General features: G+C 68.2%; 56 protein-coding genes (1 of these 56 running past the window's edge). 30 read left to right on the top strand and 26 right to left on the bottom strand.

Features of this window, described 5'->3' with window-relative positions:
* A protein-coding gene (locus tag ADE01S_RS15710) for a Bug family tripartite tricarboxylate transporter substrate binding protein (RefSeq protein WP_062682658.1) crosses the window boundary here: on the bottom strand, window positions 1-134 show its beginning. Its footprint begins 856 nt before the window's first position; the window shows 134 of its 990 coding nt (coding positions 1-134); it begins with the start codon at window positions 132-134; its stop codon lies beyond the left edge, outside the window.
* Window positions 135-171: 37 nt separating this feature from the next.
* Window positions 172-1701, bottom strand: coding sequence for a class I adenylate-forming enzyme family protein (locus ADE01S_RS15705; RefSeq protein ID WP_062682657.1), 1530 nt, complete (start codon window positions 1699-1701; stop codon window positions 172-174).
* Between the two features lie 204 nt (window positions 1702-1905).
* Here ADE01S_RS15705 and ADE01S_RS15700 point away from each other — a divergent pair, with 204 nt between their 5' ends.
* A complete protein-coding gene (locus ADE01S_RS15700) occupies window positions 1906-2667 on the top strand; it encodes a class II aldolase/adducin family protein (protein WP_062682656.1) in 762 nt (253 codons plus the stop codon).
* 37 nt (window positions 2668-2704) lie between these two features.
* Here the strand turns inward: ADE01S_RS15700 and ADE01S_RS15695 are convergent, their stop codons facing one another.
* Entirely contained in the window at window positions 2705-3214 is a 510-nt protein-coding gene (locus ADE01S_RS15695; protein WP_062682655.1) for a DUF1993 domain-containing protein, read from the bottom strand.
* A 135-nt stretch (window positions 3215-3349) separates the two neighbouring features.
* Between ADE01S_RS15695 and ADE01S_RS15690 the strand changes: the two genes are divergently transcribed.
* The 4 genes from ADE01S_RS15690 (at window position 3350) to ADE01S_RS15675 (ending at window position 6131) form a co-directional block, all read left to right on the top strand.
* On the top strand, window positions 3350-4093 hold the full coding sequence (locus tag ADE01S_RS15690; protein ID WP_062682654.1) for a GntR family transcriptional regulator: 744 nt from the start codon (window positions 3350-3352) through the stop codon (window positions 4091-4093).
* A 10-nt stretch (window positions 4094-4103) separates the two neighbouring features.
* Window positions 4104-4964: a sulfite exporter TauE/SafE family protein gene (locus ADE01S_RS15685; protein WP_062682653.1), complete on the top strand. Its 861-nt coding sequence runs from the start codon at window positions 4104-4106 to the stop codon at window positions 4962-4964.
* Window positions 4961-5266: a DUF1634 domain-containing protein gene (locus tag ADE01S_RS15680; protein WP_062682652.1), complete on the top strand. Its 306-nt coding sequence runs from the start codon at window positions 4961-4963 to the stop codon at window positions 5264-5266. The genes ADE01S_RS15685 and ADE01S_RS15680 overlap by 4 nt, the downstream gene beginning before the upstream one ends.
* A gap of 76 nt (window positions 5267-5342) precedes the next feature.
* Window positions 5343-6131, top strand: a complete 789-nt coding sequence (locus ADE01S_RS15675; RefSeq protein WP_062682727.1) for an alpha/beta fold hydrolase — start codon at window positions 5343-5345, stop codon at window positions 6129-6131.
* Window positions 6132-6184: 53 nt separating this feature from the next.
* Here ADE01S_RS15675 and ADE01S_RS15670 read toward each other — a convergent pair whose 3' ends face one another.
* Window positions 6185-7120 (bottom strand): LysR family transcriptional regulator, encoded by a 936-nt coding sequence (locus ADE01S_RS15670; RefSeq protein ID WP_062682651.1) that lies wholly within the window; start codon window positions 7118-7120, stop codon window positions 6185-6187.
* A 111-nt stretch (window positions 7121-7231) separates the two neighbouring features.
* Here ADE01S_RS15670 and ADE01S_RS31805 point away from each other — a divergent pair, with 111 nt between their 5' ends.
* The 7 genes from ADE01S_RS31805 (at window position 7232) to ADE01S_RS15635 (ending at window position 15807) form a co-directional block, all read left to right on the top strand.
* The gene (locus ADE01S_RS31805) at window positions 7232-8206 is read left to right on the top strand and encodes an alpha/beta hydrolase family protein (protein ID WP_062682650.1); all 975 of its coding nucleotides are present in this window, start codon (window positions 7232-7234) and stop codon (window positions 8204-8206) included.
* Window positions 8207-8247: 41 nt separating this feature from the next.
* Window positions 8248-9231 carry a Bug family tripartite tricarboxylate transporter substrate binding protein gene (locus ADE01S_RS15660; RefSeq protein ID WP_062682649.1) on the top strand — a complete coding sequence of 328 codons (984 nt, stop codon included), beginning with the start codon at window positions 8248-8250 and terminating at the stop codon, window positions 9229-9231.
* 134 nt (window positions 9232-9365) lie between these two features.
* On the top strand, window positions 9366-10361 hold the full coding sequence (locus ADE01S_RS15655; RefSeq protein ID WP_062682648.1) for a Dyp-type peroxidase: 996 nt from the start codon (window positions 9366-9368) through the stop codon (window positions 10359-10361).
* Between the two features lie 128 nt (window positions 10362-10489).
* Window positions 10490-12277 carry an acyl-CoA dehydrogenase family protein gene (locus ADE01S_RS15650; RefSeq protein ID WP_062682647.1) on the top strand — a complete coding sequence of 596 codons (1788 nt, stop codon included), beginning with the start codon at window positions 10490-10492 and terminating at the stop codon, window positions 12275-12277.
* 29 nt (window positions 12278-12306) lie between these two features.
* Window positions 12307-14184, top strand: a complete 1878-nt coding sequence (locus ADE01S_RS15645; RefSeq protein ID WP_062682646.1) for an acyl-CoA synthetase — start codon at window positions 12307-12309, stop codon at window positions 14182-14184.
* Between the two features lie 9 nt (window positions 14185-14193).
* The gene (locus tag ADE01S_RS15640) at window positions 14194-14991 is read left to right on the top strand and encodes an enoyl-CoA hydratase (RefSeq protein ID WP_062682645.1); all 798 of its coding nucleotides are present in this window, start codon (window positions 14194-14196) and stop codon (window positions 14989-14991) included.
* Window positions 14992-15018: 27 nt separating this feature from the next.
* On the top strand, window positions 15019-15807 hold the full coding sequence (locus ADE01S_RS15635) for a crotonase/enoyl-CoA hydratase family protein (protein WP_062682644.1): 789 nt from the start codon (window positions 15019-15021) through the stop codon (window positions 15805-15807).
* On the opposite strand, the gene ADE01S_RS15630 is transcribed toward ADE01S_RS15635, so the two are convergent.
* Window positions 15804-16931: a PAS domain-containing sensor histidine kinase gene (locus ADE01S_RS15630; protein WP_062682643.1), complete on the bottom strand. Its 1128-nt coding sequence runs from the start codon at window positions 16929-16931 to the stop codon at window positions 15804-15806. The two genes, ADE01S_RS15635 and ADE01S_RS15630, sit on opposite strands and share 4 nt — an antisense overlap.
* 152 nt (window positions 16932-17083) lie before the next feature.
* Here ADE01S_RS15630 and ADE01S_RS15625 point away from each other — a divergent pair, with 152 nt between their 5' ends.
* The 3 genes from ADE01S_RS15625 (at window position 17084) to fhuE (ending at window position 21144) form a co-directional block, all read left to right on the top strand.
* Window positions 17084-18061, top strand: a complete 978-nt coding sequence (locus ADE01S_RS15625; RefSeq protein WP_062682642.1) for a Bug family tripartite tricarboxylate transporter substrate binding protein — start codon at window positions 17084-17086, stop codon at window positions 18059-18061.
* Between the two features lie 16 nt (window positions 18062-18077).
* A complete protein-coding gene (locus ADE01S_RS15620) occupies window positions 18078-18704 on the top strand; it encodes a response regulator (RefSeq protein ID WP_062682641.1) in 627 nt (208 codons plus the stop codon).
* A gap of 244 nt (window positions 18705-18948) precedes the next feature.
* A complete protein-coding gene (gene fhuE / locus ADE01S_RS15615; RefSeq protein WP_062682640.1) occupies window positions 18949-21144 on the top strand; it encodes a ferric-rhodotorulic acid/ferric-coprogen receptor FhuE in 2196 nt (731 codons plus the stop codon).
* Between the two features lie 24 nt (window positions 21145-21168).
* Here the strand turns inward: fhuE and ADE01S_RS15610 are convergent, their stop codons facing one another.
* The gene (locus ADE01S_RS15610) at window positions 21169-21975 is read right to left on the bottom strand and encodes a bestrophin-like domain (RefSeq protein ID WP_228468629.1); all 807 of its coding nucleotides are present in this window, start codon (window positions 21973-21975) and stop codon (window positions 21169-21171) included.
* A 143-nt stretch (window positions 21976-22118) separates the two neighbouring features.
* Here ADE01S_RS15610 and ADE01S_RS15605 point away from each other — a divergent pair, with 143 nt between their 5' ends.
* The 3 genes from ADE01S_RS15605 (at window position 22119) to ADE01S_RS15595 (ending at window position 26047) form a co-directional block, all read left to right on the top strand.
* The gene (locus ADE01S_RS15605; RefSeq protein WP_062682638.1) at window positions 22119-23168 is read left to right on the top strand and encodes an NADP(H)-dependent aldo-keto reductase; all 1050 of its coding nucleotides are present in this window, start codon (window positions 22119-22121) and stop codon (window positions 23166-23168) included.
* A gap of 159 nt (window positions 23169-23327) precedes the next feature.
* Window positions 23328-23759: a YciI family protein gene (locus ADE01S_RS15600; protein WP_062682637.1), complete on the top strand. Its 432-nt coding sequence runs from the start codon at window positions 23328-23330 to the stop codon at window positions 23757-23759.
* 110 nt (window positions 23760-23869) lie between these two features.
* A complete protein-coding gene (locus tag ADE01S_RS15595) occupies window positions 23870-26047 on the top strand; it encodes a TonB-dependent siderophore receptor (protein ID WP_062682636.1) in 2178 nt (725 codons plus the stop codon).
* Here ADE01S_RS15595 and ADE01S_RS15590 read toward each other — a convergent pair.
* A complete protein-coding gene (locus ADE01S_RS15590) occupies window positions 26037-26855 on the bottom strand; it encodes a metallophosphoesterase (RefSeq protein ID WP_062682635.1) in 819 nt (272 codons plus the stop codon). The two genes, ADE01S_RS15595 and ADE01S_RS15590, sit on opposite strands and share 11 nt — an antisense overlap.
* A gap of 125 nt (window positions 26856-26980) precedes the next feature.
* Between ADE01S_RS15590 and ADE01S_RS15585 the strand changes: the two genes are divergently transcribed.
* The 3 genes from ADE01S_RS15585 (at window position 26981) to ADE01S_RS15575 (ending at window position 29144) form a co-directional block, all read left to right on the top strand.
* Complete coding sequence (locus tag ADE01S_RS15585) at window positions 26981-27400, top strand: lysozyme inhibitor LprI family protein (RefSeq protein WP_062682634.1); 420 nt, start codon at window positions 26981-26983, stop codon at window positions 27398-27400.
* 23 nt (window positions 27401-27423) lie between these two features.
* Window positions 27424-28053: a DNA-3-methyladenine glycosylase I gene (locus ADE01S_RS15580; RefSeq protein ID WP_062682726.1), complete on the top strand. Its 630-nt coding sequence runs from the start codon at window positions 27424-27426 to the stop codon at window positions 28051-28053.
* Between the two features lie 98 nt (window positions 28054-28151).
* Window positions 28152-29144: a helix-turn-helix domain-containing GNAT family N-acetyltransferase gene (locus tag ADE01S_RS15575; RefSeq protein WP_062682633.1), complete on the top strand. Its 993-nt coding sequence runs from the start codon at window positions 28152-28154 to the stop codon at window positions 29142-29144.
* 21 nt (window positions 29145-29165) lie between these two features.
* Here the strand turns inward: ADE01S_RS15575 and gvpU are convergent, their stop codons facing one another.
* Window positions 29166-29612 (bottom strand): gas vesicle accessory protein GvpU, encoded by a 447-nt coding sequence (gene gvpU, locus ADE01S_RS31915; protein WP_172600280.1) that lies wholly within the window; start codon window positions 29610-29612, stop codon window positions 29166-29168.
* A 288-nt stretch (window positions 29613-29900) separates the two neighbouring features.
* On the opposite strand from gvpU, the gene ADE01S_RS15565 reads away from it, so the two are divergent.
* Window positions 29901-30380: a nucleoside deaminase gene (locus ADE01S_RS15565; RefSeq protein ID WP_207554416.1), complete on the top strand. Its 480-nt coding sequence runs from the start codon at window positions 29901-29903 to the stop codon at window positions 30378-30380.
* 18 nt (window positions 30381-30398) lie between these two features.
* On the opposite strand, the gene ADE01S_RS15560 is transcribed toward ADE01S_RS15565, so the two are convergent.
* Window positions 30399-31574, bottom strand: coding sequence for an MFS transporter (locus ADE01S_RS15560; protein ID WP_062682632.1), 1176 nt, complete (start codon window positions 31572-31574; stop codon window positions 30399-30401).
* An 89-nt stretch (window positions 31575-31663) separates the two neighbouring features.
* Between ADE01S_RS15560 and ADE01S_RS15555 the strand changes: the two genes are divergently transcribed.
* Window positions 31664-32440, top strand: a complete 777-nt coding sequence (locus ADE01S_RS15555) for an AraC family transcriptional regulator (protein WP_062682631.1) — start codon at window positions 31664-31666, stop codon at window positions 32438-32440.
* A 30-nt stretch (window positions 32441-32470) separates the two neighbouring features.
* Here the strand turns inward: ADE01S_RS15555 and ADE01S_RS15550 are convergent, their stop codons facing one another.
* The 6 genes from ADE01S_RS15550 to cyoA form a co-directional block, all read right to left on the bottom strand.
* Window positions 32471-33577, bottom strand: a complete 1107-nt coding sequence (locus ADE01S_RS15550) for a porin (protein WP_062682630.1) — start codon at window positions 33575-33577, stop codon at window positions 32471-32473.
* A 112-nt stretch (window positions 33578-33689) separates the two neighbouring features.
* A complete protein-coding gene (locus tag ADE01S_RS15545; RefSeq protein ID WP_062682629.1) occupies window positions 33690-34466 on the bottom strand; it encodes an SURF1 family protein in 777 nt (258 codons plus the stop codon).
* Window positions 34466-34864: a cytochrome o ubiquinol oxidase subunit IV gene (gene cyoD / locus ADE01S_RS15540; protein WP_062682628.1), complete on the bottom strand. Its 399-nt coding sequence runs from the start codon at window positions 34862-34864 to the stop codon at window positions 34466-34468. Before cyoD ends, ADE01S_RS15545 begins: the two co-directional genes overlap by 1 nt.
* On the bottom strand, window positions 34861-35502 hold the full coding sequence (cyoC, locus tag ADE01S_RS15535; protein WP_062682627.1) for a cytochrome o ubiquinol oxidase subunit III: 642 nt from the start codon (window positions 35500-35502) through the stop codon (window positions 34861-34863). The genes cyoD and cyoC overlap by 4 nt, the downstream gene beginning before the upstream one ends.
* Window positions 35495-37501 carry a cytochrome o ubiquinol oxidase subunit I gene (gene cyoB, locus ADE01S_RS15530; protein ID WP_062682626.1) on the bottom strand — a complete coding sequence of 669 codons (2007 nt, stop codon included), beginning with the start codon at window positions 37499-37501 and terminating at the stop codon, window positions 35495-35497. The genes cyoC and cyoB overlap by 8 nt, the downstream gene beginning before the upstream one ends.
* Before the next feature lie 55 nt (window positions 37502-37556).
* The gene (gene cyoA / locus ADE01S_RS15525; RefSeq protein WP_062682723.1) at window positions 37557-38600 is read right to left on the bottom strand and encodes a ubiquinol oxidase subunit II; all 1044 of its coding nucleotides are present in this window, start codon (window positions 38598-38600) and stop codon (window positions 37557-37559) included.
* 222 nt (window positions 38601-38822) lie between these two features.
* Between cyoA and ADE01S_RS15520 the strand changes: the two genes are divergently transcribed.
* Entirely contained in the window at window positions 38823-40157 is a 1335-nt protein-coding gene (locus ADE01S_RS15520; protein ID WP_062682625.1) for an MFS transporter, read from the top strand.
* Between the two features lie 58 nt (window positions 40158-40215).
* Here the strand turns inward: ADE01S_RS15520 and ADE01S_RS15515 are convergent, their stop codons facing one another.
* Together ADE01S_RS15515 and ADE01S_RS15510 are read right to left on the bottom strand one after the other, a co-directional pair.
* Entirely contained in the window at window positions 40216-41232 is a 1017-nt protein-coding gene (locus tag ADE01S_RS15515) for an amino acid ABC transporter substrate-binding protein (protein ID WP_062682624.1), read from the bottom strand.
* 55 nt (window positions 41233-41287) lie between these two features.
* Window positions 41288-42616, bottom strand: a complete 1329-nt coding sequence (locus ADE01S_RS15510) for an aspartate aminotransferase family protein (RefSeq protein ID WP_062682623.1) — start codon at window positions 42614-42616, stop codon at window positions 41288-41290.
* Window positions 42617-42758: 142 nt separating this feature from the next.
* On the opposite strand from ADE01S_RS15510, the gene ADE01S_RS15505 reads away from it, so the two are divergent.
* Window positions 42759-43658: a LysR family transcriptional regulator gene (locus ADE01S_RS15505; RefSeq protein WP_062682622.1), complete on the top strand. Its 900-nt coding sequence runs from the start codon at window positions 42759-42761 to the stop codon at window positions 43656-43658.
* Here ADE01S_RS15505 and ADE01S_RS15500 read toward each other — a convergent pair.
* Together ADE01S_RS15500 and ADE01S_RS15495 are read right to left on the bottom strand one after the other, a co-directional pair.
* A complete protein-coding gene (locus ADE01S_RS15500) occupies window positions 43646-44689 on the bottom strand; it encodes a histone deacetylase family protein (RefSeq protein WP_062682621.1) in 1044 nt (347 codons plus the stop codon). The two genes, ADE01S_RS15505 and ADE01S_RS15500, sit on opposite strands and share 13 nt — an antisense overlap.
* 85 nt (window positions 44690-44774) lie before the next feature.
* Entirely contained in the window at window positions 44775-45344 is a 570-nt protein-coding gene (locus ADE01S_RS15495) for a hypothetical protein (protein WP_062682620.1), read from the bottom strand.
* Window positions 45345-45487: 143 nt separating this feature from the next.
* Between ADE01S_RS15495 and ADE01S_RS15490 the strand changes: the two genes are divergently transcribed.
* The gene (locus ADE01S_RS15490; RefSeq protein ID WP_062682619.1) at window positions 45488-45889 is read left to right on the top strand and encodes a hypothetical protein; all 402 of its coding nucleotides are present in this window, start codon (window positions 45488-45490) and stop codon (window positions 45887-45889) included.
* Window positions 45890-45896: 7 nt separating this feature from the next.
* Here ADE01S_RS15490 and ADE01S_RS15485 read toward each other — a convergent pair whose 3' ends face one another.
* From ADE01S_RS15485 to ADE01S_RS15475, 3 genes are all read right to left on the bottom strand, one after another.
* The gene (locus tag ADE01S_RS15485; protein WP_305954970.1) at window positions 45897-46514 is read right to left on the bottom strand and encodes a hypothetical protein; all 618 of its coding nucleotides are present in this window, start codon (window positions 46512-46514) and stop codon (window positions 45897-45899) included.
* Window positions 46515-46565: 51 nt separating this feature from the next.
* On the bottom strand, window positions 46566-46964 hold the full coding sequence (locus ADE01S_RS15480) for a hypothetical protein (RefSeq protein WP_062682618.1): 399 nt from the start codon (window positions 46962-46964) through the stop codon (window positions 46566-46568).
* An 83-nt stretch (window positions 46965-47047) separates the two neighbouring features.
* Entirely contained in the window at window positions 47048-47941 is an 894-nt protein-coding gene (locus tag ADE01S_RS15475; RefSeq protein WP_062682617.1) for a LysR family transcriptional regulator, read from the bottom strand.
* A 105-nt stretch (window positions 47942-48046) separates the two neighbouring features.
* Between ADE01S_RS15475 and ADE01S_RS15470 the strand changes: the two genes are divergently transcribed.
* Window positions 48047-49045, top strand: coding sequence for a TerC family protein (locus ADE01S_RS15470; RefSeq protein ID WP_062682721.1), 999 nt, complete (start codon window positions 48047-48049; stop codon window positions 49043-49045).
* A gap of 117 nt (window positions 49046-49162) precedes the next feature.
* The gene (gene tam, locus ADE01S_RS15465) at window positions 49163-49936 is read left to right on the top strand and encodes a trans-aconitate 2-methyltransferase (protein WP_062682616.1); all 774 of its coding nucleotides are present in this window, start codon (window positions 49163-49165) and stop codon (window positions 49934-49936) included.
* A gap of 7 nt (window positions 49937-49943) precedes the next feature.
* Here tam and ADE01S_RS15460 read toward each other — a convergent pair whose 3' ends face one another.
* On the bottom strand, window positions 49944-50741 hold the full coding sequence (locus tag ADE01S_RS15460) for an AraC family transcriptional regulator (RefSeq protein ID WP_062682615.1): 798 nt from the start codon (window positions 50739-50741) through the stop codon (window positions 49944-49946).
* Window positions 50742-50857: 116 nt separating this feature from the next.
* Here ADE01S_RS15460 and ADE01S_RS15455 point away from each other — a divergent pair, with 116 nt between their 5' ends.
* Window positions 50858-52096 (top strand): MFS transporter, encoded by a 1239-nt coding sequence (locus ADE01S_RS15455; protein WP_062682614.1) that lies wholly within the window; start codon window positions 50858-50860, stop codon window positions 52094-52096.
* A gap of 18 nt (window positions 52097-52114) precedes the next feature.
* Here ADE01S_RS15455 and ADE01S_RS15450 read toward each other — a convergent pair whose 3' ends face one another.
* The 3 genes from ADE01S_RS15450 to ADE01S_RS15440 form a co-directional block, all read right to left on the bottom strand.
* The gene (locus ADE01S_RS15450) at window positions 52115-52444 is read right to left on the bottom strand and encodes a protealysin inhibitor emfourin (protein WP_062682613.1); all 330 of its coding nucleotides are present in this window, start codon (window positions 52442-52444) and stop codon (window positions 52115-52117) included.
* Window positions 52441-53502 (bottom strand): M4 family metallopeptidase, encoded by a 1062-nt coding sequence (locus tag ADE01S_RS15445; protein WP_062682612.1) that lies wholly within the window; start codon window positions 53500-53502, stop codon window positions 52441-52443. Before ADE01S_RS15445 ends, ADE01S_RS15450 begins: the two co-directional genes overlap by 4 nt.
* 200 nt (window positions 53503-53702) lie before the next feature.
* Window positions 53703-54164, bottom strand: coding sequence for an anti-virulence regulator CigR family protein (locus tag ADE01S_RS15440; protein WP_062682611.1), 462 nt, complete (start codon window positions 54162-54164; stop codon window positions 53703-53705).
* 282 nt (window positions 54165-54446) lie between these two features.
* On the opposite strand from ADE01S_RS15440, the gene ADE01S_RS15435 reads away from it, so the two are divergent.
* Window positions 54447-54869: SPFH domain-containing protein (locus ADE01S_RS15435; protein ID WP_255220864.1), on the top strand; the 423-nt coding region annotated here is incomplete at its 3' end.

Here is a 54869-nt window from a genome sequence, read left to right as displayed (position 1 = left end):
CCCGCGGCGCTGGGCACGATGAAGCGGATCGGTTTATCGGGCCAGGCGCTTTCCGCCGCCTGCGCCGGCAGGCTGCAAGCGGCGGCCAATGCGGCGGCTACCGCCAGAAAATGCCTTCGTGCTGCGAATCCCATGTTTGTCTCCTGTGGATGGATATTCTGTTTTGGTGAGTCAGTTGCAGTGCGCGCGCGCCATGTCGACGACGGCCTTGCGGAGGATCTTTCCATTATCTGCCGCTGGCAGCTTGGAAAGCAGGATGATTTTCTGGGGGCGCTTGTAGGGCGCCAGGCGCTCGCGCGCGAAGGCCTGCAAGGCTTGCGCGTCGACGCTGCGGCCTTCCTCCGCTTCGACGAAGGCGATGATCTGCTCATCGCCTTCGCGCGGCACGCCGACCACGCAGGACTGGCGCACGCCCGCGCACGCGTTCAGCGCGGCTTCCACTTCGCTGGGGTAAACGTTGAAGCCCGAGCGGATGATGAGGTCCTTGATGCGGCCCATTACGAAGTATGCGCCGTCGGGCTCTTCGCGCAGCAGGTCTCCGGTGCGCAACCAGCCGTCGGCGTTCAGCGCCTGCGCGGTCTGCTCGGGCGCCTTGTAATAGCCCTTCATGACGTTGGGGCCGCGCACCTGCAGCTCGCCCACGTCGCCGGGAGCCACGGCCAGGCCGTCCTCGCCGACGATGCGGGCCTGCATGCCGGGAATCAGGTAGCCGACGCTCAGGTCGGCGCGGCGTTGGCGGTAAGGCACCATGCTGATCGTCGGCGAGGCTTCGGTGAGGCCGTAGCCGTTGTTGATGGGTTCGCCGAAGATCGCTTCGATGCGCGCCTTGAGCGACGGGTCGAGCGGCGCGCCGCCGCAATGCAGCAGCCGCAAGCGCGGCGCCGGTATCGGCGTGCCTTGCTCATGCGCCTGCAGCAGGCGCACGTACATCGCGGGCACGCCATGCAGCATGGTGACGCCGCCTGCCAGGGCCGCGATCGCATGCTCGACGTCGAAGCGGCTGGCCAGCTGCAGCGTTGCGCCGGCGCCGAGCGCGGCCAGGGCCACGGTGCTCAGGCCGTACACGTGCGAGATGGGTAGGGCCGAATAGACCAGGTCGCCGGACCCGGTGCCGCGCGCGTGGCGCGCGGCTGCGGATGAATGACCCAGGTTCGCATGCGTGAGCATCACACCCTTGGGCGCCCCGGTGGTGCCGCTGGTGTAGATCATTACGGCCACCTGTTCGCGCGAGTCCGCTTGCACGGGCTCGGCTTGCGCAGCGGGGTCCGCTTGGGTGCAGGCAAAGCGCAGTCCGGCAAGCTCGACCTCGCGAGCGCCATGGCGCTGGCCATGGGCCCGGGCTTGCTCGGACAGACCGCTGGTGGCGAGCAACAGCCTCGGCTCGCAGTGCGTCTTGATGGCATCGACCTCGACGCCGGTCATGCGGGCGTTGACGACCACCGCCCAGGCGTTCAGGCGGCTGCAGGCCAGCACGGCGGCCAGCTGCGTGCCGCCGCTTTCGCCGGCGATCAGCAGGCGGTCGCCCGCTCGCAGGCCCTGGGCTCGCAGAAAGGCGGCCAGCGCATCGGTCATCGAGTCGAGTTCTGCGTAGCTCCAGCTTCCTTCGTCGGAAATCAGCGCGGTATGCGCGGCCAGGCGTGGCAGGTGCCGGCCTGCCAGCTGGTGGATACGGAAATCGGCATCGGGAAGATCAACGGACATGGTGTGGCTGGCATTTATGCTGGGCTGCTATTGAGCCGAATCATAGGAATGACATTCCGCCATTTCCATCACATATGTGAATTCTCGATGCGGCGCAGTGACCGCTCCCTGGCCGCGAGGCGTGCCGGCCGTGGGCAAAACGAATAAAGTGCGAGACAGCGCCCGCGCGGATGGCGCGGGTAGTCATCGAAAAATGGAGACGGTATGGATACGGCAGGTAAGGGCGCCAGCGTGCGCGAACGCGTCGGCGAAACGGAATGGCAGGTCCGCAAGGACCTCGCCGCGCTATACCGCCTGGTGGCGCTGTTCGGGTGGGACGACCTGATCTTCACCCACATCACGGCCAAGGTGCCGGGGACGGAACATTTCCTGATCAATCCCTACGGCATGATGTTCGACGAGATTACGGCGTCCAGCCTGGTCAAGATCGATCTCGACGGCCGCAAGGTCATGGAATCCGAATACGACATCAACCCCGCCGGCTTCACGATCCACAGCTGTATCCACGCGGCCCGCAAGGACGCCATGTGCGTGCTGCACACGCACTCCATCAACGGCGTGGCGGTGTCGGCGCAGAAGGCGGGGCTGCTGCCGCTGTCGCAGTTCGCATTCATCGTGCTGCGTTCTCTCGGCTACCACGACTACGAAGGCCTGGCGCTGAATCCCGAGGAACAGCCGCGCCTGGTGCGCGACCTGGGCAGCAACACGTATCTCATTTTGCGCAACCACGGCCTGCTGACCGTGGGGCAGAGCATGGCCGAGGCGTTCCAGGCCATGCACCGGCTGGAGGCCGCCTGCATGGTGCAGGTGCGGGCCCAGGCCGGCGGCGAACTGACCTACATCCCGCCCGACATCCTGAAGAACGCGACGGTCGAGTCGCAGGCCGACCGCGCGCACAAGGCCATGCTGGCCTGGCCGGGGCTGCTGCGCCGGCTGGACCGTCGCAACCCCGGCTACGCGGAGTAGGCGGGCGCGGGCCCCGCGCGGGGCCCGCGAAGTCGAATCAGTACTTGCCCATGTAATCGCGCTTGCCGATTTCCAGGCCGTTGTGGCGCAGGATGTCGTAGGCGGTGGTCACGTGGAAGAAGAACTGCGGCAGGCCATAGTGCAGCAGGTAGGCGCTGCCGCTCAGCTTCTTTTCCTTGGGCGTGCCGGGACGCAGCACGATTTCCAGGGCTTCGCTCTGTTCGAACTGTTCGGGGCCGAACGAGGCCAGGTGTTCCAGCGTCTTGGCGATCAGAGCCTGCAGGCCGGCAAAGCTGGCCTCGCTGTCCGGCCACGACGGGACTTCCGCGCCGGCCAGGCGCGAGGCGATGCCGCGGGCGAAGTCCGACGCGATCTGCACCTGGCGCGACAGCGGGAACATGTCGGGGAACAGGCGGGCGCCCAGATACGCCTGCGGATCGATGTTCTTTTCCGCGGCGTGGGTTTCCGCCTTCTTCAGCACGTCGGACAAGGCCGATAGCATTTGCGTCAGGACGGGAACGGAGGCGCTGTGCATGAAACTGCTCATTTCGTGTCTCGCTTGAAAAGGGCGCCGGCGCGGGAGGCGCCGGCAGGCCCCCGAAGACTACCAGTTGCCGGCTGCCGTATCCCTAATGCCCCTCAGACCTTGCGTCATCATGACATCATGATGTTATGATGACTCATGCAAAAAAACGTCGAACATGCTCCTCTCTACGTCAGGGTGGAAACGGCGCTGGCCGCGGAAATCGCCGCCGGCATCCTGTCGTCCGGCAGCCGCCTGCCCACCGAAGACCAGCTGATCGAGCGGTTCGCCGTCAGCCGCACCACGGTGCGCAAGGCGGTGGAAAACCTGGTTTCGCGCGGCCTGGTGGAAATCCGGCGCGGCAAGGGCACGTTCGTCACGGAACCCAAGCTGACCCAGGCGCTGACGTCGCTGAGCGGATTCGTCGAAGACATGAGCGCGCTCGGCCGCCAGGCCACGGCGCGCCTGCTGGACAAGCGGCCGGTGCCCGCCACGGCAGAGGTGGCGCGCCAGCTGGAAGTGGCTCAGGGCGCGATGGTCTACCGCATCGAGCGGGTGCGGCTGGCGGACGGCACGGCCATGTCGTTCGATGAAACCTACCTGCCGCTGGACATCGGCGAGAAGGTCGCCAGCAATGACCTGGAAGCCGAGCCCATCTTCGACCTGCTGGAACTGCGCTACGAGCTGCCGCTGATCGAGGCCCAGTACCAGCTCGAAGCCGTGACGGCGGACGAGCGTGTGGCGCAAGCCCTGGGCGTTGAGGCGGGCAGCCCGATCTTCCTCATCGAGCGCACGTCCTACAGCGAGGGGCAGCGCCCCGTCGACTATGAAAAGCTGTACTACCGCGGTGACCTGATCCGGTTCACCACCCGCCTGTCCCGGCTACCGCGCAAGCGGGACTGAGCCGGCGGCCATGGCGGCATCCACCATCCTCTGGCTCTTCGCCGCGGCGTTCGGAGCCAGCGCCCTGGGCGGCGTGCTGGGCATGGCCAGCGGCATTTTCATCGTGCCCATCCTGACGTTGCTGTTCGGGGTGGACATCCATGTCGCCATCGGCGCCAGCATCGTCTCGGTGATCGCGTGTTCCTGCGGCAGCGCCGCGCCTTTCCTGAAGGGGCGGCTGACCAACCTGCGGCTCGCCATCGTGCTGGAGACGGCCACCACGCTGGGCGCGCTGACCGGGGTTTTCCTCATCGGCATCGTGTCCACGGCATTCCTGTACGGCCTGTTCGCCGCCATCCTGGCGTTGTCGGCGCGCCAGATGCTGGCGCGCCGGCGCGAGGCGGCGGATCCGAGCGCGCCCGAGGCCGGGGGCTGGGCCACGGCGCTGCGGCTGCATTCGAGCTTTCCCGATCGCGCGCTGGGCCGGGAAGTGCATTACCGCGTCGGCCGCGTTCCGCTGGGCCTGTCGCTGATGTACGGCGCGGGCCTGGTCTCGGCGCTGCTCGGCATCGGCTCGGGCGTGCTCAAGATCCCGGCGATGGACACAGCGCTGCGGCTGCCCATCAAAGTGTCCTCGGCCACTTCGAACTTCATGATAGGCGTGACCGCGGCGGCCAGCGCGGGCGCCTATTTCGTTCGGGGCGACATCGACATCGGCATCGCCGGGCCGGTCGCGCTGGGCTCGGTGGCGGGCGCCCTGCTTGGCGCCCGCCTGCTGATGGGCCTGCCGGCCGACAGGCTGCGCCTTTTCTTCGTCATCGTCCTGGCGCTGCTCGCCGTGCAGATGTTCCTGAGCGCCCTGGGCGTGTCATTGCCGGGCGGCCCCGCATGAGCGTCGCGCCCGACAGGCAGGCGCGGCGCGACCGCGTCATCGCGGCGCTGCTCTGGTACGGAACCTGGGTCGCCTCGGCCTGCATCGCCCTCGGCATGGCCTGGGATTTCCTGCTGCCCGAAGGCGGGCAGGGCGGCTATCGGCTGGTGCAGGCGGGCGTGGCGCTCTTCATCCTGCTGCCGGTGGCGCGCGTGGCGCTGATGCTGGCGCTTTTCCTGCGCGAGCGCGACTACGCGTATACGGCGATCTCCGCGCTGGTGCTGCTCATCATCGCGGCGGGCGTGCTGTCCGGGCTGCGGTAGGGCGGCGCGGCCGTCGCGATTTTTTATAATCCGGATGCGCCGCGATGCCGCGCTGCCCATTTCCCAGGATTCATTCATGCTTTCGATCACCAGCCAGGATGTCTACGTACCCACCAGCCAGGGCCGCCTGTACGCGCGGCGCTGGGACCCCGCGGGCGCGGACGCGGCGGGCGCGCCCATCGTGCTGATGCACGATTCGCTGGGCTGCGTGGAGCTGTGGCGCGACTTTCCGGAGCAACTGGCGCGGGAGACCGGGCGCAGCGTGATCGCCTACGATCGGCTCGGCTTCGGCCGTTCCGATCCGAACGCCGCCGTCTTCGAGACCGGCTTCGTCGAGGCCGAGGCGCGCGAAGGCTTTCGCCAGTTGCGGGAAGCGCTCGGCATCGGGCCGTTCGTCGCCTTCGGCCACAGCGTGGGCGGCGGCATGGCGATCTGCTGCGCCGGCGTATACGAGTCCGATTGCCAGGCCCTGATCACGGAATCGGCGCAGGCGTTCGCCGAAGACCGCACGCTGGAAGGCATCAGCGCCGCGAAGCGCAACTTTGCCGAGCCCGGGCAGCTGGACCGCCTGAAGAAGTATCACGGCGAGAAGGCCGCCTGGGTGCTGAGCGCCTGGATCGACACCTGGCTGTCGCCAGAGTTCGCCGCGTGGAACCTCGACGAGCCGCTGCGCCAGGTGCGCTGCCCGGTGCTGGCGCTGCATGGCGAAGTGGACGAATTCGGGTCGTCCCTGCATCCGGAACGCATTGCGCGGCTGACCGGCGGGCGCGCCGTGCTGCTGGAGAACTGCGGCCACGTGCCGCATCGGGAACAGGGCCGCGTCGTCCTGGACCTGTTGGGCCAGTGGCTGAAGGCGGTGCGCTGATCCACGGCCTCACGGCGCATGCCCCGGCCCCGCGCGCATCGGGCGGGCCCGGGCTACGCGGGCCGCGCGTCCCAGGTCTTGTCGTCGATCAGGCCGCGCGCCACCTGCCGCAGCAAGTCGGCCGCGCGGCGCACCGCGGTATCGCCCCTCACCGCCCGGCGCTGCGCCAGGCAGATGGAGCGCGTGAACGTCGGTGAAAGCCGGCGCGTGGCAAGCGTGCCCTCGCGCACATCGCGCGCGACCGCGCAGGGCGCCAGCAGGCTGAACCAGGCGCCCGTCTTCAGCAGCTGTATGAGGTAGGGGCCGGCGTCGATTTCGATGCCGACGTTCAACGCGGTGCCATGGCGCACCGCGTAGTCGTCGAGCGCCGAGCGTATGCCGTGGCGGCGCGAGGACATGGCCAGCGGATAGTCCGCCAGCGTCGAGACCGATACCGTCCTGCCTGCCTTCATACTCTCCGGAACGCCTACCAGGTGCATGTCTTCGTGCGCGATCGGCGCGCTATGCACGCCGGACGTGGACGAGCGATCGAACACCAGCGCCAGGTCGAGTTCGCCGGCCAGCAGCCAGCTCCACAGATAGCCCGAGAACCCGTCCACCAGCCGCAGCCGGATGCGCGGATAGTCCTGCGACAGCCTCGCGATCAGGGGCAGCGCCAGCACCGCCGCCGCCGAAGCGGGCAATCCGATGGAGACTTCCCCCTGCGGCTCGCGGGCGCTGGCCTGGATGTCTCCGAAGGCAGCTTGCGCGCGGCCGACGATGTCATAGGCGCGCGCCAGCAGCTCGGCGCCCGAGGGCGTCGGCGTGACCCCGCGTATGTCGCGCTCCAGTAGCTTGGTTCCCAGCGCGGACTCCAGCTTCGCCATGGTCACGGTCAATGCCGGCTGCGCGATGTGCAGCCGGCGCGAGGCGGCCGAGATGCTGCCTTCTTCGCAGACGGCAATGAAGGCGATCAGGCGGGGAATGTCGAGTTGGCGGGCGTTCTGCATGGCACGGATGCGATATCCATAGTTTCAGAATATGGCAGTATAGAAAGAAGATATTTTACGAGTAGGGGGTGGGGCGGCAAACTCCGGCCTGTCATCGTCCGGAAGCACTCCATGTCCCAAGTCGTCCAGGCCCCCGAATCCGGGGCCGAACTGCCGCCATTCAGATCGATACGCGGCTTCCATGTCGGCGGTTCCATCGTCGAACTGAGCGACGCGCCCGCCAGGTCGCTGGAGACGGTGCCCGGCCTGGCGGCCCGCGCCTCCGACCCCAATGGCCGCCATGCGGTGGGGCAGCTGTACGTGCAGCATTTCGCGCTGGCGCGCCCGGCCCGGCGTCATCCGCTCTTTCTCTGGCACGGCGGGGGCATGACCGGCTGCACCTGGGAGGAGACGCCCGATGGCCGCCCGGGCTGGCACGAGTATTTCATGCGCGCGGGCTACGACACCTACGTGAGCGATGCCGTCGAGCGCGGAAGGGCCTCCTGGCCGGCGCAGGAACTGGGCGGAAGCGGACAGGCCGAGCACCGCACGATCGAACAGGCCTGGGAGCAATTCCGCATCGGCGAGCCGGGCGGCGGCGCTTACCCGGGCCAGCAATTCCCGGCGGACTGCATGCCGCAGCTGGCGCGCCAGTTCGTCGGCCGCTGGGTAAGCAACCGCGAGCGGGCGATTGACGCGTACGAGGAACTGCTGGTCCGCGCCGGCCCCGGGATCGTGGTGGCCCACAGCGAAGGCGGCCGGCTGGCGCAGAGCGTGCTTCAGCGCGCGCCCCGGCATTTCAAGGCGCTGGTGCTGATCGAGCCGGCCGGAGGCATCGAGGCCGACGCCGCCGCCCTGGCGCGCATGGCGGCGGTCCCGGTGTGCGTGGTGTGGGGCGACTACTTCGACAGCAGCCCGCAATGGCGGCGTTATCGCCAGCTGGCCGAGGCCTGGCTCGACGGCCTGGAGCGGGCGGGCGGCAGCGTGACCCGGCTGGACCTGCCGGCCATGGGCATTGCGGGGAATTCGCATCTGCCGATGATGGATCGCAACAACGTCCGGGTCGCCGCCCTGGTGGACGCCTGGATCCGCGGCTGCGCCGATTGACGCCGCCGCGACAAGAATTTCATATGACAAGGAGACATCCCATGCAATTTCCCGCAATCGCCAAGCTGCTGACCCTGGCGGCCCTGGCGGCCGGCAGCGCGTTCGCGCACGCCGATTCCGCTTATCCCGAACGCCCGATACGGATGATCATCCCCTACGCGCCCGGCGGTTCGCTCGATCCGATCGGCCGCGTGCTCGGCGAGGAGCTGGCGCGCCGCCTGAAGCAGCCGGTCGTCGTGGAGAACGTCGCCGGCGCGAACGGCATGCTGGGCGGCAACCGCGTGGCGAAGGCCGCTCCCGACGGCTACACCTTGCTGATCGGCATCACGTCGAACGTGTCTCTCGCGCCGCTGGTGACTCCCGAGGCGCAATACCAGGCATCGGATTTTGATGCGATCGGGATGGTGGGCACGAGCGGATTGGTCCTCGTGGCGCGGCCGGACCTGCCCGCGGCCGACATGGCCGGCGTGCTCGCGCTGGCCAGGCAGAAGCCGGGCGGCCTTTCCTACGGCATCCCCGGCAGCGGCTCCCTCTATCACCTGGCGATGGAGGCGATCAAATCGGACACGCAAACCAATATCGTGGCCGTGCCGTACCGCGGAGCGGGACAGGCCAGCATCGACGTGATGGGAGGACAGATCGACGTGGCGCTGCTCGGCCTGCCGGCGATGCTGCCGCATATCGCCTCGCAAAAAATGAAGGCGCTGGCTGTGATGAGCAAGCAGCGGGATGTCGGCGACAAGAGTATTCCGTCAGCCTCCGAAACCGCGGGCCTGGAAGGGATCGACTACACGATCTGGACGGGAGTGTTCGCGCCCAAGGGCACGCCGGAGCCCGTGCGCCAGCGGCTGCACGAGGAACTCCAGGCCATCCTGCGGCAGCCGGAGGTGATCGAGAACTACCGCAAGATGGGCGTCGAGGTCGCGCCCGCCCAGACGATGGCGGAGTTCGCGGCGTTCATCGCCAGCCAGACGGACAAGCTCAAGAGCGACATCGCGCGCACGAAGTTCAATCCGGGTTCCTGAACGCGGCTTGCGCGGGGGGCGCCGGCGGGTCCCGGCCCCGGTCCTCGCGGAGTTCACATGCTGCGGATCCACGCTTAGAATCGGAGCAACCGCCATTTCCGCGCCCCGCGCCCGCTTTAGAGGTTCCTGCTCCGATGTCCGATACTCCGCCCCTCTCCCAAGCCGTCCACAACTCCACCACCCGCCACGCGATCTTCATGGTCGCGACCCTCAATGCCGGCGCGGCCGCGGCCGAGACGGTGCGCGGATGGTGCGAGGACGTCGCCGCCCTGGTGCGCACCGTGGGCACGCGAGCGCCCGAGCAAAACCTCTCCTGTGTCTGTGCGTTCGGCTCCAGCGCCTGGGACACGCTGTTCGGCGCGCCGCGTCCGGCCGCGCTGCATCCCTTCCGGGAATTCGGCTCGGGCGACCGGGTCGCCGTCGCCACCCCGGGCGACCTGCTGCTGCATATCCGCGCGGATTCGATGGACCTCTGTTTCGAGCTGGCGACGCTGCTGCGCAACCGGCTGGGCGACGCCGTGACGGTGGTGGATGAAGTCCACGGCTTCCGCTACTTCGACCGCCGCGCCATCATCGGCTTCGTCGACGGCACCGAGAATCCGGAAGGGCGCGAGGCGGTCGATTTCACGGTGATCGGCGACGAGGACGCCGGCTTCGCGGGCGGCAGCTACGTGCTGGTGCAGAAGTACCTGCACGACATGACCGCATGGAATTCGCTGACGGTCGAAAGCCAGGAGGGCATCATCGGCCGCCACAAGGTGTCCAACGTCGAACTCGACGACGACATCAAGCCGTCCTCGTCCCACAGTTCCCTCACCACGCTTGAGGAGAACGGCGAGGAGGTCAAGATCCTGCGCGACAACATGCCGTTCGGGCGGGCAGGGTCCGGCGAGTTCGGCACCTATTTCATCGGCTACGCCCGCTCGCCCGCGCCGATCGAGCAGATGCTCGAAAACATGTTCGTCGGCCGGCCCGCCGGCAACTACGACCGCCTGCTGGACTACAGCCGCGCGGTCACGGGCGGCCTGTTCTTCGTGCCCTCGGCCGACCTCCTGGAATCGCTCGCCTCGCGCGAGCCGGCCGCGAGCGAAGCCGCCGTCGCGCCGTCGCCGGCGGGGTCCGCGGCATAGGGCATAGCACGTCGCCGATGCCGGCGCTATCGGAATTCGCTGACAGCCATATCGGCCAACGCTGACATTACGCCGGCCGGACGTCCGTTGCACACTGGCGCATACCGAGTCAGGAGCGGCAGGACGATATGAAAGACGGGCTTTACACGGCGCCTCAGCGCGATATGCAGTTTGCGCTTTACGAGGTCCTCGATGTCGAAACGGAACTGGGCCGGCGCGCCGGCGGCGCGCCCATGGACCGCGAGACCCTGGACCAGATCCTGGAAGGCGCGGACCGCCTGTGCCACGGCGTGCTGGCGCCGCTGAACGCCAGCGGCGACCGCGAGGGCTGCCGCCTGGAAGGCCACGAGGTGCGCACGCCGGCCGGCTTCGGCCAGGCCTACCGGGCCTACACTGAGGGCGGCTGGTCGGGCCTGTGCGCCAGCGAGGAGCACGGCGGCCAGGCGCTGCCCACCGTGGCCTCGGCCATCGTGGGCGAGATGCTGGGCGGATCGAATATCTCGTTCGCGCTCTACCCGCGGCTGTCCGAAGGCGCCTACCGCTGCATCCGCGCCAACGCCACTCCCGAACTTCAGGCCGTGTACGGCCCCAAGCTGGCCAGCGGCGAGTGGACGGGCACGATGTGCCTGACCGAGGCGCAGGCGGGCACCGATCTGGGCCTGTTGCGCACCAAGGCCGTCCCCGACGGCGACGGCGCCTACCGCATCAGCGGCGGCAAGATCTTCATTTCCTCGGGCGAGCACGATCTGGCGCCCAACATCGTGCACATGGTGCTGGCGCGCCTGCCGGACGCGCCGGCCGGCACGCGCGGCATCTCGCTGTTCCTGGTGCCCAAGTTCCTGCCCGACGCCGAAGGCCGGCCGGGCGAGCGCAACGGCGTCTACTGCGATGCCATCGAGCACAAGCTGGGGCTGCACGCCAACGCAACTTGCGTGCTGCGCTTCGAGCAGGCCCGGGGCTACCTGGTGGGCGAGGCCAACAAGGGCCTGGCCGCGATGTTCGTCATGATGAATTCCGCGCGGCTGGGCACAGGCGCGCAGGCCCTGGGGCTGACCGAGACCGCCTTGCAGAAATCGCTGGCCTACGCCGCCGAGCGTCTGCAATCGCGCGCGCCGGGGCAGGAGAGGGCGGTCACGCGGGCCGATCCCATCCTGCTGCAGCCGGACGTGCGGCGCATGTTGCTCACGCAGCAGGCCTGGGCGCAGGGCGCGCGCATGTTCCTGTACTGGCTGGCCTTGCAGATCGACGCCGAGCAGCATGCGTCGGACCCGGCCGAGCGCGACCGCGCGGGCGGCCTGCTGAGCCTGCTGACGCCGGTGGCCAAGGCCTTCGTGTCCGACAACGCCGTCGAGTCGGTGAACCTGGCGATGCAGGTCCATGGCGGCAGCGGCTACATCGTCGAATCCGGCATCGAGCAGACGCTGCGCGACGTGCGCATCCTGCCGATCTACGAGGGCACCAACGGGGTGCAGGCGCACGATCTGCTGGCCCGCAAGGTGCTGGCCGACGAAGGCGGCAGGCTGGGGCAGCTGCTGACGCTGGCGCGGGCGCAGGCCGATGCGGTCGAAGCGGCCGGGGCGGGGGCGGAGTTCGGCGCGCCCCTGCGCGAGCTGGCCGGCCGCATCGAGGAGGCGGTGCCTCGCCTGGCGGCGCTGGCCGCCGGCGACCCGGCGCAGGTCGGGGCGTCGTCCACCGATTTCCTGCGCATCGTGGGCCACCTGGTCTACGGCTACTTCTGGAGCCGCGCCGCCCAGGCCGCCTGGACCCGGCTGCCCGAGGGCGATCCCCTGCGCGCCGAAAAGCTGGCCACGGCGCGCTTCTATTTCGAACATCTGTTTCCCGAAACCGAGATGCGCCTGCGGCGGCTGTTCGTGCCGGCCGAGCGCTACACCAATCCGTGCGCGCTCGCCGTGTGAGGCGGGCGCGCACCGCGTAAGAAGAAGATATGGAGACACCTCAATACTGGGTCCGCGCCGACCTGTCCACGGCCGAACGCATCCGCGCCTTCGAAGCGACGCCGCTTGCGGCGCGCGGCCTGCCCGACAGCACCTACGCGTTCCTGGCGCGCAGCTGCCGCCAGGCGCCGCAGGCCACGGCGATCCGCTATCTGCGCGATCCGTCCTGCCGCGATGCGCCGGAGGACGTCAGCTTCGGTCGCCTGCTGGAGCGCATCCACCAGACGGCCAACCTGGTGCGCGGAGAAGGCCTGGGCGCGGACGACGTGGTCAGCCTGCTGCTGCCCAATACCCCCCAGGCGCAATACGCGCTGTGGGGCGGCCAGGCGGCGGCCGTGGTCAATCCGATCAACTGGATGCTGGAAGCCGAGGCCATCGCGGCCATCGTGCGCGCCGCCGGCGCCCGCATGCTGATGGCCTACGGCGGGGATCCGGAGATCGAGATCTGGGACAAGGTCCTGCGCGTGGCCGAGCTCTGTCCGCAACTCCAGACCATCGTGAGGCTGGGGGGCGACCGCGGGGGCGCGGCGCCGGCCGGCGCGCGCTTCCTGGATTACGACGCCGTCATCGATGGCTATCGCGGCGACGCGCTGGACTTCGAACGCGATTTCCAGCCCGGCGACCTGGCCTCGCTGTTCCCCACCGGGGGCACGACGGGCGCGCCGAAGCTGGTGCGGCACAGCCACTGGAACGAGGTGGTCAGCGCCTGGCTGAGCGCGGCCGTGGCGGGCATCGTCGAAGGCGAAAGCCGCCTGTCGGCGACGCCGCTCTACCACGTGGTGGGCGCCTTCGCCGGCTCGCTGGCCACGCTGGCGCGCGGCGGCACCCTGGTGCTGGCGACCTCGGTGGGCTGGAAGCACCCGCAGTTGCTGCCGCAGATCTGGAAGGTCGTGGAGGCCTGCCGGGTGAACTACCTGACCATCGTGCCCACGATCATGAACCAACTGGTGCAGATGCCGATCGGCGGCCATGACATTTCCTGCGTCAAGGGCGTGCTGTCCGGCTCGGCGCCGCTGTCGGAAAACGTGGCGCGCCGCTTCCTGGCGATGACCGGCCTGGCGGTGCGCGAAGGCTACGGGCTGACCGAGACCACGTCGGTCTGCATGATGAACCCCAAGGGCGGCGAAGTGAAGACCGGTTCGGTCGGCCTGCTGTTCCCCTACCACCGCGCCCGCGTGGTGGCGCTGGACCGCCGCGCCGGCGCGCGCGATTGCGCGCCCGGAGAATCCGGGGTGCTTGCCTTGTCCGGCCCCACGGTATTCAGCAGCTACGCGGCCGGCGGGCAGGAGGGCTTCCTGGAACCGGGATGGCTGGATACGGGCGACCTCGCGCGGATCGACGAGGACGGCTACCTCTGGATCACCGGACGGACGAAGGACCTGATCATCCGCAGCGGGCACAATATCGATCCCAAGGCGGTGGAGGAAGCCTTCTACCGCCATCCCCAGGTCCTGGAAGCGGCCGTGGTGGCGCGCCCCGACAGCTATGCGGGCGAAGTGCCCGTGGCCTACGTGCAGCTGGTGGCGGGGGCCGACATCGACGCGGCCCGGCTGCTGGACGAGGTGCGGCCCGCGATCTCGGAACGCGCGGCCGTGCCCAAGGACTGCTACATCATGGCCGGCCTGCCCAAGTCGCCGGTCGGCAAGATCCTCAAGAACCGCCTGCGCGAGGACGCCACGCTGCGCGGTTTCGACAAGGCCCTGCGCGCCGCCGGCATCGAATCGGGCTATACGCTGGCGCTGGAGCCCGGCGAGCCCGTGCGCATCCGCCTGGACGGCGCGCAGCCCGATGCGCAGCGCGTGCGCGATGCGCTCGCCAGCTTCACCGCCGCCTATCTGATCGTAACGGCCGACCCGGCCTCTGTGTAGGAGATCGTCATGTCTTATGAACTCATCCGCGTCGAGCGCCTCGGCCCGGTCTGCCGCATCTACCTGAACCGTCCGGAGGTGCGCAACGCCCAGGACCGCAGCCTGCTGCGCGAGCTGGACGGCGCCCTGCGCGAGGCCGAGGCCGACGAGGCGATTCGCGTGGTGATCATCGGCGCCGTGGGCGACCATTTCTCGGCCGGCCACGACCTGAAGTCGGCGCGGGTGGAGCGCCCCAATCCCACCGTGGAGCAACGCTGGAACTACGAAGAGGAGCACTTCCTCGAATACTGCCTGCGCCTGCACGACCTGAAGAAGCCGACCATCGCGCAGGTGCAGGGCGCCTGCATCGCCGGCGGCTACATGGTCGCCAATATGTGCGACCTCATCGTCTGCGCCGACAACGCCTTCTTCTCGGATCCGGTGGCCCATTCGATGGGGACGGCCAGCCTGGAAGTGCTGATCCATCCCTGGGTGATGGGCATGCGCAAGGCCAAGGAACTGATCTTCACGGGCGCGCGCCTGCCGGCGGCCGAGGCCCTGCAGATCGGCATGATCAACCGCGTGGTTCCCGTCGCGGAACTGGAGCAGGCGACGCTGGAGCTGGCCAACACCATCGCCGCCGCGCCGCCTTACGGCTTGCGGTTCACCAAGCGGTCCTTGAACCGGACCTGGGACGCGCAGGGCTTCCGGGCGGCCATCCACGCCCATTTCGACCTGCACCAGCTTTCCCACGTGACGGAGGAGTTCCAGGAACACCTGAAGCGCGGGCTGGATTCGACCATCAAGCGGGCCAAGGGCCTGGCCTGAACCCGCCGCGAGCACAAGGAGACAGACATGGAAGAGAGTAGGAAGATTGGTGAAGTGCGCATGGAGCGCGATGGCGCCATCTGCGTCATCAAGGTCGACAACGTGGCGAAGAAGAACGCGTTCTCGCCCGAGATGATGGAGCAGCTCGCCCAGCACCTGACGCGCTTCGAAGAGGACGACAGCCTGTGGGTGGCGGTGCTGTGCGCCGAAGGCGAGCACACCACGGCGGGCCTGGACATGCCGAAGTTCTTCGGCCCGACCGCCACCGCCCGCCCGCGGCCGGACGCCTGGGTGGACCCGTTCGGCTTGAAGCGGCGCACCACCAAGCCGGTGATCGCCGTGGTGCAGGGAATCACGTACACCATCGGCATCGAGATCATGCTGGCCTGCGACATCGTGGTGGCCGCCGACACGGCGCGTTTCGGCCAGCTGGAATCGCGCCGGGGCATCGCGCCGCTGGGCGGCGCGCACTTCCGCTACCTGACCCGCACGGGCTGGGGCAACGCCATGTACCACCTGTTCCTGTGCGAGGAATTCGGCGCGCAGCGCGCGCTGGAGCTGGGCTTCGTGCAGGAAGTCGTGCCCTGCGGCCAGCAGCTGGACCGGGCGCTGGACCTGGCGCGCCGCATCTGCCGCAACGCGCCGCTGGGCATCCGCGCCACCAAGGAAGCCGCGCTGAAATACCTGGAAGGCGGCGAGCAGGCCGCGATCGCCTGCATTCCGCAGATCCGGGAAAAAGTCTTCGCCTCCGAAGACTTCAAGGAAGGCATCCAGTCCTTCATCGAGCGGCGCGAAGCCCGCTTCCAGGGGCGCTAGGGAACCGCCGAGGCGCCGTCCGGGCTCGGGCGCCCGGGGGCCGGGATCCTGACCGTGAGCAGGGTGCCGCCGCCGGCGGCCGGCTCCACCGACAGGGTGCCGCCCATGCGGCGGGCCCGTTCGCGCATCCCCAGCAATCCATAGGCGCCGGGGCGCTGGCCGTTGTCCGCCATGCCCAGGCCGTTATCGCGCACCGACAGCAGCACTTCATCGCCGTCGCGCCCCAGCCGCACCCAGACCTCGCTGGCCTGCGCGTGCTTGGCAACGTTGGTCAGGCTTTCCTGGAAGATGCGGTACAGGTGGCCCGTGGCGTCCATGTCCAGGCCCAGCTCGCCCGCCTCCGGCTCGTGGCGGCAGGCCACGCCGTAGCGCGCCTCGAACTGCCGCAGATGGTTGGCGATGGCCGCGGGCAAGCCCAGGTGCGGCAGGGCGCTGGGATGCAGATCCTCGGAAATCTGCCGGACCGTGGCGATGGTGTCCTGCACCAGCCCCAGGCATTCGGCCACCTGCCGTTCCAGGTGGGCGCGGGGATCGCGGTGGGCGTCTCCGGGCAGGGTCTTGCCGATGTTGCGGGCCAGGCGGGAGATGTCGAACTTCAAGGCGGACAGCATGCCGCCCACGGCGTCGTGCAGTTCCATGGCGATGCGCTGCCGCTCGGCTTCGCGCACGGATTCGATGTGGCTGACCAGCTCCGCCAGCGCCGCCTTCGACTGCTGCAATTCCTCTTGCCGCTGCAGGCGCAGCGTGGCGTCGATGCCGACGCCGATCACCGCGGGCTGGCCGCGGAAATCGATCAGCCGGCCATGGATCTCGATCGCCCGCGCCTGCCCGTCGGGCAATTGCAGGTGCACGGTGAAGGTGGAGTCCTTGTCGCTGCCGGCCAGGCGCCGTTCGTATTGCCGCATCAGCGAGTCGCGCTGCTGCGGCGGCGCCACCCTGGCCAGCGGGCGGCCGATCAGTTTTTCGCGGGGCACGCCGCAAAGCCGCGCGAACGCCTCGTTCACGTAGATCAGGTGGTCGTGCTGCAGCAGGTAGATGCCGGCCACGGACTGTTCGATCAGGCCCTCGAACAGCAGGCGGTAGTTGGGGTCTTCGCGGCTCAGCGGCCAGCGGAATTCTTGCATGAGAGGCGCGGCGTAGGAAAACGATGACAGGACAATCGGCTAATTCCGACAGATCGATGGGCAAGCCTCTATTTACACTGTCCACACACTAAAGGACCCCAAGGTTGCGTGTCAATCCGAGGGGCACGGAGCAGGGCACTTGGAGACAGACTGTGCATAGACGTTCTTTCATGAAAATTGGCGGCGCCGCGTCGGTGGCCGCGCTGGGCCTGCCGTTCGGCGTGCGCGCGGCGGGGGGCTTTCCCGAAAAACCCATCCGCGTGATGGTCGGCTTCTCGGCGGGCGGCGTGACGGACATCGTGGTGCGCGCCCTGGCCGAGAGCGCCTCGTCGGTGTTCGGCCAGCCCATCATCGTCGAGAACAAGCTGGGCGCGGGCGGCGTCATGCCCGCCTACCAGCTGCAGAACGCCACGCCCGACGGCTACACCGTCGGCCTGATCGCGCACAGCGTTTTCCGCCTGCCCTACATCTCCAACATCAAGTGGGACCCGGCCGCCGACCTGGACTACATCATCCGTCTCACCGGCTTCACCTGGGGCCTGGTGGTGGCGGCCGATTCGCCCATCAAGACCTTCGAGGACTACGTCGCCTATGCCCGCAAGAACCCGGGCAAGATGACCTACGGCACCGTGGGCAGCCTGACCACGCAGCACCTCACGATGGAGCAGATCTCCGCCAGCCTGGGGCTGCAGCTGACCAACGTGCCGTACAAGGGCGTGGCGGAAGCGCTGCCGGCGCTCATGGGCGGGCACATCATGTCGGTGGCCGACGCGTCGTCCTGGGTGCCTTACGTGACGTCCGGGAAAATGCGGCTGCTGGTGGTCTGGACCGAAAAGCGCGTGCCGCGCTTTCCGGACGTGCCGACCCTGCGCGAAGTGGGCATCGACATGGTGCAGACCTCGCCCTGGGGCCTCGCCGCGCCCAAGGGCACACCGCCCGAGGCCATCCGCCGCCTGCACGACGGCTTCAAGGAGGCCATGGCGCAAAAGCCCTTCCAGGACGCGCTCGCGAACTATGATATGGAACAGCAGTACATGGATGGAACCGCGTACCGGCAGTTCGCGCGCGAATCCATCGACAAGGAAAACCGCATTCTCGCGTCCCTCAACGTTCCCCGCGGCGGGCAATAGCGCCGCCGCCAGCCCCATGATCCGTGTCCTGATTGTCGATGACCACACCATTTTCCGCGACGGCCTGAAACGGCTGCTCGCGGAGGAAGACGATATCAGCGTCACGGGCGAGACCGCCGATGCGTCCGAGGCCCTGAGCCTGCTGCGCGCCAACAGCTACGACGTCGTCTTGCTGGACGTCAACCTGAGGGGGCGCAGCGGCCTGGACGTGCTGCCGTCCATCCGCGCGGAATGGCCGCGGCTGCCCATCATCGTGCTCAGCATGTATCCCGCCGAGCAATACGCCCTGCGCGCCTTCGAAGTGGGCGCCAGCGGCTACGTGGCCAAGGACATGGACTCCAAGGTCCTGGTGCTGTCCATCCGCCAGGCCGCGGCCGGCGGACGCTACTTCCCGGCCGAGCTCTCCGGCGACGCGGTCTCCGCCATCGCGCGCGGGGAAGTGCTGCACGACAAGCTCTCGCCGCGCGAATACCAGATCATGATGCTGATCGTGCAGGGCATGCGCCTCACCGACATCGCCACCCAGCTCATCGTCAGCGTCAAGACCATCAGCACCTATCGCCAGCGCATCCTGCAGAAGCTCAAGGCGGGCAGCAACGCCGAACTGGTGCAGTACGTCATCCGGCACGGCCTGATCGACTGAGGCGGCGGCGCGGCGCGTTTCGCACGCGCCGCCGCGCCGCCAAGCCGTTCCGGCGCTGAAGGCCAAGTACGCAGGGTGTGGGCGGGCCCCCCGGGGCTTGCCATCCCCTCTGCGCCATGTCGATCTTCAAGGAAAACAGGGACGTACGTTGCCGTTGTTTTTACAACAATAAGAAAACACATGAGAATCATTTGCATTAAACTTTCTGCCGATTTGATGATTCAAAACGGGAAAGGAAGCCAACATGCAAGATCCACGGCCTGCCGGCCGCCGACTTTTCGTCGGCCGCCGTTTCGCGCTTCGGCGCACGCCCGCCCTGGCGTTGATGGCGCTGGCCTGCGGCGCGGCCGCCGCGCAGGAGGGCAATGTCGCCACGCTGCCCACGGTGCAGGTAGTGGGCGACACCGACATCGCCACCACCGAAGGCACCGGCTCCTACACGCCGCGGGCCACCGCCGCCAGCACCGGCCTGTCGCTCACGTTGCGGGAAACGCCGCAGTCCGTCACGGTGGTCACGCGCCAGCGCATGGAAGACGAGAACATGCTCTCGCTGGTCGACGTCATGGCCAGCACGCCGGGCATCTCGGTGCAGAACTACGACAGCGAGCGCTATTCGTTCAACTCGCGCGGGTTCAGCATCAGCAACTACATGTATGACGGCGTCCCCACGAGCTTCGACATCGGCTATGCCGCGGGCGAATCGGCGCTGGATCCCATCATCTACGACCGCGTCGAAGTCGTGCGCGGCGCCACGGGCCTGATGTCGGGCACCGGCAATCCCTCGGCCTCCATCAACCTGGTGCGCAAGCACGCCATCAGCCGCGAGTTCACGGCCGACATGAGCGTCAGCGCCGGCACCTGGGATACCTACCGCGGGACGCTGGACCTGTCCACGCCGCTGTCGGCCAACGGCAACGTGCGCGGCCGGATCGTGTCGGCCTACCAGGACAACCATTCCTACCTGGACGGCTACCAGAACCGCAAGAAGATCTTCTACGGCGTGGTGGATGCCGACCTTACCTCGCGCACCACGCTGAGCGTGGGCTTCAACTACCAGGACAACGAGCCGAAGCGCAGCAACTGGGGCGGCTTTCCGCTGTGGTACACCGACGGCGGCCGCACGGACTGGGCCCGGTCGCTGAACACCGGCGCGGACTGGACCTCGTGGGGCAGCACGACGCAGGGCGCGTTCGCCAGCCTGGAACACCGTTTCGACAGTGGCTGGACCGTGCAGGCCGTGGGCTCGCACTCCAAGAACGAGATGGACGCGAAGCTGCTCTACCTGTACGACTGGCCCGACCGCAACACCGGCCTGGGCATGGGCGCCTCGCCCGCCTGGTACCTGGGCGACCGCAAGCAGAACAGTGTGGACCTCAAGGCCTCGGGGCCGTTCACCTTGTTTGGCCGCCGCCACGAGGCGGTGGTGGGCGCGAGCTTCAACCGCCAGTACGCCGACTTCGATTACCGCTCGGCCATTTCGCCGGCGTCCGTGGGCAATTTCCTGGATTGGGACGGCTCCTATCCGGAGCCCGAATGGAACGACGCGTCCGTCAGCGCCACGCGCTACACCACCAAGCAGACCGGCTGGTACGGCGCGCTGCGCCTGAACCTGGCGGATCCGCTCAAGCTCATCGTGGGCGGCCGCTACAGCACCTGGAAGACGGATTCCACGGGCTTCGGCGGCGGCGATCGCCAGGCGTTCGACAAGAGCGAGTTCATTCCGTATGCCGGCCTGCTGTACGACATCAATGAGAACTACACCGCCTACGTCAGCTACACCGGCATCTTCAACCCGCAGAGTTTCCAGGACCGCAACGGCAATTGGCTGGATCCGCTCGAAGGCAAATCCTACGAGGCCGGCATCAAGGGCGAATTCCTGGAAGGCCGGCTCAATGCCAGCGTCGCCGTGTTCCAGGTGGACCAGGACAACGTGGCCCAGGAGGATCCGGGCCATATGGTGCCCGGCACCATCAACCCGGCCTACACCGCGGCCCAGGGCACCCGCAGCCGCGGCTTCGACCTGGAGGTCTCGGGCGAGTTGACGCCGGGCTGGAACCTGGCCGCCGGCTGGTCGCACTGGACCGCGAGCGATGGCGAGGGCAACGCCATCCAGACCGACCAGCCGCGCAGCCTGGTGCGGCTGTTCACCACCTACCAGCTGCCGGGCGAGTGGAACCGCCTGACCGTGGGCGGCGGCGTGAACTGGCAAAGCCATGTGTACAGCATCGCCAGCGGCCCGAACGGCAACGAACGCGTGGGGCAGGGCAGCTACGCCATCACCAACCTGATGGCGCGCTACCGCTTCAACCGCAATCTGAGCGCGCAGCTCAACGTCAATAATCTGTTCGACCGCAAGTACTACAGCCAGATCGGTTTCTACAGCCAGGGCGCCTGGGCCGCGGGCCGCAGCGCCATGCTGACGATGCGCTACCAGTACTGAGGCGGGCGGGGCAGGGGGCGGGCCCTAGCGCTCCTGCTCCAGCGTGGCTTTCATCCGCTGCATGCTTTCCTGGCTGACCATGATGACGCCGGAGGCGGGCTGGTCGACGTCCAGGATGAAAGTCAGCACCAGCGCGATCAGCGTGGCGAACAGCCCCGTCGAGATGAACCGCCTGCGCTTTTGCAGGCCGGTACCGTAGGCGATGTACGCCATGGCGCCCGAGGTGACGATGAAGAGCAGGTAGAACACGGGCTCGGGCACGTGGTTCTCCAGCGCGACCCGGCGCTTTTCGTTGACCTGGGCCATCTCGTTGATGGCCTGGATGAACATGATGCTGGAGATGGACGGCGGGGATTCCAGCACGCTGGCCGCCGTGGAGCGGATCTCGCGTTCGATGCGGCGCGAGGTGGCGCCCGCGGTGGCCAGGCGGACGCTGTCGTTGTCGGCGTCGTGGAAATCCAGCGCCGTGGTCACGTATTCCAGCAGCAGCGCGGCGATCGGGTCGCGGGCGGCGGGAGGCAGCAATTGCGATCGCCAGTAGGCGTTGCCGATGGCGTTGGCTTCCTCCAGCACCAGGTTCTTGCGCGCCTCGAAGCGCGTGACCGACATCGCGAAGGTGAACCCCAGCAACAGCGCCAGCAGGCCGAGCAGGGCGGTCTGCAGCCCGCCGATGTGGGTCTTGGCGGCCTCGTCCGAGGCCCGGCGCTGCCTGCGGCCGAGGCGGAAGCCGAGCTCGATGATCGCCAGGAAGACGACGACGCAGATGAAAAAGATATAGGTCTCGTCGATTTCCCGCAGCACGTCGGTTTCCCAGGGTCGGTCGGGAGTCAAGCGTATGCCGATTCGATCGGCGTCGGCAAGGGCGGCTTACCCGGATCCCGGCGGCGGCGGGCCGCCTTTGCCGGCATGCGCCTGTAAGGAATCTTGGAGTAAGGTGTCGGCTTCCTTGTAAGCGATCCCGCACGGAGCAGAACTTGAAATACCGCAAACTCGGCCGCACCGACCTGGATGTCAGCCTGATCGGCCTGGGCACCATGACCTGGGGCGAACAGAACACCGAAGCCCAGGCGCACGAGCAACTCGACTACGCGCTGGAGCGCGGCATCAACCTGGTCGATGTCGCCGAGATGTATCCGGTGCCGCCCAAGCCGGAAACCCAGGGCCTGACCGAGACCTATATCGGCACCTGGCTCGCGCGCAGCAAGCGTCGCCATGACATCGTGCTGGCCAGCAAGGTGGCGGGCCCGGTGCGCGACGCCAAGCGTCCCGGCCACATCCGCGACGGCAAGACCTTCCTGGACCGCAAGAACCTGACCGCGGCCCTGGACGCCAGCCTGAAGCGCCTGCAGACGGACTACCTGGACCTGTACCAGCTGCACTGGCCCGACCGCAGCACCGCCACCTTCGGCAAGCTCGCGTACCCCTGGGTGAAGGACGAGCACACCGTGCCGATCGAGGAAACGCTGGAAGTGCTGCAGGACTTCGTGCGCGCCGGCAAGGTGCGCCACGTCGGCGTGTCCAACGAGACGCCCTGGGGCGTGGGCCAGTTCCTGCGGTTCGCCGAGCACAAGGGCCTGCCGCGCATCGCGTCGATCCAGAACCCCTATAGCCTGCTGAACCGCGTGTTCGAGATCGGCCTGTCGGAATTCACCCATCACGAAGACGTGGGCCTGCTGGCCTATTCGCCGCTGGCGATGGGCATGCTCTGCGGCAAGTACCTGGATGGCGCCCGCCCGGCCGGCGCCCGTCTCACGCTCTACACGCGCTTCACCCGCTACAGCAACGAGCAGGCCGAGGCCGCCACGCGCCAATACGTCGAACTGGCCCGCGCGCACGGCATCTCGCCCACCCACCTGGCCCTGGCCTGGGTGAACCAGCGTCCCTTCGTGACCAGCAACCTGATCGGCGCCACCACGCTGGAGCAGCTGAAGGAGAACATCGACAGCGTGGACGTGACCCTGTCGGCCGAGGTGCTGGAGGCCATCGACAAGATCCACGCCCGCCAGCCGAATCCGGCGCCGTGATGCGCTGATCCTCGTTCGCCGAGGCAGCCAGGACCCATGACGCTCCCCGGGGCGTCATGTTTTTTTTCACACTTTTTTTGCAACCGTTGTCGATTTCGCCTGGCGCGGTTCGTCGTGGGGATGGAGCATGCAAGTTCCACCATCCACGAGGAGACCGAGATGCGATTCATGGTTCAAGTCAGGGCTACCGCCGATAGCGAAGCGGGGGTGATGCCCACCGAGCAGTTGCTGGCCGACATGGGGCGATTCAACGAGGAGCTGTTGAAGGCGGGGGTGATGCTGGCGGGCGACGGCCTGAAACCGAGTTCCAAGGGGGCGCGGGTGCACTTTTCGGGCAGCAGCCGGCAGGTGATAGACGGCCCCTTCGCCGAAACCAAGGAATTGATCGCCGGCTACTGGATCTGGCAGTGCGCGTCCCTGCAAGAGGCGATCGAATGGGCCAAGCGCTGTCCCAACCCGATGCCGGGCCCGTCCGATATCGAAATCCGCCCGCTGTACGAGATGGAGGATTTTGGCGAGGAGTTCACGCCGGAGCTGCGCGACCAGGAGAAACGGATGCGCGATCAGCTGGAGAAAGCGTCCAAGCCGTGATCGCGGGGCCAGAGCGGGATGGGGAAGTTCGCAGCTGATAATATAATTGCGAATCAGTCCTATTTATAAAACTCCCCCATTCCTTCCCCTCCCGCTCTGGAGAATTCAACGTGGTCCGTCCCGCTTCCGCCAGGAAGAGCCGCGCGCGCAAGCAAGCGCGGCATGCCGTTGCGCCGTATGCCCTCGCCCTGACCCTGGGCATCGTCCATTCCGCGGGCGCTCATGCCCAGTCCGCCGCGGCGCCGCCGGGGGAGACGCAAGGTGTGGCCCAGTTGCCCGCCGTGACCGTCAACGCGACCTCGGTGGACGACACGCTGGAGCATCTGTCGGCGCCCGTGAATACCGGCGCGCTGGGCAACCGCAGCCAGCTGGAGACGCCATTCTCCACCACCGTGGTTACCGCCGCGGATATCGAGGAGCGGCAGGTCAATAAGCTGGGCGACGTGTTCGCGCTGGATGCCTCCGTGACCGACAACAGCGCGTCGTACGGCGCCTGGGCCAGCTATCTGAGCGTGCGCGGGCTGCCGCTGGACTGGCAGAACTCGTACCGCATCGACGGCAAGCCGTTCCTGAGCTACGTCACGACCCTGCCGTACGACCATTTCGAGCAGATCGACCTGCTCAAGGGGGCCTCGGGTTTCATGTACGGTTTCGGCTCGCCGGGCGGCCTGATCAACTACGTCACCAAGAAGCCCACCGATGAGCCGGTGCGCAGCATCGAGCTGGGCTACGTGTCCAAGGGGCTGCTGCGCGAGCACGCGGACCTGGGCGGCCGCGTGGGAGAGGGCGGCCGCTTCGGCTACCGGCTCAACGCGACGCATGACGAAGGCAATACCTACAACGGCGGTTCGCTCTACCAGGATTCGGTCTCGCTGGCGCTGGACGCGCGCCTGACCGACAGGCTGACCTGGGATTTCCAGTCCATCTACCAGGATCGCAAGGCGATCCGCCAGGAGCCCACGATCTACGCGGGCGCGATGGCGGGCACCGAACTGCCGTCGCCGGTGCGCAACGACGACGGCACGATGGTGGGCGAAGGCCCCTACGCCGACAACAAATTCCGCTTCTATTCGACCGGGCTGAAGTATCGGCTGTCCGACGACTGGACGCTGCGCACCGACTACAGCTACAGCTCCACGCGCACCCGGCGCAATGAATCGGTGCTGTTCCTGCAGAACCAGGCGGGCGATTACGACGATTACCGCTCGGACTACGGCGAAGCCTATGCCTACAACCAGTGGCAGGGCATGGTGGAAGGCCGGTTCGCCACCGGGCCGCTGAAGCACCAGGTGGTGGCGGGCGCGTCGTGGCAGAAGCAGAAGAACGACTACAGCGCCAACGGTGTGTACCAGCTCCAGGGCACCGGCAACCTGCGGTCGCAGAACACCAACACCTACTACAGCCAGGGCAGCCTGGACCTGTACCGCGCGGCCGAGATCACGCAGAAGGCGCTGTTCGCCAGCGATACCATCGACCTGACCGGCGGCTGGTCGGTGCTGGGCGGCGTGCGCTACACGGACTACGAACAGGTCGGCTTCGACGCCACCGGCGCGCGCGCTTCTCGCTACGACAAGAATGGGGTGCTCACGCCGACGGTGGCGCTGATGTACAACGTCACGCCGCAGACCATGGCCTACGCGAGCTACATCGAATCGCTGGAGCCGGGTTCGTCGGTCGGCAATACCTACGCGAACTTCGGCGCGCTGCTCGATCCGCTCAAGAGCAAGCAGTACGAGCTGGGCCTCAAGACGAACCAGGACGGCTGGGCGGCGACCGCGGCGCTGTTCCGCATCGAGAAGAAGGCCGAGTACGCCAACGCGTCCAATGAACTGGTGCAGGATGGGAAGTCGATCTACCAGGGCCTGGAGCTGGGCGCTTCCACGCGCATCGGCACGAACTGGAACGTGGGCGGCAGCGTGATGTTCCTGGACACCGAATACAAGCAGGGCTCCGCCTTCACGGGCAACCGGGTCGCCGGCGCGCCCAAGTTCGTGGCCGCGGCCCAGGTCGCCTACGCGGTGCCGCAACTGCCGGGCCTGAAGCTGCGCGCCGACGTGAAGTACACCGGCAGCGCCATGCTGGGCGCATCCAACCAGGTGCAGGTGGACGACTACGCCATCGTCAACATCGGCGCTACGTACGACACGCGGATCTACGGTTACGACACCACGTTCCGGGCCGGCATCAACAACCTGGCGAACAAGCGCTATTGGCTGTACCAGTCCTCGGATTACGTGAAGGCCGGCGATCCGCGCACCTACGGCCTGACCGCCAGCCTCAAGTTCTAGGCGCGGCCAGGTCCCAGACGCGTTCGGGCGCGAAGGCTTCCTGCTCGCCCTTCTTGGCGTAGCCCAGCGGATTGGCGATCACCCGGCAGCCGTCGCGCACGTAGTCCTGCGGGCAGTGCAGGTGCCCGTGGATCCAGCAGTCGGCCAAGGGCAGCAGGCGGTCCAGCGCGTTGCAGAACCCCGCGGTGCCCGGGGTCACGCCGTAGCGCGGATCCGCGCTGGCCAGCGTGGGCGCGAAGTGGGTGATCGCCACCGTCGGGCCGTCGAACGGTTCGCGCAGGGCGGCCTCCAGCCACGCCTGGCAGGCCAGCCCCTGCTCGCGCATCTGCTCGGCCATGAAAGGCGCGCCATCGCGGCGCATCTCGGCCTTTTCCAGGTAGAAGTCGGCCGCGCGGAACGCCTTGGCGCGCTTTTTCATGACCTCGCCCAAGGGGTCGTTGTCGGCGGCCAGGGCGTCGAAGTCGGTCCAGAGCGTGGTGCCGACCAGGCGCGTGCCGCCGACGACCAGCGTTTCGCGTTCCAGCCAGTGGATGTCCAGGTCGCGGCACAGCGCGCGCAGGCGTTCGTGGGTTTCGTCGAAATCCAGGTTGTCGTACTCGTGGTTGCCCGGCACGTACACCACCGGCACGGGCCAGCCGTTGCGCGGCGAGTAGCTGCCCAGGCCGAAGTCGGGGCGTTCCAGGCGGGACCCCCGCCGGTACGAGCCGATGTCTCCCGCCAGCACCAGCAGCTCGGCGCCGGGGGCGGGGCGCGCCAGGAAGTCGGGGTCGGTTTCGAGATGCAGATCGGAGAGCAATTGGATTTTCATCCCCCAATGTTAGGCGACGCCGGCCCCGCCAGCGGAACCCCGGCCATCCATGAGACACTTTCCCCATCTACCGGAACCCCGCAGCAGCGGGCGCCCGGACCGCGCAGACCCACAGGAGGAAACCCATGCGTATCGCAATCACGGCCGCGGCCGTACTTGCGCTGGCGGCCGCCGCCCACGCGCAGCCGCTGCCGCGGCCGCTGGACTGCGGCAAGGCGGCCACGCAGACGGACATGAGCCTGTGCGCCGACCAGGCGTACCGCAAGTCCGACGCCGATCTGAACGCCGCCTACCAGGAAGTGAACGCGCGCCTGAAGGACGACAAGACCGCCGCCACCCAGTTCCACGCCGCGCAGCGGGCCTGGCTCTTCTTCCGCGACGCGGAGTGCGCCTTCGCCTCGACCGGCACCTCGGGCGGCAGCGCCTATCCGATGGCCCTGAGCACCTGCCTGGACAAGCTGACCCAGGCGCGCACCAAGGAACTGCGCGCGTACCTCAAGTGCGAGGAAGGCGACCTGACCTGCCCCGTGCCGGGCAAACGCTAGGAATCATCGTGGAGGACGAAGGCATGGGGGGCGCCGCTTCCGGCTTGATCACCGATGGCGCGGGCGTGGCGCGCTGCTTCTGGCAGCCGTCCATGCCCGACTATCACGATCACGAATGGGGGCGTCCGGTGGCGGACGACCGCAGGCTGTACGAAAAAATCTGCCTGGAGGGTTTCCAGGCAGGCATGGCCTGGATCACGATCCTGCGCAAGCGCGAGGCTTTCCGCGCCGCGTTCGACGATTTCGATTTCGAGCGGGTCGCCCGTTATACCGAGCGCGACGTGGAACGCCTCATGGCCGACCCGGGCATCGTGCGCAACCGCAACAAGATCGTGTCCGCGATCAACAATGCCCGGCGCGCGCGCGAGCTGGCCGAGGAAACGGGCTCGCTGGCGGGCTGGCTGTGGAAGCATGAGCCGGCGCCGCGGGAGCGGCCGTCCGCGGTGGACCTGGACTACTGGAACAACAATCCCACCTCGGCCGCTTCGGTCGCCCTGTCGCGCGCCCTCAAGCAGCGCGGCTGGACTTTCGTGGGGCCGACGACGCTGCACGCCTTCATGCAGGCGGTGGGCATGGTCAACGACCACCTCGACGGCTGCGTCTGCCGCGAAACCGTCGAGCGGGCCCGGGCGGACTTCAAGCGGCCGTCCTGAGGCGCCCGCGGCCACCGTGAGCGGCTTGCACGGCGGGGCTTGAATTGGTTGCGACTCGCAAGTATATTGGTTGCGAGTCGCAACTTTTGAGGCGCGCCATGGACCTTATCGACATTCCTTCCCAGTCGCGGGACAAGACCATCCAGGACCTGCGGGAGTTCTCCCGCAAGCTGGTGCGCGAGCTGGGCTTCATGCGTTCCTCGCTGGCCGGCAGCGAGCTGGCTCCGTCCGCGGTCCACGCCATCATCGAGATCGGCCTGCAGCCGGGCATCCAGGCGCGCGATCTGGCGGCCATCCTGCGCCTGGACAAATCCAACACCAGCCGGCAGGTGGCCAAGCTCGAATCGGCCGGCCTGGTGACGCGCGAAACCGACACCGACGACGCGCGCGCCTCGCGGCTCTACCTGAGCGCGGCGGGGCGCGACCTGCGCGGCCGGATCGACCAGTTCGCCACCGACCAGGTATCGCGCGCGCTGCGGCAACTGGCCCCGGCCGACCAGCAATCGCTGATCCGCTTCCTGTCGCTCTACGCCGACGCCTTGTCGAAAGAGAATCCCAACACGGCCCAGGCGCCGGGCAGCGGCGGCATCGAGTCGCAGATACGCGAAGGCTATGCGCCGGGCTGCATCGGCGACGTGGCGAGCCTGCACGCGCGCTACTACGCGCAGGCCTCGGGCTTCGGCGTGTATTTTGAACGCAAGGTGGCGACGGAGCTGGCGGCATTCGCCGAAGGCCTGCCCGCGGCGGGCAAGAACCTGTGGCTGTACGTGGATGGCGCGCGGACGCTGGCCTCCATCGTCATCGATGGCGACCTCGACGCGCGCCAGGCGCATCTGCGCTGGTTCATCGTCGATGAATCGCTGCGGGGAATGGGGGTGGGCCGGGCCTTGCTGGAACGGGCGCTGGCGTTCGCCGACGCGCACTACGACGAGACCTATCTCTGGACCTTCAAGGGGCTGGACGCCGCCAGGCACCTCTACGAATCCGCGGGCTTCGGGCTGACCGACGAATCGGAAGGCCGGCAGTGGGGCAGCGTGGTGACGGAGCAACGCTTCCTGCGGCGCGCCCCGGGCGCCGCCGGGCCGCGCTGAGCCGGCGGGCGCCGAGCGCGTTCAGGCGGCCGCTTCGGCCTGCAGGCGGCCCAGGATGAAGCCGTCCACCGCGCTGGTCCGTCCGCGCCAGAGCGTGGGCTGCCCGGCGATGGGAGTGCCGTCGGCCGTGAAGAACAGGGCGTCCGACAGGTGGATGTAGTTCGGCAGCGGATCCGCGGGTTGCGGCACGCGGAAGACGTCGCCCAGCTCGGCCAGGGAGGCGTGCACCGTCGCGCGGGTGGCGTCGTCCACCGTGTTGAGCGAGCCGGTGAAACTGGCGGCGAAGCTGTCGAAGTATTCGGCGCCCGACACGATGGAGCCCGACACCAGCATGCCGCCCATCTGCAGGGTGACGCCGATGCTCTCGATCTGGCTGCCGTTGTTCACCAGGTTGACCAGGAATTGCAGGAAGGCGTCGGCGCTGGGCTGGGCGCCGGCGCCCGGGTTGGCGTTGGGAACGTTGCTCATGGAGGGATTTCCGGGATTGTTCGGGAAGCCGCCAAGATACTCGAATTGCCGGCGAAATACGCAGGATGAAATAGGCCGAAAAACGGCCAGATTCGGCCCTTATCCCCCTGCTTCGGGAGCCGGCGTTCTTTCCAGGCGGCGCGCCAGCCTTTCGGCCGCCAGCCGCCGGCTTGCCGCAGCTGCGGTAGTTGACGGCGAACCAGGGCTGCCCGCGCCGCGAACGTGCAAGAATGCCCGCATGCCGCGGTCCGCCATCGGGCCGATCGATCCACTTCCCGGAGATTCGCCATGCCAGTCGAAGATTCCCGTTTGACCGATGATGCCCTGATGCGCGAGGCCGTGGCCCTGGCGCGCGACAACATGCGCGACGGCGGCCGCCCGTTCGGCGCCGTGGTGGCGTTCGAGGGCAAGGTGGTGGCGCGCGGCGTCAACGAGATCCTGGCCTCGCACGATCCCACCGCCCACGCCGAAATCCAGGCCATCCGCCACGCCAGCCGCGCGCTGGGCCGTCCGCGCCTGGATGGGTGCGTGGTGTATGCCAGCGGGCATCCCTGCCCGATGTGCATGGCCGCCATGCACTTGTGCGGGATCGCGCGCGCCTTCTACGCCTACTCCAACGAGGACGGCGAGCCCTACGGCATGTCGACCGCCGCGGTCTATGCGCAGATGGCGCTGCCGCCGGATCGGCAATCGCTGCCGCTGCGGCCGTTGCGGCCCGCAGGGGAAGACGGCCTGTACGCCGAATGGAAGGCGGCGTCGCGGCCCTAGTCGGGCCGGCCGGGGCGTTCAGCGCTGCTCGCGCCGCTGCGCGCGATGCGCGGCCAGCAACGCGACGGCGACCGCGAGCCAGGCCAGGGACAGGGGCCGCGGCGAATCGAAGGGCAGCCAGGACGTGGCCGCAAGCCCCAGGCCCAGCAGGCTGTAGTAGGCCACGCCGAAGAGCGCGCCGGCGCGTCCCAGGCAGTGGCCGTAGTGCGTCAGCGCGGGACCCAGCAGGTTCGGGATGGCAAGCCCGTAGCCGGCGAACAGCGGCAGCGCGGCCAGCGCCCACAGCGGGCCGGGCGCAGGATCGAACAGGATGACGATCGCCTGGGCCGCCACGCCGGCCAGCACGCAGCGCAGCCCGTACGCCACGCGCCGCGCCGGCCCCGCGCCAGTCGGCAGGCGGCGATTGAACAGGGCCCCGAGGCTGCCGGCCAGCGCAACCGCCAGTCCGATCCAGCCGAATCCCAGCCCCGGCAGCGGACCCGTCATGAAGGGCCCGGCCGAATAGAACGAGAACACCAGCAGGTTCAGGCCGGCGACCTGCAGGGCCGCGCAGCGCAGCGATCGGTCGCCCAGCATCCGCCGGGCCAGGGCGGGCAGCGCGACGGGGCGGGCGGACCCGCCGCGGGTTTCCGGCAGCAGCGCGCAGCCGGCCAGCAGCGCCAGCCCGATGGCCAGCGCGATGGCCATCAGCACGCCCGGGTAGCCCTGCCGGTCCGAGACCAATTGCCCGGCCAGCGGCCCGAGGGCGGGCGACCACGCCAGCACCGCGCCCAGCGTTACGAAATAGCGGGTCAGCGGCGCGCCGCTCAGGCGGTCGCGCAGCAGCGTCTGCGTGGTGACCGAACAGGTGGCCAGGCCCAGCGCCTGGATGAACCGCCCGAGCAGCAGCAGCTCGTAGCGGGTCGCGAGCAGCGCGGCCAGCGTGCCCGCCAGGCCCGTCGCCAGGCCGCCCAGCAGCGCGGGCCGGCGGCCCCAGGCATCGGCCAGGTGTCCCCACAGCAGCACGCCCACGGCGAAGCCCAGGAAAAAAACGCCCATGACGGATTGGGCGGTGCCCGCGTCCACGCGCCAGTGGCGGGCGAGATCGGGCAGGGCGGGAGCCAGTATGGTTTCGGCGATCTGCGGCAAGGCCAGCAGCGCGATGATCAGGCCGCGCGGCGGCAGGCCGTCGCGTGGGCAGCGGGCGGGAGACATCGTGGTCCTTCGGGCAAAAGGGCACTAGCGTATCCAGCCCGAACCCAGCAGAATCGCGATGTTCAGACATAAAACATCGCGAATCCGACATGCCGCATTATTCGCCGGACGCCGTGGCCGATCCGGACACGGCCACCTGCCCCGTGGTGGGGCTGGCCATCGACACGCGGGCGCACGCCTCCGACTGGCATGCCCACAGGCGCGCGCAATTGCTCTACCAGGCCGAGGGCGGCGTCACGCTGTATTTGCCGGACCGCGTCGGCCAGCTGGCGCCGCTGCAGGCCGCGTGGCTCCCCGCCGGCTGCGCGCACCGCACCGCCATGCACGGCAGGTTCGCCTACCGCAGCCTGTATTTCGACGTGGACGCCTATCCCGGCCTGCCGGCCGAACCGATGATCCTGGACGTGAATCCCTTGTTGCGCGAACTGATCCTGCGCGTGACGCAGTGGTCCGCGGACGCCGCGCTGGACGCGGGCCAGGCGCGCATCGTGGATACGCTGCTCGACGAGCTGGCCGCGGCGCCGGCGGCGCCGCTGCACCTGCCCATGCCGCGCGACCGCCGGCTGGCGCCGATTGCGCGGGAGCTGCTGGCCGATCCGGCCTGCTCCTTGTCCATCGAGGACTGGGCCGGCCGCGTAGGCGCCAGCGGCCGCACGCTGGCGCGGCTGTTCCTGGCCGAGACCGGCCTGCCGTTCGGCCGCTGGCGCACGCAGTGCCGCCTGCTGGCGGCGCGCGCCCGGCTGGCCGAGGGCGCCTCCGTCACGGCCGTGGCGCATGCGATGGGATACGCCAGCGACAGCGCGTTCATCGCCATGTATCGGCGCACCTACGGCGAGTCGCCGGGGCGGAAGAAGGCGCCGGTCTGATCCCGGCGCCCGCGTCCGCCGCGCAGAGGCTTAGAACGTGTGGCGCACGCCCACGCCCGCGGCCGTGCTCTTCAGGCCGTCGATGAAGGCGTAGTCCTTGCCGTAGGAGCCGTAGGCATACAGGTTGGTGCGCTTGGAGATGTCGTAGGTGTAGCCCACGCTCCAGACGTTCATGTTGGTATCGCCGCCGGTGAGCTTGTCGTTGTTCGGCGAGACGTGTTGCCACGAGGCGAAGAGGCTGCCGGCGCCACCCACGGGCAGCGTCGCGCCCAGCATGTAGGCATTGGCCTTGAAGCCATCGACGAAGCGGTTGGTGCCGAACTCGTCGCTGAACGGCGTGCCGGCGGGCAGGTCCTGGCCCACGAACCAGCCGTCGGTGGTGCGGCCGTAGGCGGCCGCCAGCTTGACGACTTCGAGGTCGTAGGACACGCCCAGGGCGTACTGGCGCGGGGTGGCGCCGTGGTCGATGGCGGCGCGGTTCGAGCCGTTGAGCTGGTCGTACGTCAGCGCGACATTGAGCGGGCCCTGGACGTAGCGCAGGCCGGCCGTGATGCCGCGGGTATTGTCGGCGGTGCCGAAGCCGGACTGGTCCGCGTTGGTGTCGTCCGCGTTGAACGAATAGCCCACGCCCATCTCGAAGCCGTTCACCGAGGGCGTGCGGTACATGACCATGTTGTCCCAGCGCATGGTGTTGGCGGCGCTGAAGCCCAGGCCCAGGTTGGACTGCGTGTAGCTGGTGTAGAAGGGGTCGATGTCGGCGAGGTAGTTCGAGCCGATGGTGGCCTGGCGTCCGAACTCCAGCGTGCCCCAGGCGTCGTTGGCCAGCCCGATGGTGGCCTGGCGGCCGAACAGCCGGCCGGATTGTCCGCGTTGCCCGTTGGCGGAGTCGAAGCCGCTTTCCAGCTTGAACACGGCGCGCAGGCCGTCTCCGAGGTCTTCGGAGCCGCGCAGGCCCCAACGCGAACCGGCCTGGATGCCGTTGATCATGCCGAGTTTGCTACCGTCGTATCCATCGCCTTTGATTTTGTTGTAGCCGATGCCGGTGTCGATGACACCATAGAGAGTTACCGACGATTCTGCCTGAGCGACGCCTGCAAAAGTGGTGACCATTGCGGCTGCGAGCAGCGTCTTTTTCATCCGGGGGACTCCTGTAGAGGGATTGGAAAAACAAAGGGAACACCACGCAGCGCATCGCGCCTCATGGTGTTCCCGGCCCTCATTGTAGGACACCGGCCCCGGCGGGCGCGGCTCAGCCCTTGCGGCGAGCCCGCTTTTCCTCGCGCACGAAGATGAAGGCGCCGACCAGCACCATGGCGGCCAGCGCGTACCAGGTGATGGCATACACCAGGTGATTGTTGGGGAAGGACAGCACGGTCAGGCCGCCGACGGGGGCCTTGCGGGCGTCGGTCTCGCCGGCCACGGCGTCCGCGTCGATGAAGTACGGCGCCACGTCCGACAGGCCGCGCGCGGTGGCGATGGCGGGCAGGTCGCGCGAATACCAGAGATTGGCCGCGGGATCGTTGTTGCGCAGGAAGCCGCTGCCCGGCTCGCCCATGCGCAGCAGGCCCGTGACGCTGGCCTGCGCGGGCGCTTGCGCGGCGCCCGCCTGGGCCTTGCGCCATTCGGGCAGCACGAAGCCGCGGTTGACCAGCACCGTGCCGCCGTCGGCCAGTTGCAGGGGCGTCATGACCCAGTAGCCGCTGCCCAGCTCGGTCGCGGCCTGCACCAGCGTCTGGCGGTCGTACTGGTAGGTGCCGGAGGCGGAAACGCGGCGGTACTCGGCGTTGTCGGCGCTCAGCGCCGGCCATTCGGCGCGGGCCGGCGCGGGCGTGGCGGGCGCGTGGGCGCGCTGCTCGACCTGGGCGATCAGCGCGCGCTTCCAGGCCAGGCGATGGACCTGCCAGGTGCCCAGGGCGCACAGCCCCGCGAATATGGCCACGGCAAGCGCACCCAGGATGACCAGGGTGGTTGCGCTGCGCGGATTACGGGAGGTGTCGCCGGAAGAAGAGTCTTTTACTGCGGGCATCAGGGCATTTTGCGCATGTCATGCGTGGACATGGGCATCATATTGGAGTTCAAGTGATACATGATCCAGATGGATCCGCTGAGCGTGATGACGACCAGCACCAGCGTGAATATTAACGCCAACATGTTCCAGCCGCTTTCCGACTTGGTGTCCATGTGCAGGAAGTAGACGATGTGGACCACGATCTGCACCACGGCGAACGCCAGGATCACCAGCGCGGTGGTCCGGGAATCCTCGAAAACGCGGTCCATGACCAGCCAGAAGGGGATGGCGGTCAGGATGGCCGCCAGCACGAAGCCGGTCATGTAGCTCTTGAAAGTGCCGTGGGCGGCGCCGTCGTCGTCGTGATGCCCATTGTGGCCGCCCGGATGGGCCAGGTGATCCGTATGCGCGGTCATGGCAGGACTCCCATGAGATAGACGAAGGTGAACACCCCGACCCAGATCAGGTCCAGGAAGTGCCAGAACATGGACAGGCACATCAGGCGGCGGCGGTTTTCGGGGATCAGGCCGTGCATCCGCACCTGGATCATCATCGTCACCAGCCAGACGATGCCGAAGGTGACGTGCAGCCCGTGCGTGCCCACCAGCGTGAAGAAGGACGACAGGAAGGCGCTGCGCTGCGGGCCCGCGCCCTGGTGGATCAGGTGCGCGAATTCATACAGTTCCAGCCCCAGGAAGCCCAGCCCGAGGATGCCGGTCACGGCCAGCCAGAGCTGCGTGCCGCCGATGCGGTTGCGCCGCATCTCCAGCATCGCGAAGCCGTAGGTGATCGACGACAGCAGCAGCAGGGAGGTGTTCACCGCCACGAGCGGGAGGTCGAACAGGTCGGCGCCCGATGGGCCCGCCGCGTAGTTGCGGCCCAGCACCCCGTAGGTGGCGAACAGGCAGGCGAAGATGAGGCAGTCGCTCATCAGGTAGACCCAGAAGCCCAGCAGGGTGCCGTTCTGGGGGTGGTGTTCGCCCGGGACGTAGAACACGGGCTCCGCGGACGGCGCGGCGCCGGGGGGCAGGGTGGGGGCGACGGTATCAGACATGGTTTCTCGCCAACAATTGCGTGCGCGCGTCCTCCGTGCGCACGACATCGTCGGCCGGCACGTAGTAGTCGCGCTTGTAGTTGAAGGTATGAACGATGGATACCAGGATCAGCGCCGCGAACGACAGCACGGTCAGCGGCCACATGTGCCAGATCAGCGCGAATCCCATGACGACGCTGATGCCGGCGAGCACGATGCCCGCCCAGGTGTTCCGGGGCATGTGGATGGGAATGAAGCCCTGCCGCGGCCGCTCGTAGCCGTGCTGCTTCATCTGCCACCAGGCGTCCAGGTCGTGCACGCGCGGCGTGAAGGCGAAGTTGTAGCTGGGCGGCGGCGAGGACGTGGACCATTCGAGCGTGCGGCCGTCCCAGGGGTCGCCGGTGTCGTCGCGCAGCGATTCGCGGCGGCGGTAGCTGACCACCAGCTGGATCAGGAAGCTGGCGATGCCGCAGGCGATCAGCAGCGCGCCGAAGGCGGCCACCTGGAACCAGATCTGCAGCGACATGTCCTCGAAGTGATTGACGCGGCGGGTCACGCCCATCAGGCCCAGCACGTACAGCGGCATGAAGGCCACGTAGAAGCCGACCAGCCAGAACCAGAACGAGCATTTTCCCCAGAAGGGATCGAGCCGATAGCCGAAGGCCTTGGGGAACCAGTACGTGATGCCGGCCATCAGGCCGAACAGCACCCCGCCAATGATGACGTTATGGAAGTGCGCGATCAGGAACAGGCTGTTGTGCAGGGCGAAGTCGGCGGGCGGCACGGCCAGCAGCACGCCCGTCATGCCGCCGATCACGAAGGTCACCATGAAGCCCAGGGTCCACAGCATGGGGACTTCGAAGCGGATGCGGCCGCGGTACATGGTGAACAGCCAGTTGAAGATCTTGGCGCCCGTCGGGATCGAAATGATCATCGTGGTGATCCCGAAGAACGAGTTCACGCTGGCCCCGGACCCCATGGTGAAGAAGTGGTGCAGCCACACCAGGTAGGACAGCACGGTGATCACGACGGTGGCGTACACCATGGAGGCGTAGCCGAACAGGCGCTTGCGGCAGTAGGTGGAGACCACTTCGGAGAAGATGCCGAAGGCCGGCAGGATCAGGATGTAGACCTCGGGATGGCCCCAGATCCAGATCAGGTTCACGTACATCATGGCGTTGCCGCCGAAGTCCGCGGTGAAGAAGTTGGTGCCCACGTAGCGGTCCATGGACAGCAGCGCCAGCACCGCCGTCAGCACGGGGAAGGCCGCCACGATCAGCACGTTGGTGCACAGGGCGGTCCAGGTGAAGATGGGCATGCGCATCATGGTCATGCCGGGCGCGCGCATCTTGACGATGGTGACCAGCAGGTTCACGCCCGACAGCAGCGTCCCCACCCCCGCTATCTGCAACGCCCAGATGTAGTAATCGACCCCCACGTCCGGACTGTGCAGGATGCCGGAAAGCGGTGGATAAGCCAGCCAGCCGGTGCGCGCGAACTCGCCCACGAACAGCGACATCATCACCAGGATCACGCCGCCCGTGGTCATCCAGAAACTGAAGTTGTTGAGGAACGGGAAGGCCACGTCGCGCGCGCCGATCTGCAGCGGCACGATGTAGTTCATCAGGCCCGTGACCAGCGGCATGGCCACGAAGAAGATCATGATCACGCCATGCGCGGTGAAGATCTGGTCGTAGTGGTGGGGCGGCAGGTAGCCGGCCGAATCGCCGAACGCCACCGCCTGCTGCAGGCGCATCATGATGGCGTCGGCGAAGCCGCGCAGCAGCATCACGATGCCCAGGATGACGTACATGATGCCGATCTTCTTGTGGTCGATGCTGGTGAACCATTCGTGCCACAGGTAGCCCCACTTGCGGTAGTACGTGATCACGCCCAGCAGGGCAAGGCCGCCGACCGCCACCACCAGGAAAGTGATGAGCAGGATGGGTTCGTGGTACGGAATGGCTTCCCAGGTCAGTCGACCGAAGATCAGCTTGGTGAGGTCTGATTGATCAGGCATCTCGATTCCACCATAAAGACCAGGATTTCATGAAGCCCGCGCCGTCCGCGGCCCGCTACAGCACCAGCCCCTGCGTGGCCGTGCACATCGCGCCCACGTACTTGCGAGGCGGCGTGCCGGTGAGGCCGAGGCGCTGCCGCGTTTCCGGATCCAGGGTCGTGACGTTGAGCGCGCCGGGGATGCCCATGCCGCCCTGCGCGTCGATGGCCATCGCGTCGCGCATGCACATGCGGTTGGGTTCCACGCAACGGTTCACGATCGCCTCGAACAGGCCGGGCGCCACGGAGGCATAACGCTGCACGGGATTGCGCTCGCTGGGCTGCTCCAGCTTGAGATAGGCGTCGCGGCTGAGCGAGGCGCCCGACGCGCGCGCGTCGGCCACCCATTTTTCGAAGCCCTGGTGATCCACGCCATGGAACTTGAAGCGCATGCCGGAGAAGCCCGAGCCGCTGTAGTTGGCCGACAGGCCTTCGTATTCGCCGGGATGATTGATGACCGCGTTCAGCGTCGTCTGCATGCCGGGCATGGCGTAGATCTGGCCTGCCAGCGCGGGGATGAAGAAGGAGTTCATCACGCTCGACGAGGTGATCCTGAACTGGATGGGGCGGTCCACCGGCGCCGCCATTTCATTGACCGCCGCCACACCCTGTTCCGGATAGACGAACAGCCACTTCCAGTCCAGCGCCACGACCTCGACCACCAGCGGCTTGGTGTCGGGCGGTACTTCACGGCCTTCGGACAGGCGCGCCAGCGGACGATAGGGATCGAGCTGATGCGTGCTGACCCAGGTGAGCGCGCCGAGCGCGATGATGATGAGCAGCGGCGCCGCCCAGATCAGCAGCTCCAGCACGGTGGAATGGTTCCATTCGGGGTCGTAGCGCGCGCCCTGGTTGCTGGCGCGGTAGCGCCAGGCGAACAGCAGGGTGAGGATGATGACCGGCACGATGATGAGCAGCATCAAGCCGGTGGAGATGAGGATCAGGTTCCGCTGCTGCACGGCCACGTCGCCCGAGGGCGAGAGCAGCACCGCATTGCATCCGGCGAGCAATGGCAGGGCGGGAAACAGGATCAATCCGCGGAGCCTTGGGAAGGACGGCATGGCCATACCCCGAAACGTAACCGTGGGAAGTAAACGCAACACTACGCTGGAAGCCGCGAAAAATCTAGGGTAAAAAGAACAAAAGTATGCGGGGCAAGGCATGCGGGCCAGGGCTGCATCCCAGGAATGGGGCGGGTCTGCGCGCAGCGGGCGCTCCGCAGGCAGCTGTGTTGCAGGATCGTAGGCAAGGCGTTTTTCGAACTTCCTTCAGCGAGCAATCACATGGCGACCACCACGCAATATCCGGGCCACGCTCCTTCTTTTCCGCAGCCGGGCGCGACGGGCGGCGGAGGCAGCCACGCCAAGGTGGCGCCAGGCGAAATCGCCGTGGGCGTGGTGGTGGGACGAGCCTCCGAATACTTCGATTTCTTCGTCTTCGGCATCGCCTGCGTGCTGGTGTTCCCGCAGGTCTTCTTTCCTTTCGAAGCGCCCCTCGAAGGCACGCTCTGGTCCTTCGTCATCTTCTCTTTCGCGTTCATCATGCGGCCCGTCGGCACGGCGCTGTCGATGGCCGTGCAACGGCGTTGGGGGCGCGCAACGAAGCTGACCATCGCCTTGTTCCTGCTCGGCACGGCCACGGTGGGCATGGCGTTCCTGCCCGGCTACAGCGCCATCGGCGGGCATGCGATCTTCCTGCTCGCGGCGTTCCGCTGCCTGCAGGGGCTGGCGCTGGGCGGATCCTGGGACGGCCTGCCCTCGCTGCTGGCGCTGAACGCGCCGCCCAATCGCCGCGGCTGGTACGCGATGCTGGGCCAGCTGGGCGCGCCCGTGGGCTTCATGGTGGCCAGCGCGCTGTTCCTGTTCCTGCACGTGACGCTGACCCAGGCCGATTTCCTGGAGTGGGGCTGGCGCTATCCTTTCTTCGTGGCTTTCGCCATCAACGTGGTGGCGCTCTTCGCGCGGCTGCGCCTCGTCGTCACCGAGGAATACACGCAGCTGCTGGAAGAAGGCGAACTCGAACCCATCAGCACCGGCCAGATGGTGCGCGAGCAAGGCTACAACCTGTTCATCGGGGCGTTCGCGGCGCTGGCCAGCTATGCCTTGTTCCACCTGGTCACCGTGTTTCCGCTGTCGTGGATCGCGGTCAGCGGCACGCAGCAGATCCCGGACGTGCTGATCGTGCAGATCGTGGGCGCGGTGCTCGGCATCCTGGGCACCATCGCCTCGGGATGGCTGGCCGACCGCATCGGCCGGCGCACCACGCTGGGCCTGCTGGCGGCGATGATCGGGGTGTTCGCGCTGTTCGCGCCCTGGCTGCTGGGCGGCGGGCCCAAGGCGCAGGACGCGTTCATCCTGGTGGGCTTCGTGCTGCTGGGCCTGTCCTATGGCCAGGCCTCGGGCACCGTCACCGCCAATTTCACCCGGCGCTTCCGCTACACCGGCGCGGCGCTGACTTCCGACATGGCGTGGCTGATCGGCGCGGCGTTCGCGCCCCTGGTGGCCCTGGGCCTGTCGGCGCGATTCGGGCTCGTCGCGGTCAGCGTCTATCTGCTGTCCGGGGCGGCATGCACCTTGATCGCCCTGCGGGTCAACAAGGTGCTGGAAACGCGCGACTGAAACGGAACGGGCCGCGCCGGCGGAATCTCCGCGGGCGCGGCCCGGGCATCGCGGCCGGCTAGCGTACCGGCCAGCCGTACATCAGTCCGCCGTCGCGCCACTGCGCGTTGAGCGCGCGCGGCAGCTTCATCGGGCTGGACATGCCGAGGTTGCGCTCATAGCTCTCGCCGTAGTTTCCCACCTGTTTGACGATGTGGTACGCCCACTTGTCGTCCACGCCCATGTTGCGGCCCATGCCGGGCGTGACGCCCAGGATGCGCTGCACGTTGGGATTGTTGGCCTGCAACTGCGCGTCCACGTTCGCCGACGAGATGCCGAACTCTTCCGCCTCCAGCATGGCGTAGAACGACCAGCGCACGACGTTGATCCAGTTGTCGTCGCCCTGGCGCACCATGGGGCCCAGCGGGCTCTTGGAAATGTTCTCTTGCAGGATCTCGTAGCCGTCGGGGTCTTCCAGCGTCATGCGCGTGGCGGCCAGCTGCGACTTGTCGGACGTGAAGGCGTCGCAGCGTCCGGCCGAGAAGGCCCGCACGATCTCGTCGAATTTCTCGATCACCACCGGCTTGAAGCGCAGCGAGCGCGAGCGGAACCAGTCGGCCAGGTCCAGCTCGGTCACGGTGCCCGGCTGCACGCAGATGGTGGCGCCGTCCAGTTCCTTCAACGCCTTGATTCCCAGCTTGCGCGAGACCATCACGCCCTGGCTGTCGTAGAAATTGACCGCCACGCTCAGCAGGCCCAGCGTGGTGTCGCGCGCCATCGTGGGCGTGACGTTGCGGGTCAGCACGTCGACCTCGCCGGACTGCAGCGCGGTGAAGCGCGCCTGGGTCGTGAGCGGCGTCAGGCGGAACCTGGTCGCGTCGTTGAACACGGCGGCCGCGATGGCGCGGCACATGTCCACGTCCAGCCCGCGCCAGACGCCCTTGCCGTCGGGCGCGGAAAAGCCCTGGATGCCGGTGGATACGCCGCATTGCACGTACCCCCGTTTCTTGACGGTGTCCAGCGTGGGCCCGGCGTGGGCCTGGCTGGACACGGCCGCCAGCGCCAGGGCGCAGGCGGCAAGTTTGCGTAGCGGCATGTCGTTCTCCTTGCCGGAGCGGGCCCGGCGCCGGATGGGTGGGCGGGGTGGGGCGTCAGGCGGCGCGGGCCGCCGGCTTCGACACTTTGTCCAGGCTCTCGGTCAGCGCCTGGTCCAGGATCGAGATGGCGCGGTCGATCTCCGCGTTGCTGACGGTCAGCGGCGGCGCGATCCGCCAGACCGAGCCGCGTTCCGGGCGGCGGCGGATGTTCATCGACAGGCCCAGCTCGAAGCAGCGTTGCGTGGTCAGGGCCCCCAGCTCGTGGAAGGGCTGGCGCGTGTCGCGGTCCCGCACCAGTTCCACGCCCAGCAGCAGGCCCAGGCCGCGCACGTCGCCGATGGCTTCATGGCGCTGCTGCAATTCCAGCAGGCCGCGGCGCAGATAGTCGCCCTGCGTGCGGGCGCGTTCGATCAGGCGCTCGCGCTCGATGGTTTCGAGCACGGCCAGGCCCACGGTGGCGGGCAGGGGGTCCGACACGTGGCTGGTGTAGAACGTGAAGCCCTTCTCGTGCACGTCCTGCTCGATGGCGGGGGTGGTGATGGTGGCGGCCAGCGGCAGGCCGCCGCCCAGCGTCTTGGACACGCTCATGATGTCCGGCGTGATGCCGAAATACTCCGATCCGCTGCGGTAGCCGATGCGCCCGAACGCGGTCTGCGCTTCGTCGAAGATCAACAGCATGCCGCGCGCGTCGGCGGCCTGGCGCAGCGCCTGCATATACGACTTGGGCGGAACCAGCACTCCGCCGGCGCTGATGACGGGTTCGACGATGATGGCGGCGGGGCGGCCCGCGGAGGCCATGTCGAACATCTTCAGGCCGATCTCCAGGCAGGCCAGCGCTGACTGCTCCGCGTCCATGCCCGCGATGTAGGGGCGGTAGGCGTTCGGCTCCGGCATGACGAATACGCCGGCGGGCGGCACGCCGTAGCCCTTGCGGTCGCTGGCGTACGACACCGAGCCGGCGCCGCTGGTCACGCCGTGCCAGGATCCGCCGATGGCCAGGATCTCGAAGCCGCTTTTGTGCATCTTCGCCATGCGCAAGGCGATTTCGTTGCTCTCCGAGCCCGTGTTGACGAAGATGGACTTGGCCAGGCCGGCGGGCATCCAGTCGCGCGCCATCGTGGCGGCCAGCTGGGCCACGGTTTCGGGGATCATCCCGCTGAAGAAATGGAAGGCGGTTTCGCCGGCGCGGTGCACGGCGGCGACGATGGCGGGGTGGTTGTGGCCGACGGTGGCGCACATCTGGCCGGAGGTGAAGTCCAGGATCTCGCGCCCCGTATCGTCGCGCACGATGGTGCCCTTGGCCGAGGTGAACAGGTTCGGGAAGGTGTCGCCGCCGTAGCGGACGAGATACTCGCGGGCGGCGTCGCGCAGGGTTTTTTCCATGTTTACACTCCGTGGCGTGTGGGCTCCAATGCGGAACCGACGGAGGCAGTGTCCGGCAGGGCGCGCCGACCGTCCAATGCGAAGTAAACATGCATGGCGATGCGTCGCGCGCATGGCCGATGCGCAACGCGCAAGGAACCCCATGGATACCCGGTGGCTGCAGGACTTCATCACGCTTTCGGAAGTGCGGAATTTCACGCGCGCCGCGGAGGCGCGCAATCTGTCGCAGGCCGCGTTCAGCCGCCGCATCCAGAGCCTGGAGAACTGGGTCGGGGCGCGCCTGATCGACCGCTCGGCCTTTCCCACCCAGCTCACCGAGGCCGGCGAACGCTTTCGCGATGCCGCCATCGAGCTGGTCAACCAGCTGGCCGAGGCGCGCGCCGGCATCGCGGGCGTGCCGGCGCAGAACCAGCTGCGGCTGGCGACGTCCTACGCGCTGGCCACCACGCATCTGCCGAAATGGTGGCGCGCCTGGAGCGAGGGCCGGGTGCTGAGCTGCAGCCTGCAGACCGGCAACGTGCACGACACGGTCTCGGCGTTCACTTCGGGCACGGCGGATTTCCTCATCTGCTTCCATCAGGTCGCGCAGCCGCTGCCGCTGGACCCCGCCCGCTACGACTGCCTGACGCTGGGCCGCGAGCTGATACGGCCGTATGCCGCGCGCGCCCTGATCGAGCGCGCCGGGCTGGACCTGCCCGGCACCGCGGCCAGGCCCGTGCCGTTGCTGATGTATTCGGCCAATGTGTATTTCGCCCGGCTGATCGATGCCGCGATCGAAGCGGCGGCCGAGCCGCTGCACGGCGTGCGCGTGTTCGAGGCGGAGATGTCGGACGTGCTGGGCGACATGGCGGCGCAGGAACTGGGCGTTGCCTGGCTCGCCGACAGCGCGCTGCAGCGCCTGGCGCAGGCGGACCTCGCGCCCCTGCCCAACCGGGGCTGGGACATCGAGGTGTCCATCCTGGCGTTCAAGGACCGGGCCGATACGCGCGCCTCCGTGGAGGCGCTGTGGGAGCGGATGCGGGCGTCGGCTCAGCCGGCGTAGCCGTCCAGCACGTTCGCTACGTTGATGCCCACGTCGGCCACCGCGTAGCCGCCTTCCATGGTGAAGACGGCCGGCAGGCCCAGGCCCGCCAGCAGGCGGCCCACCTGGAGGTAGTCGGCGCTCTTGAGCTTGAAGCGGGAGATCGGGTCGCCCTCGTAGGTGTCCACGCCCAGGGCCACCACGACCGCGTCCGCCTTGAAGGCGCGGACGGCGGCCAGGCCCTGTTCCAGGGCGCGGGTCCAGTCGGCGAAGCCGGTGCCGACGGGCAGGGGCAGGTTCAGGTTGAATCCTGCTCCCTCGCCCTGGCCGCGCTCGTCGGCGTAGCCCAGGTAGAAGGGATACTCGGTGGTCGGGTCGCCGTGCACGGACACCGTCAGCACGTCGCCGCGCTCGTAGAAGATGCTCTGCGTGCCGTTGCCGTGGTGGTAGTCGACGTCCAGGATGGCGACGCGCGCGGCGCCGGCCTCGCGCAGCGCCTGGGCGGCCAGCGCGGCGTTGTTCAGGAAGCAGTAGCCGCCGAAGAAATCGGGCCCGGCATGATGGCCCGGCGGGCGCGTCAGCGCCATGGCGGCCTGGCGGCCGCCCGCGGCCGAGACCGCGCGCGCCGCGTCGACGGCGCAGGCGGCGCCGGCCAGCGCGGCTTCCCAGGTGCCGGCCGTCAACGGACAGCCGCTATCGAACGAGAACAGGCCGACGCGCGCGGCGAAATTGGTGGGCTCGATATCGTGGCGGAAGCCGCGCACCGGCCAGATCGACGGCAGCACGTCGAGTTCGGCGTTGGCCGGATCCAGCGCCACCCATTCCTGCCAGGCGCCGGCCAGGAAGTCCACGTAGCGCGGCGCATGCACGCGCTTGATCAGGTCCAGGTCGGCCGCCGCCGGGACGCGCAGCGCGCCGATGCCGCGCTCGCGAAGGGCGTCCAGCACGTATTCCAGGCGCGCCGGCGTTTCGTGGCAGGGCACCAGCTTGCCGCGGAACATCTCCTGCCGGCCGGCATGTTTCTGGTGGACGGGGTTGTGGAAAATCAGCACGGCGGAAGAATCCTTGGAGACGGCGGTTGGAGGCGAGAGCATCACTATAGCGGCCGCCGCAGGCTTCAGCCACGCCGTGGCGTCGCTACCGCTTCGGCGCGGGAGAACAGCGGCCGCTCTGCTGGGCCGGCAGGCGCAGGCGAGTCTGCGAGTCTCCGCTGCGCCGGGACCAGGCGGTCGCCCGCAAGGTGCCGTCCGCGCATACGGTGTAGTCCTCGAAACCGTAGTCGGTCGCGCTATAGCGGCAGGCGACCGAGAAGGCGGGCCGGGCATCGTGAAACACCGGGTTGACGAAGCCCCGGCAGGGGCTGGCCGCGCCGCCCGGGTGCGCCAGTTCGCGGAAGCTGCCGTCCTGGGGGCGGTACAGGAAAATGCGGGCGATGAGCTGGGCGCCGCTGCCGCTCTGGCCGACGACGAAGTCCTGGTAGCCGTCGCGGTCGACATCCACCGCCTGGAACTGGTCGACTTCCTCGTCGCCGAGCTGCCCGAGCGATTGTTCCGCGCCGCCGCCCACGCGCGCGCTCAGGCGAGATTCCGGCGGCTCGGCCACGGTCACGACCGCGGGCAGGCCGGGGGCGATGGCGTAGGCGTAGTCGCGCGCCTGGGCGTTCAGGCCGAGCGCGGCCAGCGCGGCTCCAAGCAGTAGTCCTTTCACGGCGCGTCCTTCGCGGGAGGGGGCATGCCGGGCATTATGCCGCAGCGGCTTGCGGGTTTACGAGGGGCGCGCGCGGCAGGGCGCGCGGACGTTCATGGGTAGAATTCCAGGAGAAGCCAGACTGATCGGAGCGCGCCCGCGCCATGAACCTTCCGTTTCCCATACGCCAAGAATGCCCGCCGGGCGCCTGTGTGTGCGACCGCGAGCGGCTGCTGGCCGATCCGGTCGCGGACCTGCGCGTCCTGCGGCTGACCCGGGAAGAGGAGCGGCGCCTGGTCGCCAGGCTGGAGAACCTTGCCAGCCTGGACGATCTGAGGGCCATGCAGGGCCGCATCCAGGTGCAGTTGGGCATCGTGATCACGATCACGCCCAGCGACAACGAGGTGCGCACCTCGCGCGGCATTTCCATCCAGCTCGACGAGCAGCCCGGGCTGTGCCGCAAGACGCGCGCCGCCATCCCCGCGGCCATTCGCCGCAGTTTCGACAGCCGTCCCGAAATCGTCTATGCGCTGCTGAACGAACGCGATCTGCTGCACGGCGCCTGAACGCGTTTCAGGACCGCTTGCCCGCCGTTCCGCGGCAGGGCGCGAGCGGCACGACATCGGCCGGCGCGCGGCCGGCCTCGGGCCGGGTGGCGTCCGGTTTCTTGCCCGGGCGCGCCGGGTAGCTCAGCAGCACCGCGCTGCCGGCCTCCAGCTTCGGGCCGGTCTTCGAGCCGTAGGCGACCGTCCAGCCGCGCGTGGCCAGCGGCGCCAGCGTGTAGGGCAGGGCCGAGCCGGGCGAGACGTGCGCCACCTTGCCCGCATACAGGTCTTCCTGCCGGGTTTCGGCGCCCTGGACGGACACGTAGGTCGCGATGCTGACCAGGGCGACGGAATCCCCGTGGCGCCCCAGCACGGCGGTCTTGTACTTGCCGGGAGGGATGTCGCGCAGCGTCGCGGCGAGCGGCTCGCCCGCCTGGCCGGCGGCATCCAGGCGGACGCCGGCGATCTCCGCGCGGGCCAGCGGCGCGGACCCCGCGTTGCGCACCCGCACGCTGTATTCCCCCGATGTGCCCGTCACCGTGCAGACCTCGACGCCATAGGCGGGCGAGGCTTGCGCGTTCGCCATGGCGGCGCACAGGGCTGCCAGGAGGAAGGACAGGGCATGGGGACGGGCAAGGGCGGACACGGCGGGGGCTCCTGTTGGGGCAGCGCGCCGGGCGGCCCGTTGCCTGCCCTATTACACCACTTGGCGGCCGGGCCCCGCGGCTTGCTCGCGCTTGCCCGCCAGCCAGTGGAGGATCAGCGCCAGCACCAGCAGGCCGGCCATGATGAAGCCCCAGAAGACCCAGCCGACCACCGCGATCAGGGTGCCCAGGCTGCCGGCCATCGGCAGCACCTGGTTCAGGCCTTGCGCGGCCCAGACCAGGCCGGACTGCAGGCTCTGCAGCCAGGCGGGGTCGATCCAGGCCGCGGCCCAGGCCGGCGCCACCCATTGGGAGGCGTCGAGCGCGGCGCCCGGCACCTGCGCCGTGGCGACCGAGGCCAGCACCCAATCGGTCAATTGCAGCGTCAACGCCACCAGCCCGGTCCAGAGTGCGGCAAGCACGGCGAAAGCGAGCCAGATGATTTTCTTCATTGAAGTGGTACTCCGATATTTCAAGGGAAGGCCACGATAAAACGGATTCTATTTCCGAAAAACCAGAGCGGGTGTGACAAACATTAAGAAAAAACCGAAGTCTTCGCATGCGTGAGCACCGCCTGCACGAGCGGATGATGCTGCCCGCGGCGGTTTCGGATCGCGTGGATTTCCTCGTGCACGTCGTCGCAGCGGGCCAGGAGGCGCAGGCCGCGCAGCAGGCCGATGTCGCCGCCGCCCAGCCGGCTCAGCGGGAACACGCCCAGGCCGCGGGCGGCGAATACCGACATGAGCGCGCTGTCTTCGAATTCCCCCACCACGTTGGGGTAGACGCCCTGCTCGTTGAACCAGCGGTCCAGCGTCTGGCGCAGCACCGAATGCCCGGTCGGCAGCAGCACGGGCAGGCGTTCCAGGCAGCGCGGGAAATCCAGCGTGTCGGCCTTGCGGACCCACTTGGCCGGGCCGTACCAATCCACCGGGGACGAGACCAGGCGGTCGCTGGTGAGGCGCAGGTTGGGGTTGGCGGGCGCGCCCTGGCCAGTCAGCACCAGGTCCAGGTGGTGCTGGGCCAGTTCGCCCAGCAGTTCCTGGACTTCGCCTTCGTGGCAGGTCAGGCGCAGGTCGGGGGTGTGCAGCACGGGTCCGAGCAGGGCGTGCGCGGCCAGTTTCGAAATGCCGTCGGACATTCCCACCGCGAGCCGGATGACGGGCTTGGTGGCGGCCGCGCGGACCTCCTGGGGCAACGCGTGGCCGATCTGGAAGATCTCCTCGGCGCGGGCGAACGCGGCCTCGCCGGCGTCGGTCAAGGCCACGCCCCGGCCCGCCGGCTTGAGCAGCTGGTGGCCCAGGTTCTTCTCCAGTTCGCGCACCTGCGCGCTGATGGTCTGGATGGCCATGTCCAGCCGTTCGGCGGCGCGCGAGAAGCCGCCTTCCTTGGCGACCATCCAGAAGTAATAGAGATGTCGGTAGTTCAGCATGGGCGGCTCACTTCGGTTTTTTCGAACCTTAACTCAATTTCAGGCTGATTTTTACATCAGCGCTCGATCCGGATCATGAGGGCCTTCGAACAAGAGCGGGACATCATGGAAACTTTATCGACCCTTCTGGCTGCCGATTTCCTCGGCACCCCCACCTGGAGCTGGATGCTCTTTCTCGGCATCGTCGTGTCGCTGCTGGCCTTCGACCTGGGCGTGCTGCACAAGGAAGACCGCGAGATCGGCGTGCGCGAAAGCCTGCTGCTTTCCGCGGGATACATCAGCGCCGCGCTGCTCTTCGGCGCGTGGGTCTGGTGGCAGATGGGCGCGGCCAGCGGCATGGCGTACTACACCGGCTTCATGATCGAGAAGTCGCTGTCGATGGACAACGTCTTCGTGATCGCGCTGATCTTCAGTTTCTTCGCGATTCCGCGCCAGTACCAGCACCGCGTGCTGTTCTGGGGCATCCTCGGCGTGATCGTGCTGCGCGCCACCATGATCGGCCTGGGCGCCGCGCTGGTCAGCAATTTCGGCTGGCTGCTGTACGTGTTCGGCGCGTTCCTCGTGTTCACGGGCATCAAGATGTGGATGATCGCGGACCAGACGCCCGACATCGCGTCCAACCCCATCCTCAAGTTCCTGAAGCGCCACATGCGGGTGACGGAAGGCCTGCGCGGCAATGCATTCTGGGTGCGGGAAAAGGATCCCGCCACCTCCAAGACCGTGCGTTTCGCCACGCCGCTGCTGCTGGCGCTGGTGCTGATCGAGTTCGTGGACCTGTTGTTCGCGGTGGACTCCGTGCCGGCGATCTTCGCGATCACCACCGATCCGTTCATCGTCTACACCAGCAACATCTTCGCCATCCTGGGCCTGCGCGCGCTGTACTTCGCGCTGGCGGCGATGATCCATCGCTTCCACTACCTGAAGTACGCGCTGGCCCTGGTGCTGGTGTTCATCGGCACCAAGATATTCCTGGTGGGCATCATCGGCAAGGTGCCGGCCGTGGTGTCCCTGTCGGTCACCTTCGGCCTGATCGCCGGCGGCGTGGTGTTCTCGCTGTGGAAGACCCGCGCCGAGCGCGGCAAGGCTGAGCTGGCCGCCGAGTAAGCGGGCAGGAAGGCGTCCGCCATATCTCCTGGATATGGCGGGCTCCTCGCTTTTGGATTTGTCGTATGGGTAGGGCAGGCGTAGAGTGCTGACGAATCCCTACGCCAAGGAACCGCCATGACCAGCTGGTCCGCCAAGCAGTACTCCGCTTTCGAGAACGAGCGCACCCGTCCGGTGCGCGACCTGGTAGCCGCCCTGCCGAACGAGAACGTCGGGCTGGCGGTGGACCTGGGCTGCGGCCCGGCCAATTCCACCGAGGTGCTGGCGGCGCGCTATCCGGACGCCGAGCTGATCGGCATGGACAATTCCGAGGACATGATCGAGGCCGCCCGCAAGCGGTTGCCCGGACTGCGGTTCGAGCTGGCCGACATCGCGGCGTGGAATCCGCCGGAATCCTACGACGTGATCCTGGCGAACGCCTCGCTGCAATGGGTGCCGGACCACGAAACGCTGTATCCGCGCCTGGTCGGCAAGCTGGCGCCCGGCGGCAGCCTCGCGGTGCAGACGCCGGACAACCTGGAAGAGCCCGCCCACCGCCTGGCGCGCCAGGTCGCCGGCGAGGCGCCGTGGGCCGCCAGCATCGGGGGGTTCAAGCATCCGCCGCGGCACAGCGCGGCCTGGTACTACGAATTGCTCAAGCCGCATTGCGGCCGGCTGGACGTCTGGCGCACCACCTACCATCACCCGCTCGCGGGCGCGGCTGCCGTGGTCGAGTGGTTCAAGGGCACGGCCCTGCGGCCGTACCTGGACCGGCTCGACGCCGCCGGCCAGCAGGGCTTTCTGGCCCGCTACCAGGCGCTGATCGAAGAGGCCTATCCGGCGCTCGCGGACGGCACGGTGCTGCTGCCGTTCCCGCGGCTGTTCATCGTGGCGGGAGCCAGGGAAGGCTGACCGGCCGTCAAGGCGCGGCGTCCGTCTTTTCCGCGAAGTAGCGCGCGGGCGTCTTGCCCAGCGTCTTGCGGAACATGGTGATGAAGGCGCTGACGGATTCGTAGCCCAGATCCTCGGCCGTGCGCTGGACCGAGAGGCCGGCCGACAGGCGCTGCAAGGCCTGGATGATGTGCATCTGCTGGCGCCAGCGGCCGAAGCTCATGCCCAGTTCCTGGCGCACCAGCCGCGCCAGCGTGCGCTCGCTCATCGCCACGCGCCTGCCCCATTGCGCCACCGTGCTGCGGTCGGCGGGGTCGGCGCGCAGCGCGTCGGCGATCTCGCGCAGCCGGGGATGATCCGGGATGGGCAGGTGCAGCCGTTCGGTCCGCATGCGCGCCAGTTGGTCCACCAGCACTTCCGCCAGCTTGCGGCTGGCGGCGCTGGCGGCCTCTTCCGCGGACAGGTCCGCGAGGTGCGCGATCAGCTCCCGCAGCAGCGGGGTGATGGCCAGCGTGCAGCACTGTTCGGGCAGGCCGGGCGCGTCGGGCGGCACGAACAGGAAGCACACGCGGCCGTTTGCCGTGACGCGGTTGCTGTGCGGCACTCCGCCAGGAATCCAGACGCCGCATTGGGGCGGCACCATCCACAGCCCCTGGGGCACCGAGCAGGTCACGCCGCCATGCAGGGCCAGCACCAGCTGCCCCATGCTGTGGCGGTGCGGCGGGGATTCCTGGTCGTTCTCGGCCGCGTCGACACGCATGGCGTAGGTCCAATGCGAGTCGACGTCGACGTTGAAGAAGGGGGCGGTCCCGTCCAGAGGGTGCATGAGGCGGCAGGTTGGCTGAATTTAGGGATAGTCTGGCATTGTCTCGAAATTCGGTAAAGGCGGATTTACTTAAGCTAGGGGCTGTCCATTCTTCGGGAGCCGCGAGCTCCACACGCATGACTTCCCATTCCGCTGCCTCCCGGCGTTCCGCCGGCAATCCCTTGCTGCTGATCGCGGGCATACTCGTCATCGCCACCGCCCTGCGCGCGCCCGTCACGGGCGTGCCGCCGCTGATCGGCATGATCCGCGAACAGCTGGCGCTCAATTCCACCGCCGCCGGCATGCTGATCACCTTGCCGCTGCTGGCCTTCGCGGTGGTGTCCTTGTTCGCGGCCGGCCTGGCGCGCCGCTACGGCCTGGAACGCACCCTGTTCGGCGCGCTGCTCCTGATCGCGGGCGGCATCGCCGCGCGCACGCTGGGATCGGCCTGGAGCCTGTACCTGGGCACGGCGGTGATCGGCTCGGGCATCGCCATCGGCAACGTGTTGCTGCCCAGCCTGTTGAAGCGCGATTTTCCGCAGCGCGTCGCCGGGCTGACCTCGGCCTACGTGCTGACCATGAGCCTGGCGGCCGGGCTGGCCTCGGCCATCGCCATTCCGCTGGCGAACCTGTCCGACGCGACCTGGCGTTTCTCGACCGGCTGCCAGCTGCTGGTGCCCCTGGCCGGCGCGCTACTGTGGCTGCCGCAACTGGCCAACCACACGGCGCCCGCCGCCACCACCGCGCACGCGCCCCACGGCGGCCGCCTGTGGCATTCGGCGCTGGCCTGGCAGGTGACGCTGTACCTGGGCATCAATTCCTTCGTGTTCTACGTGGGCGTGAGCTGGCTGCCCGCCATCCTGCGCGAGGCGGGCTATTCGGCCGAACGCGCCGGCACCTTGCACGGGCTGCTGCAGCTGATGTCCGCCGGCCCGGCCTTGTTCCTGGCCCCGGTGGTGCGCCGCATGAAGGACCAGCGCGCGGCCGCGTTCTGCTCGGCGGCGGCCTCGTTCGTGGCGCTGGCCGGCCTGATCGCCGCGCCGGGCTGGGCCACGCTGTGGATCGTGCTGCTGGGCCTGGGCACGGGCGGCGGCATCATCCTCGGCCTGGCGTTCGTGGGCCTGCGGGCCAGCCATGCGCAGCAGGCGGCGGCGCTGTCGGGCATGGCGCAATGCGTGGGCTATCTGTTCGCGGCGAGCGGGCCCGCGTTGATGGGCGCGCTGCACGATGCGCTGGGCGGGTGGGGCGTGGCCCTGGGCGTGTGCGCGGCGCTGTGCGTGGCGATGGCGGTCACGGGCCTGTACGCGGGCCGCGCCATCCAGATCGGGCAGTACCGGGGCCGCGCGCCCGCGGAGACGGCGCGGGCGCCGCGCTGATCGCGGCATCCGCGGCCTTCATCCCTGGCGCGCCTGTTCCTTCCACAATCGCACCAGCGTGTCGGGCGCGTCGGCTTCGGGCACGTCGAAGCTGACGTCGGCCACGTCGGCGCCGTCGTACACCACCTCCACGTGGAAGTAGCGCTGGTCGCCGCCGGCCCCCGCGCCGCGCGGGATCGCGGCGGGCGCGGCGCGCGCCACCGCGTCGCACACCTCCTGGCGCAAGCCGGGCGGGCAGGTGGCGAGGTCGATGCTGCGCGGCTGCGCCAGGCCGGGCAGGTAGGCCACGCCGCCTTCGCGGGTCAGGCGCACCAGCAGGGCGAGATCCAGCGAGGGCAATTCGATCATGTCCGGACTCCTACGGCCTGCCAGGCCTTGGCGACGGCGCCGCGCGCGGCGGCGGACTGGCGCTGCGCCGCTTCCAGCGTGAGCGCCGCGAACTGGGAAAAGCCGGCGTCGTGGCGCAGCCGGTCGTCGCACAGCGCGTCGTACCAGATGCGGCCGGCGACGGCCCAGGCGGGGCCGTCGAGGGCGGTGGCGGCCAGGTAGAAGGCGCGGTTGGGAATGCCGGAGTTGATGTGCACGCCGCCGTTGTCGCTGGGCGTGTCGACGTAGCCGTCCATGTGGGCCGGCTGCGGGTCCTTGCCCAGCACGGGGTCGTCGTAGGCGCTGCCCGGCTCGGCCATGGAACGCAGCCCGCGGGCGCGCACCTTGGCGGTGAACAGGCCGGCGCCCACCAGCCAGTCGGCCTGCCGCGCATCCTGGCCCAGGGCGTATTGCTTGACCAGCGAACCGAAGACGTCGCACAGGGATTCGTTCAGCGCGCCCGACTGGCCCTGGTACAGCAGCGCGGCCTCGGCATCGATGACGCCGTGCGTGAGTTCGTGGCCGATGATGTCGGACGCGACCGTGAAGCGGTTGAAGATTTCGCCGTCGCCGTCGCCGAACACCATTTGCGCGCCGTTCCAGAACGCGTTGTCGTAGTCTTCGCCGTAATGCACGGTGCCGACCAGCGGCAGGCCCCGGCCGTCGATGGAATGCCGTTCGTAGACTTCCCAGAAGAGTTTGTAGGTGGCGCCCAGGTATTCGTAGGCTTCGTCCACCGCCGCGTCGCCGCTGGCGGGGCGGCCCTCGGCGCGCACCAGTTTGCCCGGCAGCGTGGTCGTGTTGGCGGCGTCGTGCACCGCCCGTTGCGGCTGGCCGCCGGGGGCGGCCTTCCCGGCCGGGGCGGGCTTGGCGCGCGGCGGCTGGACCGCCATTTCACGCAACCCGCGTTGCTGCTGGTCGATGATCAGCGTTTTCACCGCGGGCATGCTGACCCGGGCATCGGCGTGTTGCGCCAGCCGGTCCAGCATGTAAGGAGGGATCACACCGATCAGCGGCGCGGACTCGGAAGGTCGTGGCATGCGCGGTCTCCGTCGTGGGCGCCGGACCAGGGCCGCGGCGCAGAGGCCCAGGGCCCGTTGACACCAGAGGTAGCCGTCCAGAGGGCCTGTTGACAGGCCCTAGGCTCCTGGGCCAACGGTAGCAGAAGGGCCCGCCATCCGGACGTAACAGGTTGCGGCCTGATGCTAGGAACTTTGCCTGCGCGCCCGCGCCGGGGTTGCTAGTCGAAGACGCCCGCGAGCACGTCGGCCACGACGGCGGTGGCGATGGCGACGAGGATCAGGTCATTGCCGGCGACGCGCCATTCGTATCCCGGGTGCACGGGCAGGCGCGCCAGCATGGGGCCGGGCACCATCTTCTTGGCGATGCCCGGCGGCAGCGGCTTGCCGCGGGCCAGGTTCTTGCGGATGCCGGGCGGCAGGGCGCCGTAGCCGGTGGCGCCCGCCTGCTCGGCGTAGCCGCGCGCGGTCGATACGCTGATGCCCGCGGTGCTGAGCGTCACGCTGACGCCGGTGCCGGAGCTGGCGTTCTGGCCGCCCTTGTTCTTGCCGTTGCCGTTGCCATTGCCATTGCCGTTGCCCTGGCCGGCGTGGTCGGGCTTGCCTTTGCCTTCGGGCGGGGCCGCGTGCGCGGGCGCGCCGAGCGCGAGGGCACAGGCGAGGGTGGCGATCATGAGACGCATCGTGTTCGTTCCCGAAAAAAACGAGAGGTCCAGCGTAGCGCCAACTCTACGCAAGCGCCATTGCGCCGGCCGGGCCAACGCAATAATCGTCACAATTTGGCCTCGCGCGGAGTCGCGATAGAATCCCGTGCTTCTTTTCCGGGGGGAACGCTCGATGAGGTATTTCCTGATCTTGGTGGGAGCGGCCGTCGTCGCTTACTTGCTGGCGCGGGGCATTGCCGCCGTGCTCTCGGATCGTAAACGTTCAAAATCAGAAAGGGATTCCAAGTGAAGCCGACAGACATGCAGGTCGTCAAATCGATAGGCGCCGTCAAGCCGCGCAGCATCAAGGTTGCGGTCATCTCCGTTGTCCTGTTCCTGCTGATTCTCTTCCTGGCCTTCGACTCGTGGTTCCAGGTGGACCAGGGCGAGCGCGGCGTGGTACTGCGCAACGGCAAGCTGGTGCGCGTCTCCGAGCCCGGCCTGGACTTCAAGACGCCGTTCATCGACAGCGTCATGATGGTGTCGGTGCGCGATCACACCTTCGTGTTCGAGAAGCTGGAAGCCTACAGCTACGACCAGCAGCCGGCGTCGCTGCGGGTGTCGGTGACCTACCGCGTGCCGCCCGAGCACGTGGCCGAGCTCTACTCCGAGTACGGCACCATCAATAACCTGCAGATGCGGGTGCTGGAACGCAAGACGCCCGATTCGGTGAAGAATGTGTTC

The sequence above is a fragment of the Achromobacter denitrificans NBRC 15125 genome (assembly GCF_001571365.1).
Lineage (GTDB): Bacteria > Pseudomonadota > Gammaproteobacteria > Burkholderiales > Burkholderiaceae_B > Achromobacter > Achromobacter denitrificans.
Note: the sequence above shows the minus strand (reverse complement) of the source record. Positions and strands in the feature narration are given on the sequence as shown.

Coding starts and splice junctions, on each gene's coding strand:
- ADE01S_RS15675 (WP_062682727.1), top strand. CDS start 5,343: ATGCTTTCGATCACCAGCCAGGATGTCTACGTACCCACCAGCCAGGGC.
- ADE01S_RS15580 (WP_062682726.1), top strand. CDS start 27,424: ATGGGGGGCGCCGCTTCCGGCTTGATCACCGATGGCGCGGGCGTGGCG.
- tam (WP_062682616.1), top strand. CDS start 49,163: ATGACCAGCTGGTCCGCCAAGCAGTACTCCGCTTTCGAGAACGAGCGC.
- ADE01S_RS15650 (WP_062682647.1), top strand. CDS start 10,490: ATGAAAGACGGGCTTTACACGGCGCCTCAGCGCGATATGCAGTTTGCG.
- ADE01S_RS15655 (WP_062682648.1), top strand. CDS start 9,366: ATGTCCGATACTCCGCCCCTCTCCCAAGCCGTCCACAACTCCACCACC.
- ADE01S_RS15620 (WP_062682641.1), top strand. CDS start 18,078: ATGATCCGTGTCCTGATTGTCGATGACCACACCATTTTCCGCGACGGC.
- ADE01S_RS15690 (WP_062682654.1), top strand. CDS start 3,350: ATGCAAAAAAACGTCGAACATGCTCCTCTCTACGTCAGGGTGGAAACG.
- cyoA (WP_062682723.1), bottom strand. CDS start 38,600: ATGCCGTCCTTCCCAAGGCTCCGCGGATTGATCCTGTTTCCCGCCCTG.
- ADE01S_RS15705 (WP_062682657.1), bottom strand. CDS start 1,701: ATGTCCGTTGATCTTCCCGATGCCGATTTCCGTATCCACCAGCTGGCA.
- ADE01S_RS15630 (WP_062682643.1), bottom strand. CDS start 16,931: ATGCAAGAATTCCGCTGGCCGCTGAGCCGCGAAGACCCCAACTACCGC.
- ADE01S_RS15455 (WP_062682614.1), top strand. CDS start 50,858: ATGACTTCCCATTCCGCTGCCTCCCGGCGTTCCGCCGGCAATCCCTTG.
- ADE01S_RS15695 (WP_062682655.1), bottom strand. CDS start 3,214: ATGAGCAGTTTCATGCACAGCGCCTCCGTTCCCGTCCTGACGCAAATG.
- cyoB (WP_062682626.1), bottom strand. CDS start 37,501: ATGCCTGATCAATCAGACCTCACCAAGCTGATCTTCGGTCGACTGACC.
- gvpU (WP_172600280.1), bottom strand. CDS start 29,612: ATGAGCAACGTTCCCAACGCCAACCCGGGCGCCGGCGCCCAGCCCAGC.
- ADE01S_RS15685 (WP_062682653.1), top strand. CDS start 4,104: ATGGCGGCATCCACCATCCTCTGGCTCTTCGCCGCGGCGTTCGGAGCC.
- ADE01S_RS15640 (WP_062682645.1), top strand. CDS start 14,194: ATGTCTTATGAACTCATCCGCGTCGAGCGCCTCGGCCCGGTCTGCCGC.
- ADE01S_RS15645 (WP_062682646.1), top strand. CDS start 12,307: ATGGAGACACCTCAATACTGGGTCCGCGCCGACCTGTCCACGGCCGAA.
- cyoC (WP_062682627.1), bottom strand. CDS start 35,502: ATGTCTGATACCGTCGCCCCCACCCTGCCCCCCGGCGCCGCGCCGTCC.
- ADE01S_RS15600 (WP_062682637.1), top strand. CDS start 23,328: ATGCGATTCATGGTTCAAGTCAGGGCTACCGCCGATAGCGAAGCGGGG.
- ADE01S_RS15700 (WP_062682656.1), top strand. CDS start 1,906: ATGGATACGGCAGGTAAGGGCGCCAGCGTGCGCGAACGCGTCGGCGAA.
- ADE01S_RS15460 (WP_062682615.1), bottom strand. CDS start 50,741: ATGCACCCTCTGGACGGGACCGCCCCCTTCTTCAACGTCGACGTCGAC.
- ADE01S_RS15575 (WP_062682633.1), top strand. CDS start 28,152: ATGGACCTTATCGACATTCCTTCCCAGTCGCGGGACAAGACCATCCAG.
- ADE01S_RS15565 (WP_207554416.1), top strand. CDS start 29,901: ATGCCAGTCGAAGATTCCCGTTTGACCGATGATGCCCTGATGCGCGAG.
- fhuE (WP_062682640.1), top strand. CDS start 18,949: ATGCAAGATCCACGGCCTGCCGGCCGCCGACTTTTCGTCGGCCGCCGT.
- ADE01S_RS15560 (WP_062682632.1), bottom strand. CDS start 31,574: ATGTCTCCCGCCCGCTGCCCACGCGACGGCCTGCCGCCGCGCGGCCTG.
- ADE01S_RS15445 (WP_062682612.1), bottom strand. CDS start 53,502: ATGCCACGACCTTCCGAGTCCGCGCCGCTGATCGGTGTGATCCCTCCT.
- ADE01S_RS15490 (WP_062682619.1), top strand. CDS start 45,488: ATGAACCTTCCGTTTCCCATACGCCAAGAATGCCCGCCGGGCGCCTGT.
- ADE01S_RS15470 (WP_062682721.1), top strand. CDS start 48,047: ATGGAAACTTTATCGACCCTTCTGGCTGCCGATTTCCTCGGCACCCCC.
- ADE01S_RS15475 (WP_062682617.1), bottom strand. CDS start 47,941: ATGCTGAACTACCGACATCTCTATTACTTCTGGATGGTCGCCAAGGAA.
- ADE01S_RS31805 (WP_062682650.1), top strand. CDS start 7,232: ATGTCCCAAGTCGTCCAGGCCCCCGAATCCGGGGCCGAACTGCCGCCA.
- ADE01S_RS15670 (WP_062682651.1), bottom strand. CDS start 7,120: ATGCAGAACGCCCGCCAACTCGACATTCCCCGCCTGATCGCCTTCATT.
- ADE01S_RS15520 (WP_062682625.1), top strand. CDS start 38,823: ATGGCGACCACCACGCAATATCCGGGCCACGCTCCTTCTTTTCCGCAG.
- ADE01S_RS15515 (WP_062682624.1), bottom strand. CDS start 41,232: ATGCCGCTACGCAAACTTGCCGCCTGCGCCCTGGCGCTGGCGGCCGTG.
- ADE01S_RS15555 (WP_062682631.1), top strand. CDS start 31,664: ATGCCGCATTATTCGCCGGACGCCGTGGCCGATCCGGACACGGCCACC.
- ADE01S_RS15680 (WP_062682652.1), top strand. CDS start 4,961: ATGAGCGTCGCGCCCGACAGGCAGGCGCGGCGCGACCGCGTCATCGCG.
- cyoD (WP_062682628.1), bottom strand. CDS start 34,864: ATGACCGCGCATACGGATCACCTGGCCCATCCGGGCGGCCACAATGGG.
- ADE01S_RS15660 (WP_062682649.1), top strand. CDS start 8,248: ATGCAATTTCCCGCAATCGCCAAGCTGCTGACCCTGGCGGCCCTGGCG.
- ADE01S_RS15585 (WP_062682634.1), top strand. CDS start 26,981: ATGCGTATCGCAATCACGGCCGCGGCCGTACTTGCGCTGGCGGCCGCC.
- ADE01S_RS15450 (WP_062682613.1), bottom strand. CDS start 52,444: ATGATCGAATTGCCCTCGCTGGATCTCGCCCTGCTGGTGCGCCTGACC.
- ADE01S_RS15635 (WP_062682644.1), top strand. CDS start 15,019: ATGGAAGAGAGTAGGAAGATTGGTGAAGTGCGCATGGAGCGCGATGGC.
- ADE01S_RS15440 (WP_062682611.1), bottom strand. CDS start 54,164: ATGCGTCTCATGATCGCCACCCTCGCCTGTGCCCTCGCGCTCGGCGCG.
- ADE01S_RS15505 (WP_062682622.1), top strand. CDS start 42,759: ATGGATACCCGGTGGCTGCAGGACTTCATCACGCTTTCGGAAGTGCGG.
- ADE01S_RS15510 (WP_062682623.1), bottom strand. CDS start 42,616: ATGGAAAAAACCCTGCGCGACGCCGCCCGCGAGTATCTCGTCCGCTAC.
- ADE01S_RS15550 (WP_062682630.1), bottom strand. CDS start 33,577: ATGAAAAAGACGCTGCTCGCAGCCGCAATGGTCACCACTTTTGCAGGC.
- ADE01S_RS15545 (WP_062682629.1), bottom strand. CDS start 34,466: ATGCCCGCAGTAAAAGACTCTTCTTCCGGCGACACCTCCCGTAATCCG.
- ADE01S_RS15480 (WP_062682618.1), bottom strand. CDS start 46,964: ATGAAGAAAATCATCTGGCTCGCTTTCGCCGTGCTTGCCGCACTCTGG.
- ADE01S_RS15590 (WP_062682635.1), bottom strand. CDS start 26,855: ATGAAAATCCAATTGCTCTCCGATCTGCATCTCGAAACCGACCCCGAC.